45 protein-coding genes and 1 pseudogene (2 of these 46 cut by a window edge) are annotated in these 57,671 nt (G+C 59.1%); 31 read left to right on the plus strand and 15 right to left on the minus strand.

Annotated features, from left to right (window positions below; translation table 11 throughout):
• The 3 genes in view from xdhA to xdhC are tightly spaced (each overlapping or abutting the next) and all read left to right on the plus strand, a layout consistent with a single transcriptional unit that may run on beyond the window.
• Window positions 1-1,591, plus strand: the 3' portion of a protein-coding gene (gene xdhA, locus LA321_RS15805; RefSeq protein WP_042069275.1) for a xanthine dehydrogenase molybdenum-binding subunit XdhA. 728 nt of this gene lie to the left of the window's left edge; 1,591 of the gene's 2,319 nt are visible here — the last part of the coding sequence; its start codon lies beyond the left edge, outside the window; its stop codon occupies window positions 1,589-1,591.
• Window positions 1,584-2,462, plus strand: coding sequence for a xanthine dehydrogenase FAD-binding subunit XdhB (gene xdhB, locus LA321_RS15810; protein WP_042069277.1), 879 nt, complete (start codon window positions 1,584-1,586; stop codon window positions 2,460-2,462). Before xdhA ends, xdhB begins: the two co-directional genes overlap by 8 nt.
• The gene (gene xdhC, locus LA321_RS15815; protein ID WP_042069278.1) at window positions 2,459-2,947 is read left to right on the plus strand and encodes a xanthine dehydrogenase iron sulfur-binding subunit XdhC; all 489 of its coding nucleotides are present in this window, start codon (window positions 2,459-2,461) and stop codon (window positions 2,945-2,947) included. The genes xdhB and xdhC overlap by 4 nt, the downstream gene beginning before the upstream one ends.
• An 81-nt stretch (window positions 2,948-3,028) precedes the next feature.
• Here xdhC and LA321_RS15820 read toward each other — a convergent pair whose 3' ends face one another.
• A complete protein-coding gene (locus tag LA321_RS15820; RefSeq protein ID WP_042069279.1) occupies window positions 3,029-3,568 on the minus strand; it encodes a glycine zipper 2TM domain-containing protein in 540 nt (179 codons plus the stop codon).
• Between the two features lie 447 nt (window positions 3,569-4,015).
• On the opposite strand from LA321_RS15820, the gene LA321_RS15825 reads away from it, so the two are divergent.
• A complete protein-coding gene (locus LA321_RS15825; protein WP_042069281.1) occupies window positions 4,016-4,204 on the plus strand; it encodes a hypothetical protein in 189 nt (62 codons plus the stop codon).
• 53 nt (window positions 4,205-4,257) lie between these two features.
• On the opposite strand, the gene LA321_RS15830 is transcribed toward LA321_RS15825, so the two are convergent.
• Window positions 4,258-5,784, minus strand: coding sequence for a YfcC family protein (locus LA321_RS15830; protein ID WP_042069282.1), 1,527 nt, complete (start codon window positions 5,782-5,784; stop codon window positions 4,258-4,260).
• 658 nt (window positions 5,785-6,442) lie between these two features.
• Between LA321_RS15830 and LA321_RS15835 the strand changes: the two genes are divergently transcribed.
• On the plus strand, window positions 6,443-8,062 hold the full coding sequence (locus LA321_RS15835; RefSeq protein ID WP_042069284.1) for an acyl-CoA synthetase: 1,620 nt from the start codon (window positions 6,443-6,445) through the stop codon (window positions 8,060-8,062).
• 45 nt (window positions 8,063-8,107) lie between these two features.
• Here LA321_RS15835 and LA321_RS15840 read toward each other — a convergent pair whose 3' ends face one another.
• Window positions 8,108-9,391 (minus strand): sensor domain-containing diguanylate cyclase, encoded by a 1,284-nt coding sequence (locus LA321_RS15840; RefSeq protein WP_042070007.1) that lies wholly within the window; start codon window positions 9,389-9,391, stop codon window positions 8,108-8,110.
• 494 nt (window positions 9,392-9,885) lie between these two features.
• Entirely contained in the window at window positions 9,886-10,464 is a 579-nt protein-coding gene (locus LA321_RS15845) for a PhnA domain-containing protein (RefSeq protein WP_042069286.1), read from the minus strand.
• A 229-nt stretch (window positions 10,465-10,693) separates the two neighbouring features.
• Here LA321_RS15845 and LA321_RS15850 point away from each other — a divergent pair, with 229 nt between their 5' ends.
• The 5 genes from LA321_RS15850 (at window position 10,694) to LA321_RS15870 (ending at window position 18,597) form a co-directional block, all read left to right on the plus strand.
• Window positions 10,694-11,878 carry a methyltransferase gene (locus tag LA321_RS15850; protein ID WP_082043334.1) on the plus strand — a complete coding sequence of 395 codons (1,185 nt, stop codon included), beginning with the start codon at window positions 10,694-10,696 and terminating at the stop codon, window positions 11,876-11,878.
• Between the two features lie 308 nt (window positions 11,879-12,186).
• A complete protein-coding gene (locus LA321_RS15855; protein ID WP_082043335.1) occupies window positions 12,187-13,635 on the plus strand; it encodes a chitinase in 1,449 nt (482 codons plus the stop codon).
• Window positions 13,636-14,361: 726 nt separating this feature from the next.
• Window positions 14,362-16,071, plus strand: coding sequence for a beta-N-acetylhexosaminidase (locus LA321_RS15860; RefSeq protein ID WP_082043336.1), 1,710 nt, complete (start codon window positions 14,362-14,364; stop codon window positions 16,069-16,071).
• 209 nt (window positions 16,072-16,280) lie between these two features.
• Window positions 16,281-17,468 carry a cation:proton antiporter gene (locus LA321_RS15865; RefSeq protein WP_042069289.1) on the plus strand — a complete coding sequence of 396 codons (1,188 nt, stop codon included), beginning with the start codon at window positions 16,281-16,283 and terminating at the stop codon, window positions 17,466-17,468.
• 1 nt (window position 17,469) lies between these two features.
• Complete coding sequence (locus tag LA321_RS15870; RefSeq protein WP_042069290.1) at window positions 17,470-18,597, plus strand: YbdK family carboxylate-amine ligase; 1,128 nt, start codon at window positions 17,470-17,472, stop codon at window positions 18,595-18,597.
• Window positions 18,598-18,737: 140 nt separating this feature from the next.
• Here LA321_RS15870 and LA321_RS15875 read toward each other — a convergent pair.
• Window positions 18,738-20,028, minus strand: a pseudogene (locus tag LA321_RS15875) (sensor domain-containing diguanylate cyclase).
• A 281-nt stretch (window positions 20,029-20,309) separates the two neighbouring features.
• On the opposite strand from LA321_RS15875, the gene LA321_RS15880 reads away from it, so the two are divergent.
• Window positions 20,310-20,720 (plus strand): SRPBCC domain-containing protein, encoded by a 411-nt coding sequence (locus LA321_RS15880; RefSeq protein ID WP_042026129.1) that lies wholly within the window; start codon window positions 20,310-20,312, stop codon window positions 20,718-20,720.
• A gap of 111 nt (window positions 20,721-20,831) precedes the next feature.
• Here LA321_RS15880 and smrB read toward each other — a convergent pair whose 3' ends face one another.
• Window positions 20,832-21,356, minus strand: coding sequence for an endonuclease SmrB (smrB, locus tag LA321_RS15885; protein WP_042069292.1), 525 nt, complete (start codon window positions 21,354-21,356; stop codon window positions 20,832-20,834).
• A 65-nt stretch (window positions 21,357-21,421) separates the two neighbouring features.
• Here smrB and prmB point away from each other — a divergent pair, with 65 nt between their 5' ends.
• The 3 genes from prmB to LA321_RS15900 all read left to right on the plus strand — a co-directional run bounded on the left by prmB (window position 21,422) and on the right by LA321_RS15900 (window position 25,185).
• On the plus strand, window positions 21,422-22,357 hold the full coding sequence (gene prmB, locus LA321_RS15890; RefSeq protein ID WP_026457121.1) for a 50S ribosomal protein L3 N(5)-glutamine methyltransferase: 936 nt from the start codon (window positions 21,422-21,424) through the stop codon (window positions 22,355-22,357).
• 12 nt (window positions 22,358-22,369) lie between these two features.
• A complete protein-coding gene (aroC, locus tag LA321_RS15895; protein WP_042069294.1) occupies window positions 22,370-23,458 on the plus strand; it encodes a chorismate synthase in 1,089 nt (362 codons plus the stop codon).
• A 320-nt stretch (window positions 23,459-23,778) separates the two neighbouring features.
• Complete coding sequence (locus LA321_RS15900; RefSeq protein ID WP_042069296.1) at window positions 23,779-25,185, plus strand: DEAD/DEAH box helicase; 1,407 nt, start codon at window positions 23,779-23,781, stop codon at window positions 25,183-25,185.
• A 207-nt stretch (window positions 25,186-25,392) separates the two neighbouring features.
• Here the strand turns inward: LA321_RS15900 and LA321_RS15905 are convergent, their stop codons facing one another.
• On the minus strand, window positions 25,393-26,586 hold the full coding sequence (locus tag LA321_RS15905; protein WP_042069297.1) for an aromatic amino acid transport family protein: 1,194 nt from the start codon (window positions 26,584-26,586) through the stop codon (window positions 25,393-25,395).
• A gap of 327 nt (window positions 26,587-26,913) precedes the next feature.
• Window positions 26,914-27,900, minus strand: a complete 987-nt coding sequence (cra, locus tag LA321_RS15910; RefSeq protein WP_042026136.1) for a catabolite repressor/activator — start codon at window positions 27,898-27,900, stop codon at window positions 26,914-26,916.
• 305 nt (window positions 27,901-28,205) lie between these two features.
• Between cra and fruB the strand changes: the two genes are divergently transcribed.
• The 3 genes from fruB to fruA are packed head-to-tail and all read left to right on the plus strand — an operon-like array spanning window position 28,206 to window position 32,022.
• On the plus strand, window positions 28,206-29,306 hold the full coding sequence (gene fruB, locus LA321_RS15915) for a fused PTS fructose transporter subunit IIA/HPr protein (RefSeq protein WP_042069300.1): 1,101 nt from the start codon (window positions 28,206-28,208) through the stop codon (window positions 29,304-29,306).
• Entirely contained in the window at window positions 29,306-30,295 is a 990-nt protein-coding gene (gene pfkB, locus LA321_RS15920; RefSeq protein ID WP_042069301.1) for a 1-phosphofructokinase, read from the plus strand. Before fruB ends, pfkB begins: the two co-directional genes overlap by 1 nt.
• On the plus strand, window positions 30,292-32,022 hold the full coding sequence (fruA, locus tag LA321_RS15925; RefSeq protein ID WP_042069302.1) for a PTS fructose transporter subunit IIBC: 1,731 nt from the start codon (window positions 30,292-30,294) through the stop codon (window positions 32,020-32,022). Before pfkB ends, fruA begins: the two co-directional genes overlap by 4 nt.
• A gap of 91 nt (window positions 32,023-32,113) precedes the next feature.
• Here the strand turns inward: fruA and LA321_RS15930 are convergent, their stop codons facing one another.
• Window positions 32,114-32,365, minus strand: coding sequence for a DUF1289 domain-containing protein (locus tag LA321_RS15930; protein WP_026458027.1), 252 nt, complete (start codon window positions 32,363-32,365; stop codon window positions 32,114-32,116).
• A gap of 150 nt (window positions 32,366-32,515) precedes the next feature.
• On the opposite strand from LA321_RS15930, the gene mltA reads away from it, so the two are divergent.
• Window positions 32,516-33,667, plus strand: coding sequence for a murein transglycosylase A (mltA, locus tag LA321_RS15935; RefSeq protein ID WP_042069303.1), 1,152 nt, complete (start codon window positions 32,516-32,518; stop codon window positions 33,665-33,667).
• Window positions 33,668-33,848: 181 nt separating this feature from the next.
• Here the strand turns inward: mltA and yfaE are convergent, their stop codons facing one another.
• The 5 genes from yfaE to ubiG form a co-directional block, all read right to left on the minus strand.
• Window positions 33,849-34,181: a class I ribonucleotide reductase maintenance protein YfaE gene (gene yfaE / locus LA321_RS15940; protein ID WP_042069306.1), complete on the minus strand. Its 333-nt coding sequence runs from the start codon at window positions 34,179-34,181 to the stop codon at window positions 33,849-33,851.
• Window positions 34,178-35,311, minus strand: a complete 1,134-nt coding sequence (gene nrdB, locus LA321_RS15945) for a class Ia ribonucleoside-diphosphate reductase subunit beta (protein ID WP_026457495.1) — start codon at window positions 35,309-35,311, stop codon at window positions 34,178-34,180. Before nrdB ends, yfaE begins: the two co-directional genes overlap by 4 nt.
• Before the next feature lie 63 nt (window positions 35,312-35,374).
• Entirely contained in the window at window positions 35,375-37,642 is a 2,268-nt protein-coding gene (nrdA, locus tag LA321_RS15950; protein WP_042069308.1) for a class 1a ribonucleoside-diphosphate reductase subunit alpha, read from the minus strand.
• Between the two features lie 616 nt (window positions 37,643-38,258).
• On the minus strand, window positions 38,259-38,945 hold the full coding sequence (locus tag LA321_RS15955) for an HAD family hydrolase (RefSeq protein WP_042069311.1): 687 nt from the start codon (window positions 38,943-38,945) through the stop codon (window positions 38,259-38,261).
• Window positions 38,945-39,661 (minus strand): bifunctional 2-polyprenyl-6-hydroxyphenol methylase/3-demethylubiquinol 3-O-methyltransferase UbiG, encoded by a 717-nt coding sequence (gene ubiG, locus LA321_RS15960; protein WP_042069312.1) that lies wholly within the window; start codon window positions 39,659-39,661, stop codon window positions 38,945-38,947. The genes LA321_RS15955 and ubiG overlap by 1 nt, the downstream gene beginning before the upstream one ends.
• A 184-nt stretch (window positions 39,662-39,845) precedes the next feature.
• Here ubiG and gyrA point away from each other — a divergent pair, with 184 nt between their 5' ends.
• Both gyrA and LA321_RS15970 read left to right on the plus strand, forming a co-directional pair.
• Window positions 39,846-42,593, plus strand: coding sequence for a DNA topoisomerase (ATP-hydrolyzing) subunit A (gene gyrA / locus LA321_RS15965; protein WP_042069314.1), 2,748 nt, complete (start codon window positions 39,846-39,848; stop codon window positions 42,591-42,593).
• A 185-nt stretch (window positions 42,594-42,778) separates the two neighbouring features.
• Window positions 42,779-42,934: a hypothetical protein gene (locus LA321_RS15970; protein WP_167335314.1), complete on the plus strand. Its 156-nt coding sequence runs from the start codon at window positions 42,779-42,781 to the stop codon at window positions 42,932-42,934.
• 52 nt (window positions 42,935-42,986) lie between these two features.
• On the opposite strand, the gene LA321_RS15975 is transcribed toward LA321_RS15970, so the two are convergent.
• Complete coding sequence (locus tag LA321_RS15975; protein WP_042069317.1) at window positions 42,987-44,042, minus strand: PA0069 family radical SAM protein; 1,056 nt, start codon at window positions 44,040-44,042, stop codon at window positions 42,987-42,989.
• A gap of 172 nt (window positions 44,043-44,214) precedes the next feature.
• Between LA321_RS15975 and LA321_RS15980 the strand changes: the two genes are divergently transcribed.
• The 11 genes from LA321_RS15980 to LA321_RS16030 all read left to right on the plus strand — a co-directional run.
• On the plus strand, window positions 44,215-44,802 hold the full coding sequence (locus LA321_RS15980; protein WP_042069318.1) for a tetratricopeptide repeat protein: 588 nt from the start codon (window positions 44,215-44,217) through the stop codon (window positions 44,800-44,802).
• Window positions 44,803-45,036: 234 nt separating this feature from the next.
• Entirely contained in the window at window positions 45,037-46,965 is a 1,929-nt protein-coding gene (gene thrS, locus LA321_RS15985) for a threonine--tRNA ligase (protein WP_042069320.1), read from the plus strand.
• A 21-nt stretch (window positions 46,966-46,986) separates the two neighbouring features.
• Window positions 46,987-47,517: a translation initiation factor IF-3 gene (gene infC / locus LA321_RS15990; protein WP_234923365.1), complete on the plus strand. Its 531-nt coding sequence runs from the start codon at window positions 46,987-46,989 to the stop codon at window positions 47,515-47,517.
• Between the two features lie 86 nt (window positions 47,518-47,603).
• Window positions 47,604-47,801: a 50S ribosomal protein L35 gene (gene rpmI, locus LA321_RS15995; RefSeq protein ID WP_005300673.1), complete on the plus strand. Its 198-nt coding sequence runs from the start codon at window positions 47,604-47,606 to the stop codon at window positions 47,799-47,801.
• 15 nt (window positions 47,802-47,816) lie between these two features.
• Entirely contained in the window at window positions 47,817-48,173 is a 357-nt protein-coding gene (rplT, locus tag LA321_RS16000) for a 50S ribosomal protein L20 (RefSeq protein ID WP_026456846.1), read from the plus strand.
• Between the two features lie 323 nt (window positions 48,174-48,496).
• Window positions 48,497-49,480, plus strand: coding sequence for a phenylalanine--tRNA ligase subunit alpha (gene pheS, locus LA321_RS16005; RefSeq protein WP_026456847.1), 984 nt, complete (start codon window positions 48,497-48,499; stop codon window positions 49,478-49,480).
• A gap of 12 nt (window positions 49,481-49,492) precedes the next feature.
• Complete coding sequence (gene pheT / locus LA321_RS16010) at window positions 49,493-51,880, plus strand: phenylalanine--tRNA ligase subunit beta (protein WP_042069322.1); 2,388 nt, start codon at window positions 49,493-49,495, stop codon at window positions 51,878-51,880.
• Between the two features lie 3 nt (window positions 51,881-51,883).
• On the plus strand, window positions 51,884-52,180 hold the full coding sequence (ihfA, locus tag LA321_RS16015; RefSeq protein WP_005300715.1) for an integration host factor subunit alpha: 297 nt from the start codon (window positions 51,884-51,886) through the stop codon (window positions 52,178-52,180).
• Window positions 52,181-52,233: 53 nt separating this feature from the next.
• Window positions 52,234-56,184: an ATP-binding protein gene (locus LA321_RS16020; protein ID WP_224212219.1), complete on the plus strand. Its 3,951-nt coding sequence runs from the start codon at window positions 52,234-52,236 to the stop codon at window positions 56,182-56,184.
• Complete coding sequence (locus LA321_RS16025) at window positions 56,168-57,412, plus strand: response regulator (protein ID WP_042069323.1); 1,245 nt, start codon at window positions 56,168-56,170, stop codon at window positions 57,410-57,412. Before LA321_RS16020 ends, LA321_RS16025 begins: the two co-directional genes overlap by 17 nt.
• Before the next feature lie 2 nt (window positions 57,413-57,414).
• Window positions 57,415-57,671, plus strand: partial view of a GNAT family N-acetyltransferase gene (locus LA321_RS16030; RefSeq protein ID WP_042069325.1) — the 5' end (the start) only. 376 nt of this gene lie beyond the right edge of the window; only the first 257 of its 633 coding nucleotides appear in the window; the start codon lies at window positions 57,415-57,417; the stop codon falls past the right edge of the window.

Here is a 57,671-nt window from a genome sequence, read left to right on the forward strand (position 1 = left end):
TTTTGGCAACAAGCAGGATGTGCTGGAAGAGCCGATGGCGGCGTTTCTGAGCTACAAGCTCGGCGGCGTGCCGGTCAAGGTTTCCTTAAGCCGGGAGGAGTGCTTCTTTGCTTCGCGCACCCGCCACGGCTTTTCCATCGACGGCACCCTCGGTATCGACCGGGATGGCACCCTCAAGGGGTATCAGCTGGGCGTGCTCTCCAATACCGGCGGTTATGCCTCCCACGGCCATTCCATCGCCAGCGCCGGCGCCAACAAGATCAGCTACCTCTATCCACGCAGCGCCTTTGGCTACGATGCCAAGACCTTCTACAGCAACCTGCCCACCGCTGGCGCCATGCGCGGTTACGGCGCGCCGCAGGTGGTGTTTGCCCTCGAGTGCATGCTGGATGATGTCTGCGCCGAGCTGGGGCTAGATCCGCTCGCCGTGCGGATCGCCAACGTGGCCCGCGAGGGGGACGTCAATCAGGTCAACCAGAAGACCATCTACAGTGCGGGCTTGCCCGAGTGCCTGCGCCGGGGGGGCGAACAGTTCGAGTGGGCACGCCTGCGGGCCGAGTGCCTGGCGCAGGATCCGGCGAGCCGGGTACGGCGCGGCATTGGGGTGGCGTGCTTTAGCTACGGCTCCAACACCTATCCGGTGGGGGTGGAGATAGCCGGCGCCCGCATGCTGCTCAACCAGGATGGCACCGTCAATCTGCAGATCGGCGCCACCGAGATAGGGCAGGGGTCGGACACCGTCTTTGCCCAGATGGCGGCCCAGACGTTAGGCATTCCTTTTGAGCAGATCCGGGTCATCTCGACCCAGGATACCGACATCACCGCTTATGACCCGGGATCGTTCGCCTCGCGCCAGAGCTATGTGGCGGCCCCCGCCATCCATCAGGCGGCGCTCCAGCTGCGGGCGCGCATCCTCTCGCTGGCGGCCCAGCTCTGCCATCAGGATGTGGGATCGCTCACCCTGATCGACGGCTACGTGGTGTTGGCCGGGGCGCCGGACAAGGTGCTCATCAGCGTGGCCGAGGTGTCGGTCAATGCCTACTACCACCTCACCATCGGCGGCCAGATCACCTCGGAAGTCTCCCACAAGACCACCACCAACCCGCCGAGCTTTGGCTGCACCTTTGTCGATCTCAGTGTCGACATCGATCTCTGCAAGGTGACCATCAACCGTATTCTCAACCTGCACGATGCGGGCAAGATCCTCAATCCGCAGCTGGCCGAGGGGCAGGTGCACGGCGGCATGGGGATGGGGATCGGCTGGTCCCTGTTCGAGGAGATGATCATCGATGCCAAGAGCGGCGTGGTGCGCAACCCCAACCTGCTGGACTACAAGTTCCCCACCATGCTGGACTTGCCGAAGCTTGAGTGCGACTTCGTGCAGACCCATGAGCCCCAGTCGGTCTATGGCCACAAATCCCTGGGCGAGCCGCCCATCATCTCCCCCGGCCCGGCCATTCGCAACGCCATCAGGATGGCGACCGGCGTCGCCATCAACGAGCTGCCCATCACCCCCAAGACCCTGTTTCGGGAGTTTGTCGCGGCGGGTTTGATCACCGAGGGCACAAGGGAGGAGCAACCCCATGTTTGATATTGCCCGTTACTATAAGGCTCGCAGTGTGGCCGAGGCCGTCGCCCTGCGTCAGGCCGATCCCGAGGCGCGTCTGCTGGCCGGTGGCACCGATGTGATGATCCAGCTTCATCACCTCAACGCAGCCTATCGCCATATCGTCGATATTCACGACTTGCCCGAGCTCAAAGGGGTGTGCGAGTTGGCCGACGGATCGATCCGGATCGGCTCTGGCACCACCTTTACCGAGCTGATTGAAAACGAACTGGTGCAGCGCCGCCTGCCGATGCTGGCCGAGGCCGCCGCCACCATCGCCGGCCCGCAGATCCGCAACGTTGCCACCTATGGCGGCAACATCTGCAACGGCGCCACCAGCGCCGACTCGGCGGCGCCGACCGTGGCGCTGGAAGCCGAGCTGGAGATTGCCGGCCCGGGCGGCACGCGCCGCATCCCCATCGCCGGTTTTCACACCGGCCCCGGCAAGGTGGCGCTGCAACCGGCGGACATCCTGGTGGCATTTCACTTTGCCCCGGACGCGCACCCCCATGCGGGATCCCACTACTTCAAGTATGCCATGCGGGGTGCCATGGATATCGCCACCATCGGCTGCGCAGCCTACTGCCAGATTGAGGATGGCCACTTCAAACGTCTGCGGCTGGCCTACGGGGTTGCGGCACCGACGCCGGTGCGCACGCCCCACGCGGAAGCGGCGGCCGAGGGGCAACCCCTGACCCGGGCAACGCTCGCGGCCATCGCCGAGGCGGTGGTGGCCGATGTGGCGCCGCGCTCCTCCTGGCGGGCGGAGAAAGAGTTCCGCCTGCACCTTATCAAAACCCTGGCGCAGCGGGTGGTCACCTGCGCCGTCGAACGGGCCGGAGGCCAGATCCTATGATGCAACCGCAAACCTGTCCCGCTGTGGCGATCCAGTGCGAGATCAACGGCAAGCCCTACTCCTATGCGGTCTCGCCCAGTGTGTCGCTGCTTCACTTCCTGCGCGGGCTGGGGCTTATCAGCGTGAAAGAGGGGTGCAGCGTCGGCGAGTGCGGCGCCTGTACCGTGCGGGTGGATGGCGTGGCCATCGACAGCTGCCTCTATCTGGCGGTATGGGCCGATGGCAAGTCCATCCGCACCGTGGAGGGGGAACGTAAAGGGAGTGAGCTCTCCGATGTGCAGCAGGCCTTTATCGACGAGGGGGCGGTGCAGTGCGGTTTTTGCACCCCGGGCCTGGTGATGGCGAGCGCCGCCCTGCTCGACAAGACCAAGCGTCGCCCACTGACCGAGGTGGAGATCCGCCGCGGCCTTGCCGGCAACCTCTGCCGCTGCACCGGCTACCAGAACGTGGTGCGGGCGGTGAAAAAGTGCTGCAGGAGTGAGTGATCAGGCGCTTCACCTGCAAGCCGGATAGCAAAAGGCCCGCCTTCATCAGGCGGGCCTTTTTATGGGGGATGGCAAGGGAACTCACCCTTTTTGCTGGTCGATCACCAGTTTGCCATCCTTGACCGGGATGGTGGCCCCCGGCGCCTTATCCATCCGGATCACCCCTTCCTGCCCCGCAAGGCGGTAGGTGACGTCATAGCCCAGGGTGCGGGTGCTGCTCTCCTGCACGGTTTTGCAGCGCTGCTCCGTGGTGGTGTAGGTATCCCCCGCCTGCATGTTGCCCTGCACCTGGTTGCCGGCATAGCCACCCGCGACTGCACCGGCGGCGGTTGCCACCTTCTTGCCGCTGCCGCCACCAAACTGGTGGCCGAGCACACCGCCCAGCGCCGCCCCCACCACTGTGCCCAGCACCTTGTGTTCATCCTGCACCGGTTTGCGGTGGGTGACGGTGACGTTGCGACACTCCTGACGGGGCGTCTTGATGGTTTCGGTCACCGGCTTGCTGGCGATCACCTCGGCGAAGGTGGGCTCGGGGGTGAAGAAACCACCGCTGGCCGCAGCCGACAACGCCAGTGCCGATGTAATACCGATCCCGATCCCCGCCATCATGGACTTGTTCATCTTCTCTTCTCCTGCAATCTCAATCTGGGTGCTTAGCTAGCCTGTATTCATCTTGTCAATAGCGCCCTGGTCGGACAAGGCGAGCCGGGGCTGGCTGCGACAGCCGCTGACAAGGTCAAAAAAACGCCACTTCAAAAAGTGTCTGGCTTTGGCGACAACGGCGAAAAAATCGCCGCGAAATGGCGATGTTGAGGGAACAAGAGGGGGCATGGGCCTATTGTGAGTCGCATTTTGCAATCATCTGGCATGTTGATGGCCTCGGGCGAGGCTTGTTGGGCGGATCGAGAGCCCTGGGCGTGGGGATTGGGGGCAAGGTGTCAATCCGGCAAGGCTTTTGCAGCGTATGTGGCAAGAAGCGGAAAGACGTCAGGGGAGATGGATGACGCGTTGACGCAGAGCCACAGCCAATCCGGGATCCTGATACTGAAAGAGTGAGAAGGGGGACTTATGTCACTGTTACCCAGCTGGATCACCCCGGCCATCCAGGCCAACGTCATCACGACGCAGCAAGCCGAACGACTGCTCGCCTCCCTCTATCGGCCGCTGGTGGCAGGCGGGGAAGAGCTGCCCGCTGACCTCGCAGACATCAGCCTCAAGCTCTACTGTTTTCGCCAGCAGGGACGGGTGCGTCACTAACGCTGGCATAAGAAACACGCCGCCCTGCGGCGGCGTGTCACGGCATTGGCCGATCAGGCCAGCATCACCTGGAGCACCAGCATCAGGGCGCCAAAGCCCAGCACGAAGCCCACCATGGGCAGCACGAACTTGACCCACTTGTTGAACTGGATGCCGAGCATCTGCAGGGTGACCAGCACCAGGCCGGTGGGGGCCAGGAACAGCATGGCGTATTGCCCCCAGTTGTAGGCCGACACCACTATGTAGCGCGGGATCATCACGGTATCCGCCAGCGGCGCCATGATGGGCATGGAGAGCACCGCGAGCCCCGAGGAGGAGGGCACCACCAGTCCCAGCAAGGTGAAGACCAGCATCTGGCTCACCGCGAACACGGCGCCGTGCATGCCGGAGACCAGATCGGAGGCATAGGCCAGTATGGTGTCCGAGATCATCCCCTGATCCAGCACCAGGTTGACCCCCCGCGCCAGCCCTATGATGAGGGAGACGGCCACCAGCTCGGAGGCCCCCTGGGTGAAGGCTTCGACCGCCTCTTTCTCCTTCAGCCCCGAGATGAAGATGATGATGATGGCGATGGTGAGGAAGGAGGCGGCCATCTGCGGGAACCACCAGCCGGCCATGGAGACGCCCCACACCATCAGCGGGAAGGCGAGGATGAACAGGGTCAGGATGATCTTGCGGCGCAGGGTGAAGGGTACGCCCTCATCCATGGAGCCCTCTTTCAGGAAGCGGGCTCGGAAGCTGTCTCTGTCCTCATAGGTGTAGGAGAAGGCCGGATTGGCCTTGAGCTTCTTGCAGTACCAATAGAGATAGGCGATCACCACCAGAGTGCCCACCAGGCAGCCGACCGCACGGAAGATGAGCCCCTCGGTGAACGGGATGCCGGCGGCATTGGAGGCGATCACCACGGAGAAGGGGTTGATGGTGGAGAAGGTGGTGCCCATGGAGGCGGCGAGGAAGATGGCCCCCACGCAGACGATGGAGTCATACCCGAGCGCCAGGAAGATGGGCACCAGGATGGGGTAGAAGGCAACGGCCTCCTCTTCCAGCCCGCAGGTGGTCCCCCCCAGCGCCATCACCAGACAGACCAGGGCCACGAACAGGAACTCGTTGCCTTGTGTCTTGCGCGACAGCGCCACTAGGCCCGCACTGAAGGCTCCCGTCTTGTTGATGACGCCGATAAGCCCACCGAGCACCAGGATGAAGACGATGATGTCGGCCCCCTCTATGGTGCCCTTGACCATGCTGACCGCAACGTCACCAAGCCCCTTGGGGGCCTGCTCCAGTCGCTCATAGGTGCCGGGAATGGCGATGGGCTTGCGAATGGTGCCGTTGATGAACTGGGCAACGTCGATATTGATATTCAATTTTTCAAGCTCGTCCTGGGTGGCGGGCACCCGACTGGTTTCCCCCTGCGGTGTGTTGACCATCAGGGTAGCGCTGGCGGGATTATAGGAAAGCTTGGCATAGGCCCCCGCCGGAATAATCCAGGTGAGGGCAATAGCCAGCAACATGATCAGAAACAGAATGGTAAATGCAGTGGGGAATTGTCTCCGGGTCTTGGTATTCGGCTCGGCACACATAAAATGCTCCTCGATAAAGCAGGTTAAGGTTCGGCGGAATATCGGGTCGATAGGGTTCCTTCGTCATGACAGTGAAGTGCGCAGTTTGACTGCCAGCTGCGCACTCGTTGGCGAGAAATCTGGCCTGATATTGAACATCCGGTGGATTGTTTCAGGACGTAACCATAACGTGCTGGAAAGGGGATGAACATGGTACTCACTCGGCTTTATGGGCTGGTTCACAGAATATATTTCCGGCGATCGAAAACGTTAATTTCATGTTATTTGGTACATCGCAATACTTATTTCATAATTATTCCTGATGTCGCCTTTGAATTTATTGTTTGGTGATGAGTGGATGAAAATAAATATATCTGGAGTGCGTATTCGGCTTGCTCCGAATCGCTCGCGCTATATCAATATTCAGCACGAGGAAAAGGCTTGGGGGTTGCCCGAATGAGAGCTTGAAAAAAGACCCGCTCAAGATGCCGCACTCACGCTTTTAAAGCCTCATACGGATTCCAATACGACGTTTTGCTAATGGTTGCCACCCCCCCTCCCTGATACCCTGCCATTTTCGCAAGAGACCCACCCGAAGCATGATGCCCGGGTGTGGTGCCCGGTCCGTACCCAGACCGGATGAGTCCCCGCTTTGTGCCATATGTGAGGAAGGAACCCGATGACAAAGCAGAACATCTATGAGATGGGCCTTGAGCAGACATCCGCTAATTTCGATCCCCTGACCCCCATCAGCTTTCTGGCGCGGGCGGCCCGCGTCTATCCCGACTATCCGGCGGTGATCCACGGCCCCTTGCGCCAAACCTGGGCCCAGACCGAACGGCGCTGCCGTCAGCTGGCCTCGGCCCTCGGCCTGCACGGTATCGGCGAGGGGGATACGGTATCCATCGTGGCCCCCAATACGCCGGCCATGTTCGAAGCCCATTTCGGGGTGCCCATGAGTGGCGCCGTGCTCAACACCATCAACACCCGGCTCGATGCCGACGCCATGGCGTTCATCTTCCAGCATGCCCAGAGCAAGGTGGTGCTGGTGGACCGGGAGTTTGGCGCCGTGGTGCAAAAGGCGCTGGCACTTATCGAGAGCAAGCCGCTGCTGGTCGCCATTGATGATCCCCTCTATCAGCAGGGAGAGATGATAAGCGAGCTCACCTATGAGGCCTTTGTCGCCATGGGGGATGGCGAAGCACCCGGCTGGCTGCCAGAGGATGAGTGGCAGGCGATTTCCCTGAACTACACCTCGGGCACCACCGGCAATCCCAAGGGGGTGGTCTATCACCATCGCGGCGCCCACCTCAATGCGGTCAACAACGTGCTCTCCTGGGAGCTGCCCAAGCATCCCGTTTATCTCTGGACCCTGCCGATGTTCCATTGCAACGGCTGGTGCTTCCCCTGGACGCTGGCCGCGACCGCCGGGGTGAGTGTTTGTCTGCGCCATGTGCTGGCGGCGGCCATCTATGAGGCACTGCACGAACACAAGGTGAGTCACTTCTGCGCGGCGCCCATCGTGCTCAACATGCTCAACAACGCCGACCCGGCCCTCAAGCAGGGACTGGATCACCCCATCAAGGTGATGACAGCTGGGGCGGCGCCTCCCGCCACCGTGATCGCCGGCATGGAGGCGATGGGGATCGCCGTGACCCATGTCTATGGTCTGACCGAAACCTATGGCCCCTGCGTGCTGTGTGAACCGCAGCGAAGCTGGCAAGGCCGGGATGCCACCACGCTCTCTCGCCTCAAGGCTCGCCAGGGGGTGGCGTCACCGCTGCAGGGGGAGATGCGGGTCATCAATCCGGTCAGTGGCGAGGTGGTCCCCAAAGATGGCAAGACCATGGGGGAAATCGTGCTGCGCGGCAACGTGGTGATGAAGGGGTATCTCAAGAACCCGGCGGCCACCGCAGAGGCGATGGCGGAGGGGTGGTTCAGGAGCGGCGATCTGGCGGTGTGGCACCCGGACGGTTATGTGGAGATCAAGGACAGATCCAAGGACATCATCATCTCGGGCGGGGAGAACATCTCCAGTCTGGAGGTGGAGGATGTGCTCTACCGTCATCCCGATGTGGATGAGGTGGCGGTGATCGCCATGCCGGACGAGAAGTGGGGTGAAGTGCCTTGCGCCTTCGTCAAGCTCAAGGAGGGGCGTGAGGCGAGTCAAGCCGAGCTTATCGCCTTCTGCCGCGAGCAGATGGCCCACTTCAAGGCGCCCAAGCGGATCATCTTCACTCCGCTGCCCAAGACTTCCACCGGCAAGGTACAAAAATTCATGCTGCGCCAGCAGCTGTAAGAAAAGTGACGGGGTGGGGGGCTTCCCCTCACCCCCGGTTATTGCTCAGCAGGCGATGCAATTGCGGCCAATCTGTTTGGCCCGATAGAGCATCTGATCGGCGCGGGCATAGAAGCTCTCCATCGACTCCCCGTGCTCGTTTTGTACCAGACCTGCGCTGATGGTGATGACGAGGCTGCTGCCATCGGGCAGTGTCAGCGGTTTGTTCATGACAGTATGCCGTAACCGCTCCGCCAGGGAGGCCGCGGCCGTCAGGTGGGTCTCGGGTAGCAGGATGGCAAATTCGTCCCCCCCGATCCGGGCCAGCACATCTTCACTGCGCAGCACGGGTTGCATCACCTGACTCAGATGGATTAAAGCCCTGTCCCCCAGCGGGTGGCCGAAGCGATCATTGATGGTCTTGAACTGATCCACGTCCATCAGGATCAGCACCGAGTGGCTGTGATGGCGGGTGTTGAAGTTCAGCTGTTTGTCGCACAGCTCGAAGAAAAACCGGCGGTTGTAGAGTTCGGTCAGGCTGTCGCGCACCGACTGGGCGTGCAACTGCTCCTTGAGATGGTGCAACTCCGTGATATCGGAGGAAAAACCGATCAGGGTAGGGGTGCCATTGGCCAGGACAAAGGGCACTTTCACCGACCAGTAGTAGTGCATCTTGCCCTGCTCATCGAACAGGCACTCCTCGCCGGCCTGGGTCTCACCGGTCGTAAATACTTTCCCATCCATCTGCTGCAACTGGGCGGCGATCTCCGCCGGCAAGAGATCATCGTCGCGCATGTTGACCATCTGCTCGGGGGGCATGCCAAACAGCTCAGAGGTCTTCTGGTTGACGTAGAGGTAACGATGCTGGGTGTCCTTCATGTAGATGTAGGCATCGACGTGGGCGAGGATGATCTCGAGCAGTTGGTGCTGCTCCGCCAGCTTGGCCTCGATAGCCTTGCGCTCCGTGATGTCGGTGGCGATGCCGCACAGGCCGATCAGGCGCTCCTCCTCGTCGTACATCGGTTTTTTGACGCTCAGGTAGATGCGCGGCTCACCGGTCGCCTTGATGTAGTTGATCTCCTCGTCGGCGACGGTGATCTGCTGCTCCAGCACCTGGCGATCGTTGCGCCGCAGGGCGTCCGAGTCATTCAGGTTGAAAAAGCGACTGTCATCCTGCCCCTGCAACTGGGTCAGGGTACAGCCAAACAGATCCAGCACCGCCTGGTTGGCATAGGTGTAACGTCCGGCCAGATCCTTGGTGAAGATGTAGGCGCCAATCTCGTTGAAGATGGCTTTGAGCTGCTGCAGCTCTTGCTGGAGCTGGATGAGTGAAGCGGGAGGTTCCTGCATGAGTATATGGCCATCCTTGGAAGACACGATGGGATGGGTGGCAAAGGCGCCCACACCAACGCGCATCAATACTGCTAAATTAAGCTCCACTATCGGAAAAAATAGTGAATTTTCCGCGCCTTATGAGCTATGTCACAATGTTGTCAGTAGTCGAAACAAAAAAGACATCATATGAGTCTTTGTTTGTGCTACCGAAAGAGACGATTGTCGGCGCGTCCGTTTCCGCCGCCATTCATGTAGGCACACTCATGTTATGGATATTGGTGTCTGTGGTGTGAAATCGCCACTTAAGGGGCGAAAAACGGACTGAACGGAAAGGAGGTTTGACGGTGAGCCGAGGGGGCCGAAATCCTGCTTAGGTCTGTCATGCTAATGCAAGCAGCATCACGGGAGGCAAACATGGCGCAATAAAAAAGGATGGCGCCGAAGCAGCCACCCTTTCTGTGGTGTCAGCCCGGCATCATGGTTGCCGGGGGACATACTGTATGCTGGAATCAGGCCTTTTTCAGGTAGGCGGCAACCAGCACGATCTGCACGCCGTTGACCTTGCCTTCGATGTGCAGCGGGTTGTTGGTCAGGCGGATGCCCTTGACCAGGGTGCCGCGCTTGGCGGTGAAGCCGGCGCCCTTCACGTCCAGATCCTTGATCAGGGTGACGGAGTCGCCCTCTTGCAGCACGGCGCCGTTGGAATCGACGGTCGGTACGCTGTCGTCATCCTCATCGGCCATACCCGCTTCGGCCCAAGCCTTGGTCTCGTCTTCCATGTACATCATGTCCAGCAGATCCTGGGCCCACACTTCACCCTGACCGGACAGGGCCTTCAGCTGGCGCCATGCCATCACCTGTACTGCCGGCACCTGGCTCCACATGCTGTCACCCAGGCAACGCCAGTGGTTGACCACCAGAGTGTCCGGTTGTTCCAGCTGACCACGGCAGGTGTCACAGAGGGCAACGCTGTGATCATCGTCGCTGGCGGGGGAGTGAGGTACCACGAAGGCAGTCAGCTCCTGCTCGGCGCTGCACAGTTCACACTTGGCGCCCGCGCGCGCCTGCAGAATGGCGTTGATGGTCATGTTTTTGGTCCCATTGCTATTGGTAAAACGGCCCGCACCAGGCTTGCCGCGTAAAAGAGGGGGCGGAATATAGCATAAAACCCTGTACTTTGTCAGGTTGAGCCTGGACGTTGCGGTGAGGGTGATGATTTTTTGTCTGTAAAAAGCGCCATTGACGCCGTGGCGGGAGTGCATTTTGAAGGGGGATCGCTAGAATGAGCCTCCTTTTTGCTGCTGGATAAGGGTTCCCGTGCTGGCTCAACGTTTTCAACAACTGGATCGACTGCTCACCCGGCACAGGCGCTGGTGGCAATATCAACCCTACCACCACCTGACAATACCCTTTACAGAGGAGGCCCCCGAGCTGGTGGCGCAGCTCAATGAGCTGACCTGCGAAGAACTCGAGGCGCTCGATGGGAACATGGATGCGCTGGCCCGCCTGCTCGCACCCTGGATTGCGGAGGGCCCGGAACTGCAACAACTCAGTCGGCTTGAGCCCTTCACGCCCGAGCCCATTACTTGCAGCAAGAGCATGGCGAGCCACATGCCTGGGCGCAAGCAGGCCCAGATAGAGGCCTTCACCGCCTGCCTGCCCTCCCATCAGGGGCCTTATCTGGAGTGGTGTGCGGGCAAGGGACACCTTGGCCGGCTGGTATCGCTCCATCGCAAGGCCCGGGTATCGAGCCTGGAGCTGCAGCCACAGCTATGCGAGGAGGGGCGTCAACTGGCCGAGCGCGACGGGGCGACCATGACCTTCACCTGCGCCGATGCCTTTTCCCCGGACTCCGCCCTGCTGCTGGCCCCGGAGCACCACGCCATGGCCCTGCATGCCTGCGGCGAGCTGCATACCCATCTGCTGGAACGGGTTGCCGAGCGCGGGGCGCGCGGGGTGACCATCTCCCCTTGCTGTTATCACCTGATCCGCAGCGTCGACTATCGGCCACTGTCGGCGCTGGCCCGGGCAAGTGCACTGCGCCTGAGCAAAGCGGATCTCAAGCTGCCGTTGCAGGAGACGGTGACCGGTGGCGCCCGCATCACCCGTCTGCGTGAGCAGGAGGTGGTGTGGCGACTGGCGTTCGATTGCCTGCAGCGCCAGGTGCGCGGGGTAAACGCATATCTGCCGGTTCCCAATATGCAAAAAAGCCTGCTCGCCGGCTCTTTCGAGGCATTTTGCCAATGGGCTGCGGAGCGCAAGGAGCTCACTTTGCCTGACGGTCTCGATTACCCCGCCTTTGTGGTGCAGGGGGAGCGCCGTTTTGGCGATGTGGCCCGTATGGAGTTGGTGCGCCACCTGTTTCGCCGCCCCCTCGAGATCTGGCTGGCCCTCGATCGGGCGCTCTTCTTGCAAGAGCAGGGCTATCGGGTCGAGGTGGGAGAGTTTTGTGCCAAGCCCATGACCCCGCGCAACATTCTGATCCGAGCCTGGCGTCCCTGAGGGGGTGATGAGAAGGGCTTAAAGCCTCTGTGCGCTATGAAGACACAAATAGGCACTGGCGTACATCTTCTCTGACAGGGGCATCAGGCTCAGCGTCGCCTCTTTTTTAGCATGCGATGTGCTCTCTTCTGGCTGCTTGGCGGCACATTTTCAGGGAACTGCACCTCATCTGACGATCCTTTTGACGCAAATGGGCTCAAAGTGAATCCGCTCACACTTCTGATTAATTCTTAATTTTCATCGTGAATTTAGTCGCCCGAGTCCCTATGCTCGGGGGGCCATTCATTGAGGGACAAAGGAGTGTAGTGATGCTAAGACGCAGATATTGCGCCTGCTTGGTCGCAGCCATGTTTGCCGCGCCCGGTTATGCCGCCATGAATATCCAGCCCGATCCGCAAAATCCGGGGGGCTACCTTATCTCGGCGGCGGACGTGAAGGCGGTAGAGCAACAAAAGACCGCCAATCCCATGTACGCCATCTGGTCCAAGGCGCTGGCAACTCGCCCCAATACAGTGGTGGATGCTATCGAACCGGGACTTGCCAGCAACCCGGAGAACGTCAAACGGGTGGAGCGGGTCTTTCCACAGGCCGAGTGGGATTTTCTGACCCAGATGGCTGCGCCTGAATACACCTATGTCCGTTTCTTGCGGGCCATCGGCAAGTTCCCGGCGTTCTGTGGTGATTACAGCGACGGTCGCAATGCCGACGAGATCTGCAAAAAATCCATTGTGACCGCCTTCGCCCACTTCGCCCAGGAGACGGGTGGCCACATCGCCAAAGACAACATCTCCGATAACCCGCTGGCACTGGAAGAGTGGCAGCAGGCATTGGTACACGTGCGGGAGATGGGCTGGTCGGAAGGGCAGACCGGCTATACCACTGGGTGTGGCCAGAACGACTGGCAAAACAAGAAGTGGCCTTGTGCCACCGGACAGGGCTACTTTGGCCGCGGGGCGAAGCAACTTTCCTATCATTTCAACTATGGCGCCTTCTCGGAAGCCATGTTTGACGGCGATGCCAGCGTGCTGCTCAACAACCCGGGTCTGGTTGCCGACTCCTGGCTCAACCTGGCCTCGGCAATCTGGTTCTTCCTGACCCCCCAGGCTCCCAAACCGGCCATGTTGCACGTGATCGATCGTACCTGGGTGCCCTCGACGCGAGAGACCAATGCCGGGATTGGTTATGGGTTTGGCACCACCATCAACGTGATCAACGGCGGCATCGAGTGTGGCGAACAGAACAAGGACAAGGGCCAGCCGGTCAACCGGATCCGCTACTGGGAAGGGCTCTCCGCTCACTACCAGATCCCCCTCAAGAGTGACGAGAAAAACACCTGCTGGCAGCAGACGCCCTATGGCAGCCTCAATCTCAATGGCGCCACCGACGTGCTCTACACCAACTGGGATGGCAACTGGAAATACTACCCGGATCGCCCGGGGGGTTACTCCTTCGAGTGCGAGCTGGTGGGCTTCCAGACTGCCTATTCGGCTCTGGTGCCCGGAGACTACGAGAAGTGTGTGACCAACCTCTATGGCTCCCACGCCAGCTGGCCCAAGGTGCGGATCGTGGAGACATTGCCTGTACCGCCAGTTGATCCGGGTGAGCCACCTGTGGGCGGGATCCCGGCCTGGGATGCTGGCAAGGTCTACCAGGGGGGTGACAAGGTGAGCCACAAGGGCGTCGTCTATCAGGCCAAGTGGTGGACGCAAGGGGACGATCCCGTCAAGGGGGGCCCCTGGGCGCCAGTCAGCCAGTGATGAGCGATGAATATTACTCGCGAGCGTCAGTTTGGTGCTGACTAAATGAAATTAATTGAGCAGCTGTAAGTCAAGAGGGAGGCCTTGTGCCTCCCTCCTTATTTATGCCGCCGGTTTGCCAGATAAGAGATAACGAGTGGTGGAATAGTGGGAGGTTCTTTATCTTCGGTACTTTTATCCTCAATACACTGAACATGTTGAGACTGCTGTAGCCGGTGTGATCATCATCAAATCGTTTGTGCAGGGTGCGTATAAAACTGTCGCATGCGCAATAAATACTCATGTAACTGACCACAGGGGTGTAAATGCACTATATCGGCGGTCTGCCACCAGATAATCGCGCAACACATCTTAAACTCACCTTCAATCTCATCAGCGAGATGAGATTAGTGTCACATATTATCCGGATGCAACATGTTATGCATGTCAAATATACCTTGGGTTCAAGCTAGTTAATCATATTGACAATAAAGAATAGCGAACGATGAACAATGCTACCCAACCTCATGAGATTAAATGGCTGGAGGGTGATGATAAGACAATGATGGTTCAGATATAGCAGTATTTTCTTCTCGTTATTGATGACAATGTGAGTTGTCGTCGAGTGAATATAAATGATGTATATGGTTGAGTGACAAAATGACGGAGGGTGGAATGGTAAGACATTTCATAAATGATTCAATCTCATAGAGATATCAATTCTTTCAGGGAGGTTAGACGGTTATCATGGCTAAAACTAAAACAGTTTATTACTCGTTGGCAGTTTCAATAGCACTGATTGTTGTTCTACTGGTGCTTGCAGGATGCAATAATGACTCCTCTGATACTAGCAAGCCTGTTACTCCAGAAGTTCCAGTTGTCTCGGTTATTCCAGCACCGGTAAAGCTTGAGCAAACGGAAGGTGGCTGGTCGGTAGATAATACTGTGAATATTGTCTATGAACAAAATACGGAGTTAAAGGATGAAGCTACTTATCTTGCTGATAAGCTTAAGCAGAATAATAATTTAAGCCTTAATATAAAGGAGTCCCCGGTTGATGACACGACCAAGATTGACAAATCGATCACTCTCTCTGTCGAAGCGTCAGCCACCGTATCCGAAGAGGGATATAAGCTGAATATTGTTGATGGGCAGGCAAACATTATTGCTAATACAGAGGCGGGTGTGCTGTACGGCATTCAAACATTATTGCAACTCTTGCCATATGAAAAAAATACGTTGCCAATTGTCAGCATCATCGACTATCCAAAATTTAGCTGGCGTGGTATGCATCTTGATGTGGCACGAAACTTCTTCAGTGTTGACAATATCAAGAAATTCATAGACCAGCTGTCATATCATAAACTTAATAAATTTCATTGGCACCTGACGGATGATCAAGGGTGGCGGATTGAGATCCGTGACTGGCCAAAACTGACGGAAGTGGGTGGGTGCCGTGCATCAACACCACCTTATGGGGACAGAACAGGGTCAGATGGCCAACCAACCTGTGGCTATTACACACAAGAAGAGATAAAAGAAGTCGTTGCGTACGCCAAGAGTCGGCATGTGGAAGTGATCCCCGAGATCGATATGCCAGGCCATATGGCGGCAGCCGTGGCAGCCTACCCTGAATTGGGCGTGACGGATACCACGGAACCCTTTAAGCCAGAAGTCAAAACAACATGGGGTGTACACCCTTATTTGCTGAATACAGATGTGGCGACATTTAGGTGGATTGACCAAATATTCACCCAGATAGCCGAGCTGTTTCCCAATTCTCGCTATGTCCATTTGGGGGGGGATGAGGCGACTAAAGAGCAATGGAAAACATCCAAGTCAGAACAAGACAGGATTAAAGAGCTAAAACTCTCTGATGAGAATGGTCTACAGCGTTGGTTTGTACGGGAAGTAGAAAAAACTATCAACAGCAAAGGATTCACCGCTGTTGGTTGGGATGAAGTTATGGAAGGTCGTGGAGTGGAAGGGGATGACATATCGAAGAATATGGTTGTGATGGCTTGGCGAGATAAAGATAAAGGCAGACTGGCAGCAGAAAGAGGGAACCCGGTTGTGATGGCTTCAGGGCTGTATTTTGATCATTATCAAGCACCAGAGAAGCAGGAGTTGGCGAAAGGGGTTGAATATGAGGCAATTTGTTGCCTGACAACATTACAGGATGTCTACAACTATGATCCTATTCCTCCCAAATTGGCTATTGAGTACAGGGGTAATATTCTTGGAGCACAGGGTCAGCTCTGGTCTGAGTATATGCATAGTTGGGACAAGGTTGAGTATCAAGCGTTTCCAAGGATGGCAGCACTATCCGAAATGTTATGGACACCGAAAGAAAGGCAAAACTATGAGGACTTTAGAGGACGCTTGAACAGCATGCTGGCTTATTATGAACGTGAAAATATTCGCTATGGCGAGATTTACGATGGCCCCAAACAGTAACAATATGTTGGTTATTGCTTAGTGAAGTGGAAGGGTTATAAAAGTGATGAGATGACTCTGTACTCTCTCGGTACAGAGTCATTGAAAAACCAAAAAGCCATCAAAGCTTTCATTTTTAATGCTGTTGCAGATGAATTTAAAATAATAACTAAAAGTGCTCATTTTGTTGTTGCAATGTACCGATGTAGCACAACTGAGAGAGACACGACATGACTGAACTCATAGCAGTATTAAAAGATGGGGCATGGCCGATAACTATTTTTATAGCATGGTATATGGGCGAGTTGGCGCAACGCTGGACAAAATTGCCACGTATTAGTGTGTATGCAGTGGTGGGTTTCATTCTGGCTTCATCACAAAGCGGTTTTTTGCCGCCAACAAACTCGAGCACCACATTGCTGGCAAATATTGCATTCGGGTTGCTGCTGTTCGAATGTGGTTACCGGATTAATTTACATTGGCTTCGTACTAATCCCTGGATTGTGGTAACCAGTGTCACGGAAAGCATGTTCATTTTTATCGCTGTGTATGCTGTGATGATCTGGTTTGCGCAATCGCAAATGATGGCACTGTTGCTGGCGGCGTTATCAACGGCATCCTCGCCGGCAACGATCATACGGGTCATCCTGGAACAAAGAAGTTCCGGCCAGGTGACCGAACGGGCGTTGCATCTCTCGGTGCTGAATTCAATGCTGGCCGTGTTGGTCTTCAAAATGATACTTGGCCTGGTTGTGTTCAATACGTCTGGCAATGTATGGGACGCGATACATATCAGCCTGATGGTGTTGTTCGCTTCTGCGGGTGTCGGCGCTGTGCTGGGAATGATGATTCCGACCCTGTTAAGGCCGACAGACCGAACCACCCATGATAATACCCTGGCATTCACGATCACCGTTATTGGGCTTGTTGCACTGACACATAGCCTCAAGCTCTCTCCCATCTTTGCTGTGCTGATATTTGGGATCGTGGCGCGCCATCGTCGGGTCGTATTGACGTCATCCCAACGTGGTTTTGGTTCATTGGGTGAACTTGTCTCCATATTTTTATTTGTTTTTATTGCAGCCAAGCTTGCATGGGGACAGGTATATGCCGGTATCTGGCTTGGTCTCTTTATTCTGGTCGTGCGACAGTTGGTAAAAGCGGTTGTGATAAGCATTTTCGCAAAATTGAGTGGTATCTCCTGGCATAAGGGATGGCTTGTCGGCTTGGCAACGGCTCCCATGTCGGTCTCCATTATCTTGATGCTTGAACAGGCCCGCTACCGTGGGGTTGATCTAGTCGCTCAACTTTCACCACTTATCGCGATAGCCCTGATGCTGGAGATATTGGGACCTGTCTTGAGTCAGCTGGCATTGCGTTGGGCTCATGAAGTGGCTGAGCCACATAAGGAGGTTTGATATGCCACTTGAACCATTCAAGTCGTCACAGGCTCTGACGCTGGGGGTTGAACTGGAGTTGCAGCTGGTCAGCTTTAGCGATTTTGACCTGGCTGCAGCCAGCCCCGATATGCTCGAATTATTGGAGCGTGATATTTTCCCGGGATTTGTCGTGCCAGAAGTGACCGAGAGCATGCTGGAAGTCATGACGGATGTGCACGCTGAATACACCACGCTACTGTCTCAATTGATAAGAATCAGCACGGCTCTGGTACAGGCAGGTGATCGCCTTAATATCGGTGTCTGTGGGGGAGGGACCCATCCTTTTCAACTGTGGCCTGAGCGTCGTATTTTTAACAAGACAAGGTTCAGGGAGGTGTCGCTGTTATATGGATATTTGACAAAACAGTTTACTATCTTTGGTCAACATGTTCATGTTGGTTGTATTGACGCCAATGAGGCACTCTTCCTTTTACATGCCTTGAGCCGTTATGTTCCCCATTTTATTGCGTTGTCAGCCTCGTCACCTTTTGTGCAGGGATATGATACCTGGTTTAATTCTGCCCGTCTTAATTCAGTATTTGCATTTCCTCTGAGTGGCCGGGCGCCATTTTATCTGTGCTGGGAAGAATTTGTTCACAAGTTTTTCTCGAAAATGGAAAATACGGGCATTGTCGCCAGCATGAAGGATTTTTATTGGGATATCAGGCCGAAGCCGGAATATGGCACAATTGAATTGCGAGTGTGTGATACGCCATTATCGGTAACTCGTGCTGCGGCAATAGCCGGATATTTACAGACGCTCTGCAAATATCTGTTGGAACGCAGTGAACCCGATCCGGTAGAGGATGACTACCTGGTCTACAACTACAATCGCTTTCAGGCGTGTCGTTTTGGCATGGAAGGGATACTGGTACATCCCAAGTCTCATGAAAAGATGTCATTACATGATGATATTTTGGCCACCGTTGCTCGTATTCAGCCCCATGCCGATGCCCTGCATTGTTCAGCCTCCCTCGAACATGTCTTGCAGATCGTTCGGGAAGGGAATGATGCACACTATTTGCGACGAGAGTATGAGTTGAACGGGAGCGTCGAAGGCATGGTCGATTTTGCCCTGCAGCGGTTTCGCGCGTCTGTCCAGAACTAGTCAACCGCAGACGATCGGGTGCCTCGCGGATCAAGTGCATGAAAATGGAGAGTGGCTTTTTCGGTCATATTGAATGAGCCTGCCTCTGACACGGGCTTTGCCAATGCGTTGTGTCTCATGCAAGGGGTGAGTCGGGCAGATTACTTCATTACCTCCTGCTGGCAGCAGTTGCGCCCCTGCTTTTTGGCCAGGTAGAGAGCGGTATCGGCCCTGTGCACCAGTTGTTCGACCGTATCCTGGGCACCCTGGCTGGTGCTGATGCCAATGCTGACGGTGAGTGGGACTTCGATGCCGCTATTGAGCTCATGAAGCCCTGATTCGATGATCGAGCGGATCCGCTCCGCGCTGCCCCAGGCTTGTTCCTGCGAGGTTTCCGGCAGTAGCAGGACAAATTCCTCGCCCCCCCCAGCGTCCCAGCATGTCCACTTCCCGAAGCTGTCTGGCGATGCGCTTGACCAGGCTGAGGATGGCCCGATCCCCTTGCTGATGGCCATAGGTGTCATTGATCTGCTTGAAGTGATCGATGTCGATAAGCAGCAGACTCATGGTATGGCTGAAGCGTTGGCTGCGTTGCATCTCGAGATGCAGCATTTCGTCGATGCGGCGGCGGTTGGCGATCCCGGTCAAGGGATCCGTGGTGGCGGCCACCTTCAGCTCCTCTACCAGACGGGCCCGCTCCGAAATATCCCGCAAGATGGCGGTCATCTCGGTGGTTTGCCCCAGATTGATCTTGGCAATGGTCACCTCCAGCGGAAATTCGCTGCCATCACGCCGCAATCCCATAACTGCGGAGCGGGCGTGCATGGGGCGAGAGTTGATGGGGGAGTTGCTGAAAGACTTGAAATAACCCTCATGATGGGCGCGAAAGCGTTGGGGCAACAGGGTTTCCAGGCGCTTGCCAATATAGCTCTCGTCGATCCCGAACATTTCGCAGGCGGCGGTATTGATGAGTTCGATGCGCGACTCGCTGTTGACGCTGATGATGCCGTCATAGGCGGAGTTGACCACGGCCTCGAAGCGCTTGCGGCTCATCTTGAGCGCCTCTTCCAGCTGTTTCTTGGTGGTGATGTCGATGGCGGTGACCATGATCCGGCTGATGCGGGAGTGCTCCGACATGATGGGGGAGATCACAAAACGCCACCAGCTGGTGCGTGACAGGGTGTCGATGGGCAGTTCGCTCTCCAGCCCCGTCTGCTGGGTGACGCACTCGTTCATCGGCGGCTCTATGCAACCAGTGATGTAACGGGGGAACATTTCGCCCAACCGCTTGCCGATACTGCCGACGACATCCAGCTCGAATGCCTGGGCAAAGGTGTCATTGGCCGACACCAAAATAAAGCGGTCATCCTCATCAAGCTCAAACATGGCCACAGCGGCACCGATGGCATTGAGTGATGATTTGATATCGGCGTGGGTTCCCTGTGTAAACATGTAACCTCCATTGCGAATAACTCATTGATAATCAGTATAGAGCTGCTTTATTTGGCGTTATGTTTGTGTCGGGCATCGGGGCCGTTTGTACCAACAGTTTCATCCTGTATTGCCTGCATCAGATTTGGCAACTATTCCTTCGCAGCTGGTGGTGAATAAAGGGGTGAGCTTTACTCTGTGGACTCGTGGATCGACGTCATGCATCTTCGCAAGGTATGAATGGCAGCAGTGAGGGAGCGGCTCGATCGGGAATTTACCTTGGTACAAATCGGGAGAGGGTGATGAAGATCAGCGTCGAGACGCGTGTCGAACAAGAGATAGAAGCGGTGTGGTGGGCCTGGAATGATCCGGATTGTGTGGCCAGATGGAATGCGGCTAGCGATGACTGGCACACGACCGGCAGTCGGGTCGATCTGGTGGTTGGGGGGCGTTTTTGTCATCACATGGCGGCCAGGGATGGCAGTGCCGGTTTTGATTTTACTGGCACCTTCACCCGCATCGAGGCTCCCAACCTGCTCTGTTATGTGATGGATGACGGGCGAGAGGTAGAGGTTCGTTTCACCGAAGAGGCGGACATGACGCACGTTCATGAACTCTTCGATGCCGAGACCGAGCACAGTGCGGCCGCACAGCAGGCCGGTTGGCAGAGCATCCTGGATAACTTCAAGCGTTATGTGGAGGCCGCCGGATAGTGATCCATCAGCGCCGATAAAAAACCACCGCAAGACGCCGGTGGTTTTTTTATTGCGCCTTGATTGCGCGATGCGCTGGTGTGGCGCTGCCCGTGGGTCGCCGCGAGGGCGTTACTCTTCTATATCCAGCAGTACCAGGATGGCGCTGTCACCGCCCCATTCACGGGGGGCCTGGTGGAAGGCGCGCACATTGGGGTGCTGGGCCAGCCAGCTCGGGATACGCTGCTTGAGGATGTGTTTGCCGATGCCGTGCATCACGGAGGCGACGTGAATGTTCTCTTTTTGGCACAGGGTGAGCAGGGCGGCCAGCTCCTGCTTGGCCTGTTGCTGGGTCATGCCGTGCAGATCCAGATAAATCTCCGGCGGGTAGCTGCCGCGCTTGAGCTTTTTCAGCTCGAATTTCGACACGTCTTCGCGCACGTAACGGGTCGGTCCATCCTCTTCCAGATGGGGCTGGTACTCATCGCTGAAATAGTGGTCAACCCCAAGCTTTTCGCGGCTTTCGCGCAGTTCGCGTTTCTGCTTGACCGGGCGCAACTCGGCCCTTATGGTATCTTGCTTGATTTTCCGGGTACCTTTTATCGCATCGCGGAACAGCTGGGTTTCCTCGTCTGTCGGTGAGGGCGTTTTTTTCATCAGGTACTCGTCTTGCTCGCTTTGTAAAATTCTCGGGCCGGATATTACTCGACTTGGAGGTGGATTTGGACAAGATATTTATCGATGAGGTGGTTGCCGAGATGCACACCATCCAGGACATGTTGCGCTGGGCCATGAGTCGTTTCAACGACGCCGGTATCTTCTACGGACATGGGACCGACAACGCCTGGGATGAGGCTGTGCAACTGGTACTGCCCGCGTTGCATCTGCCGCCGGATGTTGATCCCGCCATGCGCCACTCCCGCCTGACCAGCAGCGAACGTCACCGTATCGCCGAACTCATCATTCGCCGCGTGCAGGAGCGGGTGCCGGCACCTTATCTCACCAACAAGGCCTGGTATGCCGGTTGGGAGTTCTATGTGGACGAACGGGTGTTGATCCCGCGCTCTCCCATCGCCGAGATGGTGGCCAACCGCTTCGCGCCCTTCCTCAAACATGAACCGACCCGGATCATGGATCTCTGCACCGGCTCCGGTTGCATCGCCATCATCATGGCCCACGAGTTCCCCGAGGCGGAAGTGGATGCCATCGACATCAGCGTCGATGCCCTTAACGTGGCCGAGCGCAACATCAATGATCACGGGCTGGAGCAGCAGGTCATTCCGATCCGCTCCGATCTGTTCCGCGATCTGCCGGCCGGCGACAAGTACGATCTCATCGTCTCCAACCCGCCCTATGTGGACTCCGAAGACATGTCGGATCTGCCGGACGAGTTTCGCCACGAGCCCGAGCTGGCGCTGGCATCGGGTTCCGATGGCCTCAAGCTCACCAAGCGCCTGCTGGCCCATGCCGCTGATTTCCTCAAAGAGGACGGCGTGCTGGTGGTCGAGGTGGGCAACAGCATGATCCACCTGGAGGCCCAGTTCCCCGAGATCCCCTTTACCTGGGTGGAGTTCGAGAACGGCGGCCACGGTGTGTTCGTGATGACCCGTGACGAGCTGGTGCAGTATCAGGATCATTTCGCCATCTACAAGAACTAAGCAGGAGCAAGCATGGCAGGGAACAGTTTTGGCCAACTCTTTCGGGTCACCACCTTTGGCGAGAGCCATGGCCTGGCGCTGGGCGCCGTGGTTGACGGCTGCCCGCCCGGGCTCGAGATCAGCGAAGCGGATCTGCAGGGGGATCTTGACCGGCGCAAGCCCGGCACCTCCCGCTATACTACGCAACGCCGCGAGCCGGACGAGGTAAAGATCCTCTCCGGGGTGTTCGAAGGAAAGACCACCGGGACCTCCATTGGGCTGCTTATCGAAAACACCGATCAGCGCTCCAAGGATTACTCCGATATCAAGGACTTGTTCCGCCCTGGCCATGCCGATTACACCTATCACCAGAAGTACGGTCAGCGTGATTATCGCGGCGGTGGCCGCTCCTCTGCCCGCGAGACCGCGATGCGGGTGGCGGCGGGGGCTATCGCCAAGAAGTACCTGAAACAGGTGCACGGCATCGAGATCATCGGTTTTCTCTCCCAGCTCGGCCCCATCAAGGCCGAGGCGTTCGATGGGGCGCAGATTGAGCAAAATCCCTTCTTCTTTCCCGATGCGGGCAAGCTGGAGGAGCTCGATCAATACATGCGTGATCTGAAGAAAGAGGGCAACAGTATCGGTGCCAAGGTGCAAGTAGTGGCTCGCAACGTGCCGGTGGGCCTGGGCGAGCCGGTGTTTGACCGCCTCGACGCCGACATCGCCCACGCCATGATGGGCATCAATGCTGTGAAAGGGGTGGAGATCGGTGACGGGTTTGCGGTAGTGGAGCAAAAAGGCTCCGAGCACCGTGACGAGATGACCCCGACCGGCTTTGCCAGCAACCATGCGGGCGGCATCCTGGGCGGTATCTCCTCCGGCCAGGATATCGTGGTGAGCATGGCGCTCAAGCCTACCTCCAGCATCACAGTGCCGGGCAAGACCATCACCACGGAGGGGGAGGCGACCGAGATGATCACCAAGGGGCGCCACGATCCTTGCGTCGGCATCCGCGCCGTGCCCATCGCCGAGGCCATGCTGGCCCTGGTGTTGATGGATCACCTGCTGCGCCACCGTGCCCAGAATCAGGGGGTGATGACTCATACCCCGCAGCTGCGCTAAAGGGTGTTATGCGCTCGTGGCTGAGGCCATGATCAACAAGGCGACCCCGGGGTCGCCTTTTTATTGCCGCGCGTCATTTTTGCCAGAAAAGCCCCAGGGCTGGTATCAGTCAGTGGTTTTCCTTCCGTGCTGGGAGGAATGTCACATTTTTCTCGTCTATCCGAAGCAACTCCGCTAGACTGCGCCTCTATTCTTTCCCCTTTGCTCTGCTCCCCGGGGAAATCGTTGTTTTCTCAAGGCCCGGATCCTGCGAGATGGCATCGGCTCAGCAGAGGAGCCCCATGGCAGATCCCCGGCGCCCCTATCCCTAGCAGGTAACTATGAGCTTTACTTCCCTCGGTCTGGCCGAACCCTTGTTGCGTGCCGTTGCCGAACAAGGTTACGACACCCCGTCTCCCATCCAGCAACAAGCGATCCCCGCCGTCCTGGCCGGCCGCGACCTGATGGCAGCGGCCCAGACCGGGACCGGCAAGACCGCAGGCTTCACCCTGCCAATGCTGCAGCGCCTGACCGAGAGCAAGCGCAAGGTCTCCCCGAACCGCATTCGTGCCCTGGTGCTGACCCCGACCCGCGAGCTGGCTGCCCAGGTGGGCGAGAGCGTGCGCAACTACGGCAAGCATCTGCCCATTCGTAGCCACGTGGTCTTTGGCGGCGTGAGCATCAACCCGCAGATGATGGCAACCCGCCGTGGTCTGGACGTATTGGTAGCCTGCCCGGGCCGCCTGATGGACCTTTACAACCAGAACGCCGTCAAGTTTGACGAGGTGGAGATCCTGGTGCTGGACGAAGCGGACCGCATGCTTGACATGGGCTTTATCCGCGATATCCGCCGCATCCTGGCCCTGTTGCCGAAGAAGCGCCAGAACCTGCTCTTCTCCGCCACCTTCGCCGACGAAATCCGCGAGCTGGCCACTGGCCTCTTGGACAACCCGGCGGTGATCGAAGTGACCCCGCGCAACAGCACCGCCGAGCGAATCGAGCAGCTGGTGCACCCGTGCGACAAGGCCAACAAGATTGCCCTGCTGAGCCACCTTATTTCCAGCAACAACTGGCAGCAGGTGCTGGTCTTTACCCGCACCAAGCACATCGCCAACCGGGTTGCCGAGAAGCTTGAAAAAGACGGCATCAGCGCCGCCGCCATCCACGGCAACAAGAGTCAGGGGGCCCGCACCCGCGCCCTGTCCGGCTTCAAGGATGGCAGCGTGCGCGTCATGGTGGCGACCGACATCGCGGCCCGCGGCCTCGACATCGACAAGCTGCCGCAGGTGGTGAACTTCGAGCTGCCAAACGTGGCGGAAGATTACGTGCACCGTATCGGCCGTACCGGCCGTGCCGGCGCCGCCGGTCACGCCATCTCCCTGGTGGCGGCGGATGAGGGCAAGCTCATCAAGGCCATCGAGCGCCTGACCAAGCAGAGCATCCCCTGCGAGCAGGTGCCGGGCTTTGAAGCCTCCCGCGAGACGCTGGACAACATCGCTCGCGGCATCGGTGCGCCGCTGCGCAAAGAGCCGCGTGATCCGAGCGAGCAGCGCCGTGCGCCGCGCCCGCAGGGTCAAGGCCAGCGTCAGGGCGCCGGTCGCTCCGGCAATGGCGCGGGTGGTAACGGTGGTGGCAATCGCACTGGCAACGGCGGCAAGCCCAAGCCTCAGGGGGGCCAGCGTCCGGCCGAAGGCGCCGGCAAACCGGCTCAGGCCCGTCGTCCGCGCCGTTCCAGCCACAACCAGTAATCCAATAATCGAATCGGAAGCGACGCTCCCTATTCGTTCTATTGCTCTAAAGGCCCTGCCCATCTGGCAGGGCTTTTTTGTGCCCGCGATCCGGATTCCGCCCTCCGTTTTGGGGGGCTGACTTGCTGGATGCAAAACGGGATACAAAAAGCCCCGCCAAGTTTATTGGCGGGGCTTTTGAACTTCTGTTGCGCGGGAGGCGGGTTTTTACAGGGCCGGCAGCAGTCCCATGCTGACGCTCACCTGTACCCCGACGATCAGCACCCCCATGGCGCCGGCCAGGCCAAGGGCCAGCACGCCGCCCGGGGCGCGGTAGTGGTGAGTTTTGGCCTGCTTGCGGCTCTGCCACACCAGGGCTACCGGCAGCAGCACCGCCAACACCGCGAGCGCGATGGCCGCATAGCCCAGCGCCATGATGAAGCCCTGCGGGAAGTAGAGGGCAAACAGCAGGGGCGGTACGAAGGTGATGAGGCCGGTCTGGGTGCGACCCTGCCAGTTGTCCTTGCGACGGGTCACCTTGGCCATGAAGTCAAACAGCCCCAGGGTCACGCCGAGGAAAGAGGTAGCCAGCGCCAGATCCGCAAAGAGGTGCATCGCCTGGTTGAACGCAGGCCAGCTGACCAGCTTGCCGACGCTGGCGAGCAGGCTATCGAGCGCGCCGCCGTTGGTGAGCAGGGCCTCTTGTCCCAGCAGCCCCAGAATGGCCACCTGCCACAACACATAAAGGATGAGCGGCAGGGCGGAGCCCCAGACAAAGACCCGGCGCAGCTGCTTGGGGCAATCACCCAGGTAGAGCATCACGCTCGGGATGGAGCCGTGAAAGCCGAACGAGGTGAAGATGACCGGCAGACCCGCCAGCAGCAGCCCCTGGCCCAGCGGCATGGAGAGCAGATGCTGCCCCTCGGTGCGCGGCAGCAGCAACGCCAGCACCGCCACCATGATCACCAGCTTTACGGTGAACATCAGGCGATTGAGGTAATCCACCGAGCGGGTACCGACACAGACCATGCCGCCAAACAGCAGGGTGAAGGCCCAGGCTGCCTGTTCTTGGCTCAGGGGGATCCCGGCGTCTGCCAGTGCCTGGGCCAGCAGGCTGCTGCCGCCGCTGATGTAGGCGGAGGCGAGCGAATAGAACAGCATCAGGATGCAGAAGGAGGCGATGCGCTTGCCCCAGGGACCGAGTAGGTGATCCGCCAGCTGGTGCAGGTACCACTTGCCGGTGGTGAGGCTCGCTTCCACCTGCAGCATGGCGGTGAAGGCCATCAGGGCCCACAGGCCGATCATCAGCACCAGTGTCGCGGGGCCGCCGAGGGAAGAGGAGGCCAGCGGCAGGGCCAGCATGCCGGCGCCTATAGTGGTGCCGGCGATCAACAGGGTACAACCCAGAGTCTTGGTATTCATGGAATCCATCCGAAATCGAGCGTGAAAGTGTAAACAATACGTGCCATTGACGGTGTCGGGGCGCCTCCGGGAGTGAGACCGGAGGCTAGCAATATCGGAGTGAACCCATCGTTACGAAAAATCCATTGGCTGTAAAAGATGGTTGCCAAGTTAACGGATCAAAATATCGGAAACAACCCCTTCAAGGCAGATTTTGTACTGTAGTCCTGAGATAGGTGGAAATAAATGATGACAAGGAGGCTGGTTCGGTGAAAAAACGCGCTATGGCAATGCCGTTACCATCAGCGCGTCAACTTATTGTGCCAGCTTGAAGGGGCGAGGAGAGGGTCAGCGTCGGCGCTTGAGGGTTCGGCTCACATAGTGCAGGCCGCACTGATAGTCACCGTTGACCGCCTTGATGGCGAGCGCCAGCGCCTGGTTGGCGAGGGCATCGTGCTGCTGGGGCAGGGAGTTGATGCCAAAGGGGAGGAAGTCGAGCAGCCGATCGTCGCCGAAGGTGGCCATGGCGAGCCGGCTCATGTCGGCCTCCTGCTCTATCAGGTAGTCGAGCACCCCTTCCATCAGAATGTAGGAGGTGGTGATCAGCGCCTCTGGTAGCTGGCCAAGTTGCTGGTGCAACGTCTTGATCAGTCGATAGCCCTCGGTACGGGAGAAGTGGGCCCCCTCGCACAGATGGCGCTCGGCGCTGTGGCTGGCGACGGCCTGTTCGAAGCCGGCGCGGCGCTCTTGGCTGATCGTGAGATGTGGCAGAGCGGTGATCAGGGCGATGTGGTGGATAGCCGGGGTGAGCAGGGAGGCGGTGAGATCAAAGCTCGCCTTTTCGTTTTCGCTGGCGACGGTCACGAACTTGTCGGCGGTCATGGCCCGGTCGATGGCCAGCACCTGGATGCCGCGTGCCTGCAGGCCCGGGTAGAAGGGATCGTCTGGCGGCAGGCAGCTGGCCACCAGCAGAGCGTCCACGTGGCGGCTGGCCAGCATCTGGGCCAGCTCCTTCTCGGTGGCGGGATCATCTTCCGAGCAGACGATGAGCAGCTGATAGCCATGGGGTCGGCTGCCCTGTTCGAGGCGTTTGGCCAGCTTGGCGTAACTGGCGTTCTCGAGGTCGGGCAGGATGAAGCCGAAGGTTTTGGTCTGGCCACCGCGCAGGGAGGCGGCGCGACTGTCCGGCTGGTAGTTGTGGGCGGTCACCACCGCCATCACCTTGTCACGGGTCGCCTGGCTGATGCGGTATTGATCAGCCTTGCCGTTGATCACATAGCTGGCCGTGGTGCGCGAGACACCGGCGAGGGCGGCGATTTCATCCAGTTTCATCATATCGACTCTGTTCGAGTTGCAAGGCCCACGGGCACTGTGCCGGGTGAGGGCGGCGAAAAGTGTGCGCGGGATCATATCATTGAAAAGCACTCTTTGTGGGTACTTGATCAATTCGCTGAAACGATTCAGTCTGAGTGTAAGTGAAACGATTCAGCTTGTCAGCAGACAATCGATGGACGGGGATGAAAACCCGACAGGCCCGCGAAGGGATGCAATCCGGTCTATTGTCAGCTGATAAATGACCCGCATTGTCAATTGTGACGAGCCGGCGTCCCTCGGGCGCCAGGATCGGATGGAGGATCCCTATGTTGAAGTTGGAGCAACGGCAGATTTTGCTGGGGCAGTCGGTAGCGACCAAGGCTGACGCCATCGCATTGCTGGCAGAGAAGCTGACCGAAGCCGGTCTGGTGCAGGCGGGCTACGTGGAAGGGATGCTGGCCCGAGAGGCGCAGCACGCCACCTATCTTGGCAGCGGCATCGCCATTCCCCACGGCACCACGGACACCCGCCATCTGGTGAAGAGTACCGGCGTCATGGTGGCCCAATTCCCGCAGGGGATTGAGTGGGACGAGGGGCAGATCGCCTATGTCGCCATCGGCATCGCCGCCAAGTCTGACGAGCACCTGGGCATTTTGCGCCAGCTCACCCACGTGCTGGGTGACGAGCAGGCGGCAGCCCAGCTCAAAGAGGCCACCGATGCCGACACCATCATCAACATCCTGACCGGTGCCACGGCGCCCAAAGAGGTGCAGTTCCTGGCTTTGGCGGACTTCCCGGCGGACGATCGCGACCAGCTGCTGCTGGGCGCCGCTGCCCGCGCCAAATCCGCCGGCTGGGGCGATGCCGCCATGGTGAGCGCCCTGCTGGCAAGCGACCCCGTCTACCTGGGCGAGGGCGTCTGGTTGGCGCGGGCACCCGCGGCCCAGACCGGCTGGGTGCTGGCCACCCCAAGCAGTGCAATGAACGCCGGAGATCAACCGATCAGTGCCCTGCTGCTGCTGTGCGCCGCAGATAGTGGCCATCTGGCGCAACTGGATAACCTGGCCCAACTGGCGGCAGCAGGTCAGCTCGGGACGCTTGCGGGCAGCGATGGGCTGGCCATACTGCAGGCGGGGCCGGCGAGCGGTCTCTCAGACACTTTCACCATCATCAACCCCCACGGTTTGCATGCCCGGCCGGGCGCCATGCTGGTCAAGGTGGCCAAGGAGTATGAATCGGACATTCGGGTGGCGAATCTGGATGGCAGCGGCGAGGCGGTCTCCGCCAAGAGCCTGATGAAGGTGATCGGCCTTGGTGTCAAATGCGGCCACCGTCTGGCGTTTCGCGCCGAGGGGCCGGATGCCGAAGCCGCCCTCAAGGGGATCGGCGCGGCCATCGCCGCGGGTCTGGGCGAGGGAGCGCATTGATGGAGATCGTCACCATTACCCTCAATCCGGCGCTCGATCTCACCACCCGCCTCGACGCCATGCAGCTTGGTGAGGTGAACCTGGTGAGCGAGGCCTCTTTGCGCGCCGCCGGCAAGGGGATCAACGTCGCCATGGTGTTGAAAGATCTGGGCCGTGACGTGGGGCTGACTGGCTGGCTTGGTGAAGGCAACCAGCAGAGCTTTGTCTCCCTGTTTGCCGAGCGGGGCCTGACCGACCGCTTCGTGCGCGTGGCGGGCAGTACCCGCATCAATGTCAAGATCTCCGAGCAATCCGGTCGGGTCACCGATCTCAACCTGCCGGGGCTTACCATTCACGAAGAAGAGGTACAGGCGCTGGAGGCTGTCATCGACGAGTTGGCCCCGCACACTGACTGGTTCGTGCTGGCGGGCAGCTTGCCCAAAGGGGTGGCGCCCGACTACTGCGCACGCCTGATCAGCCTGCTCAAGGCCAAGGGCAAGCAGGTGCTCTTCGATTGCAGCGGTGCTGCCTTAAGCGAAGGGATCAAGGCCGCGCCGACCCTGGTCAAACCCAATCTGGAGGAGCTCGGCCAGTGGGCGGGGCGCCCCATCAAGACACTCGCAGAGCAGGCCGAGTGTGCCCGCGCGCTGCAGGCAAGCGGGATCCCCCATGTGGTGATCTCCAACGGCGCCGATGGCCTCATCTGGTTTGGCCCGGATGCCACCTGGCAGGCCATTCCACCACAGATGCAGGTGGTCAGCACAGTGGGTGCCGGCGATTCCCTGGTGGCCGGGCTGGCTCATGGTCTGAGCCTTGGCTGGGCGCCGGAGCAGACCCTGCGTCTGGCCACCGCCGTCTCTGCGCTGGCGGTCAGCCAGGTAGCGGTCGGCTTTAGCGATATCAGTGTGCTTGACCCCTTGCTTGAACAGGTGAGCGTACAGCGTCTGGATGCGCTGGCACCGGTTCAATGCCATACCCCCTCAATGGAAAACTCAGGAGATGCCCAATGAAAGCAATCTTGGTTACGGCTTGCCCGGCGGGCATTGCCACCAGCTTTCTCGCTGCAAAACGGATGGAACAGCAGGCCAAACTGGCAGGCTGGGAGCTCACCCTCGACGTCGGCTCCAGCGTGCAGCCCCGCCAGGTACCGAGTAAGGAGCAGATTGCCGCAGCCGACTTGGTGCTTGTTGTTGCCAGTGCTCCGGTGGATCTCGCCGCCTATGACGGCAAGCGGGTCTATCAGGGGAGCATGGATCTTGCTCTTCAGGATCCGGCTGCGCTTCTGGAAGCCGCCGCCAGTGGCGCCAGCGTCTATCGCCATCAGGCTGCCCCGATCACAGCCAAACCGGCAACCACTGGTGCCAAGCGCATCGTGGCGGTGACGGCTTGTCCTACCGGCGTGGCCCACACCTTTATGTCGGCAGAAGCGCTGGAGACCATGGCCAAACAGCTGGGTCATCAGATCCGCGTCGAGACTCAAGGTTCGGTCGGTGCCCAGAACGCCCTGACCGCGGACGAGATTGCCGCTGCCGATCTGGTGTTCCTCGCCACCGACATCGAGGTGGACATGGCCCGCTTTGACGGCAAGCCGGTCTATCGCACCAGCACCGGGGCGGCGCTCAAGAAGACCCGTGCCGAGCTGGATAAAGCCTGGACCGAGGCCAAGGTGTATCGTCACAGCGGCGCCGCCTCGCCGAAGAAAGAGGAAAAGGCTGGCCCTTACAAGCACCTGCTGACCGGCGTCTCTTTTATGCTGCCCATGGTGGTGGCAGGTGGCCTCATCATCGCCATCTCCTTCATCTTCGGCATCGAGGCATTCAAGCAGGAAGGTACCCTGGCCGCGGCCCTGATGCAGATCGGTGGCGGTTCGGCCTTTGCCCTGATGATCCCTGTGCTGGCAGGCTACATCGCCTATTCGATTGCTGATCGCCCGGGTCTTGCTCCGGGTATGATCGGCGGCATGCTGGCAAGTTCCCTGGGCGCTGGTTTCCTCGGTGGCATCGTCGGCGGTTTCCTTGCCGGTTACAGCGCCAAGTTCTTGAGCGACAAGGTGCGCCTGCCGGTGACCCTGGAAGCACTGAAACCCATCCTCATCATTCCGCTCTTTGCCAGCCTGTTCACCGGCCTGGTGATGATCTACGTGGTGGGCGGGCCGGTCGCCGGCATCATGAGTGCCATGACCGAGTTCCTCAACAACATGGGCTCGGCCAACGCCGTGCTGCTCGGGATCATCATCGGTGCCATGATGTGCTTCGACATGGGTGGTCCGGTCAACAAGGCGGCTTATGCCTTCGGGGTGGGCCTGCTTGCCTCCAAGACCTATGCACCCATGGCAGCCGTGATGGCTGCCGGCATGGTGCCGGCACTGGGCATGGGTATCGCCACCTTCCTCGCCAGCAAGAAGTTCATCAAGGCGGAGCAGGAAGCTGGCAAGGCCTCTTTCGTGCTGGGTCTGTGCTTCATCTCCGAGGGGGCCATTCCGTTTGCCGCCAAGGATCCGATGCGCGTCATCCCGGCCTGCATGGTGGGCGGCGCCCTGACCGGTGCGCTCTCCATGCTGTTTGGCTGCGAGCTGGTGGCGCCTCACGGTGGCCTGTTCGTGCTCTTTATTCCTAATGCCATCAGCCACGTGATGATGTATATCGTGGCGATTGCGGCGGGGTCGCTGGTGACCGGCGTCACTTACGCCATGCTCAAGCGTGCCGAGCAACCGGCAGCCAAGCTGGCGGCGGCCTGACAACAGCAATGACATTCACCAGGCGGCCTGCGGGCCGCCTTTTTTATGTTGGATAGAGGGGAATGATTGAGAAAGAAGGGAGGGGGTGAGGCTAAAAATCCCAGCCGGGTTGCGGCATCTGCTCGGGCTCTGCCCCTTCTCTGGCCTTGCGCCGCGCCGCCTCGACCCGGCGTTTGCGATCCCGGCACAGGCGCATCACCTCCTGCTGCTGGGCCTGGGTCATCTTCTGCCAGTTGAAACGCTCCTCGCGGCTGCGCAGGCATCCCTTGCAGTAGCCCTTGTTGTTCACTTCGCAGACCCCGATACAGGGGCTTTGCAGCGGGAAGATCTCGAGCTGTTCCATCCATGGCCTCTCACACCTTGTTACCTTGTTATAACCCAGAAGATCCCCTTTGGAGAAATCCTGCGTCGTGGCGGGGAAGTCGTTTGCTTTCCCCCTGCAAATTTGGCATCTTCCCCGCCGAGCATGGCTCTTGGTGTTATATGAGGACATATGAACAAACACGCGTACTGGCTGACCGCCGCTGTGCTGGGGCTGGCCGGTTGTGCAGGCAACTCCGAGCAAGCGGAGACGCCCAAAACACAGGCCGACAACAGATGTTTTCTCAACTGCGAGGTGCCGGAGAATCTGGGCAAGCAGTATCTGGACGGCTTCCTGCCGGATGATCTGGTGCGGGTGGAGCGGGTCAACAGCCAGGCTCCCGCCGATTACAGCAGGTTCGCTCAGCAGAGCAGGCAGGTGCTGGATCGCTCCGGCCGCATGGCGAGCCGCTATGGCGAGCTCTATCACCAGCTCTCTCGCTGGGTCGCCAATGGCGGCCATCCCGCCGACATCACCCGTTACGGCATCAGCCTGGCCCAGCTGGGCGGTGCCGATCGCATGGGCAACGTGCTCTTCACCGGCTATTACTCGCCGGTGCTGGAGGTGCGCCACCGTCCGGATGCCAACTACAAGTATCCCATCTACGCCATGCCCAATTGCGGCAGCCGTTGTCCGACCCGGGCCCAGATCCATCGTGGGGCGCTGGCCAACCGGGGGCTGGAGCTGGGGTACAGTAAATCCCTTATCGACAACTTCCTGATGGACGTGCAGGGCTCGGGCTTTGTCCACTACGGGGACAACGATCAACTGCAATATCTGGGCTACAGCGGCAAGAATGGTCACGGCTATGTGAGCATCGGCCGCGTGCTGATCGACCGGGGCGAGGTGCCCAAGGAGCAGATGTCCATGAAGGCCATCAAGGAGTGGGCCAACCGCCAGCCGGAGGAGAACGTGAAGGAACTGGTGGAGCAGAACCCCTCCTATGTCTTCTTCGAACGCCGTCCCACCAATGACGTGGTCGGCGCCGCCGGCATTCCGCTCTTGCCCATGGCGGCAGTGGCCGCCGACAAGACCCTGCTGCCGATGGGCACCCCCATCCTGGCGGAGGTGCCGCTGCTGGACAAGGCGGGCAACTGGACCGGCAAGCACCAGCTGCGGCTGTTGATTGCGCTGGATGTGGGTGGGGCGGTGAAGAAGGGTCACCTCGATCTCTACCATGGCATGGGCGAGAAGGCCGGGGTTGCGGCCGGTCACTACAAGCACTTTGGCCGGGTCTGGAAGCTGGGCCTGCACCACGGGCCGACCGCCGCGCCCTGGTTGTAAATCGGTGCTTTAGAGCAGATAAGGGAGGCAGAGCAGGTAAGAGGACCGTCTGATACAGGCCTGTGGTTTCCTCTTGCCATTGCTCGAACCGGGCAGAAAACGCCATAAAAAAACCGCCGGAGCAATCCGGCGGTTTTTTGTTTGGGCTATGTGTCGAGCACTTCACGAATGCAGATCGAGGTCACTCTTTCTGGCTATCGAGGGTCTGGATATCGAGACGGATGGCACCCACCGGCTTGCAGCAGCAGGGCAGGCACTCGCCCTGGGAGACAAAGGCCAGCGGCACGCTGGGGTAGTGCACCTTGCCGGCCAACAGCGGTGTGCGGCAGGCGCCGCAATAGCCGCTGCGACACTGGAACTCGACACTGTGGCCGTGGCGCTCCAGGGTCTCCAGTACGCTCTCGCCCGGATGGGCGTGCAGCACAGCCCCATCCCGGGTATGAACCCGGGGGGAGGATGCTTCGGCCTGGGTCGGAGCCGGTGACGTGTCCAGAGTGCCGACGGCGTCACTCACAGCTCGAAGTCACCCAGATCGTCGGCATTCACTTCGCTGTCGATCTGGCCTACCAGGTAGGAGCTCACCTCGACTTCCTGGGGGGCGACCTGCACGTTGTCGGAGGAGAGCCAGGTATTGATCCAGGGGATGGGGTTCTGCTTGGTGCCGGAGAAGGCCGGCTGCAGGCCCACTGCGGCCATCCGCAGGTTGGTGATGTACTCCACGTATTGGCAGAGGATGTCCTTGTTCAGGCCGATCATGGAGCCGTCCTGGAACAGGTACTCCGCCCACTCTTTTTCCTGAATGGCGGCTTCCTTGAACAGATCGAAGCAGGCCTGCTCGCACTCGATGGCGATCTCTGCCATCTCGGGATCGTCCTGGCCGCTGCGCATCAGGTTCAGCATGTGTTGGGTGCCGGTCAGGTGCAGCGCTTCGTCGCGGGCGATCATTTTGATGATCTTGGCGTTGCCCTCCATCAGCTCGCGCTCGGCGAAGGCGAAGGAGCAGGCGAAGCTCACGTAGAAGCGGATCGCCTCCAGGGCGTTGACGCTCATCAGGCACAGATAGAGCTTCTTCTTGAGCTCGCGTAGGGTGATGGTCACCTCGCGGCCCGCCACCAGATGAGTGCCTTCACCATGCAGGTTGTAGAGGGCGGTCGCCTCAATGAGATCGTCGTAGAAGTGGCTGATGGAGCCGGCGCGCTTCAGGATCTGTTCGTTGGTGACGATGTCATCGAACACCTGGGCGGGGGTGTTGACGATGTTGCGGATGATGTGGGTGTAGGAGCGCGAGTGGATGGTCTCCGAGAAGGCCCAGGTTTCAATCCAGGTTTCCAGCTCCGGGATGGAGACCAGCGGCAGCAGTGCCACGTTGGGGCTGCGGCCCTGGATGGAGTCCAGCAGGGTCTGGTACTTCAGGTTGGAGATGAAGATGTGCTGCTCGTGGGGAGGCAGGGCCTGGTAGTCGATGCGATCCCGCGAGACGTCCACCTCTTCCGGGCGCCAGAAGAAGGAGAGCTGCTTCTCGATCAGGCGCTCGAACACCTCGTGCTTTTGTTGATCATAACGGGCTACGTTGACCGATTGGCCAAAAAACATCGGCTCTTTGAGCTGGTCGTTTTGGGTTTGGCAGAAAGTTGAGTAGGCCATGGTTACCAGAATACGTGAATAGAGAAAACGGGAGAGCGGGAGCCAATGCTCCCGCCCGGTTTATCAGATCTTGCAGGCCCCACCCGCGCAACCGTCATCTTGCAGATCGGTCTGGGTGTCGTCCGCACCATCACGAGTGTTGTGATAGTAGAGGGTCTTGAGGCCGTATTTGTAGGCGGTCAGCAGATCCTTGAGCAGCTGCTTCATCGGCACCTTGTTGCCCTCGAAACGGGCCGGATCGTAGTTGGTGTTGGCCGAGATGGCCTGATCCACGAACTTTTGCATGATACCGACCAGCTGCAGGTAGCCATCCACGCTCGGCTGCTTCCACAGCAGCTCGTACTGATCTTTCAGGCGATCATACTCGGGCACCACCTGTTTGAGAATGCCATCTTTGGATGCCTTGACGGAGACCAGGCCGCGCGGCGGCTCGATGCCGTTGGTGGCGTTGGAGATCTGGCTGGAGGTTTCGCTCGGCATCAGGGCGGTCAGGGTGGAGTTGCGCAGACCCACGGTTTTGATCTCTTCGCGCAGGGCTTCCCAATCCAGGTGCAGCGGCTCGTTGCAGATGGTGTCCAGATCCCGCTTGTAGGTATCGATGGGCAGGATCCCCTGGGCATAGGTGGTCTCGCCAAACAGCGGGCAGGGACCGAACTCGCGGGCCAGCTGCACGGAGGCTTTCAGCAGATAGTACTGGATCGCCTCGAAGGTGCGGTGAGTCAGGGCCAGACCGGAGCCGTCAGAGTAACGGGCACCGTTTTTCGCCAGGTAGTAGGCGTAGTTGATGACGCCGATACCCAGGGTGCGGCGACCCATGCTGCCTTTCTTCGCGGCGGCGATCGGGTAGTCCTGATAGTCGAGCAGGGCGTCCAGGGCGCGCACAGCCAGATCGGCCATCTCTTCAAGATCTTCCAGCTTGTCGATGGCGCCCAGGTTGAAGGCGGAGAGGGTGCACAGGGCGATCTCGCCGTTGTCGTCATCAATATTGTTGAGCGGCTTGGTGGGCAGCGCGATTTCCAGACAGAGGTTGGACTGGCGCACCGGCGCCACGCTCGGATCGAACGGGCTGTGGGTGTTGCAGTGATCCACGTTCTGGATGTAGATGCGACCGGTGCCGGCGCGCTCCTGCATCATCAGGGAGAAGAGATCCACCGCCTTGAGGGTCTTCTTGCGAATGCTCGGATCCTGCTCGTACTTGACGTAGAGCGCTTCAAATTTGTCCTGATCCGCAAAGAAGGCGTCATACAGACCCGGAGCATCAGACGGGGAGAACAGGGTGATGTCGCCGCCCTTGATCAGGCGCTGGTACATCAGCTTGTTGATCTGCACCCCGTAGTCCATGTGACGGACCCGGTTCTCTTCCACGCCGCGGTTGTTTTTCAGTACCAGCAGGCTCTCCACCTCGGTGTGCCACAGGGGGTAGAAGAGGGTGGCCGCACCGCCGCGCACGCCGCCCTGGGAGCAGCATTTGACCGCAGTCTGGAAGTATTTGTAGAAGGGGATGCAGCCGGTGTGGAACGCTTCACCGCCACGGATGGGGCTGCCCAGACCACGGATACGGCCGGCGTTGATGCCAATACCGGCGCGCTGGGAGACGTAACGCACGATGGAGCTGGCGGTAGCGTTGATGGAGTCCAGACTGTCGTCGCACTCGATCAGCACGCAGGAGCTGAATTGGCGGGTCGGGGTGCGCACGCCGCTCATGATCGGGGTCGGCAGCGAGATCTTGAAGGTCGAGACCGCATCATAGAAGCGCTTGATGTAGTCCAGACGGGTATCTTTCGGGTACTTGGAGAAGAGGCAGGCCGCCACCAGCATGTAGAGGAACTGCGGGCTCTCGTAAATTTCGCCGGTGACGCGGTTCTGGACCAGGTACTTGCCTTCCAGCTGCTTTACCGCGGCGTAGGAGAAATTCATGTCGCGCCAGTGATCGAGGTGGGCGTTGAGCTCCTCGTATTCGGCCTGGGTGTAGTCTTCCAGCAGGTGCTTGTCGTACTTGCCCATGTCCACCAGCTTGGCGACGTGCTGATAGAGGTGGGGCGGCTCGAACTGGCCGTAGGCCTTCTTGCGCAGGTGGAAGATGGCCAGACGGGCAGCCATGTACTGATAGTCAGGGGTCTGCTCGGAGATAAGGTCAGCGGTCGCCTTGATGATGGTCTCGTGGATGTCGGCGGTACGGATGCCGTCATAGAACTGGATATGGGACTTGAGCTCCACCTGGGAGACCGACACGTTGTCGAGACCCTCGGCGGCCCAGTCCAGCACGCGGTGAATTTTATCCAGATCGATGGGTTCTTTGTGTCCGTTACGCTTCGTCACAAACAAGTTCATTGGCTGATGACCCCTTTCATTGATACCTGCCGGCATCGGTTGATTCCCGAAAAACCATCGCACAATGCTGCCGTGCTGACACCGACTTGAGGCGGAATTGGGCAGAGATTGTGCGATGAATCACAAGATATAGTGTTATTTTGATTTCGAGCTACAAGATAGTGAGGTCAGCCCCTCAATGCAATGTGTGGATAACTGGCTTGCTGTGGATAAATTGTGAGTGTTGCGACCGCTGTTAGTGATCGCTCACAGTGAGCGGGTTTTCATTCGTCCGCTTCGTCAAATGCAAGTATCCAGATCGAAGATGGAAAATTTAAATAACTTTTTTTGCTTGCGAAAGAGGGGGGATTTTACTAGCGCCAGAACACTGATTATCCCTTATGCAACAGGGGACAAAAGCTGTCCAGTTGTTGCGGTCGCGCTTCTTCGCGGCGCTGATGCAGGTATGGTGGACCCGGGGACTGCGAGGCGCCTTGGTTTTTCATATGAGTATGGCGGTAGGGGTAAGGTGCCTTTTTTATCCATCAATAAGGGATGGCTATACGGCAGGGTATAGGGATTGTCCGGGCATAAAAAAGGCGGACAACATGTTGCCCGCTTTTGGATGATCGCAGGATCAGCCCAGCTCGTAGCGTAACCAGTGGTGCAGCGCCTGCACGGTATCGAATTGCAGATCCGCGCCCCAGTCGGCGGGATCCTCATTGTCATTCAGATAACCCCAGCCAGCGACGGCGGTGCGCATCCCTGCATTGCGACCCGCTTCTATATCTCGCACATGATCTCCCACATAGAGGCAGTGGGCGGCATCGACCCCCAGCTGCTCGCAGGCAAAGTACATGGGGGCGGGGTCGGGTTTGCGCACCGGCAGGGTGTCGGCACTGACCGTTACGCCGCAGCTGGCGAGTTCGGGCAGGGCGGCCAGGAGGGGTTCTGTGAGAAAACCCGGCTTGTTGGTGACGATGCCCCAGGGAAGTTGCCGCTCGTCGAGCCATTCGATGAGATCCACCATTCCCTCATAGGGGCGGGTACCGACGCAGAGGTTGGCCGCATAGTGGTCGAGCAGGGCGGTGCGCAGGCGGGTTGCCCCCAGCTCCTCAAGCAGCTCGTCGCCAAGGCCTGCCTTGAGCAACCCGAGCGCTCCATGGGAGGTGGTCTGGCGGATGATGTCGTCAGAGAGGGGCGCAAAGCCCTCACTTACCAGCACATGGTTCACGGCGGCGCCGAGATCCGGCGCCGTGTCGAGCAGGGTGCCGTCCAGATCAAACAGCACGCAGCGAAGGGGGGCCCGAGGGGTATCTGCCATCAGCTCTGCTCCGGGCGAACAAATTCCACCATGTAGTTGACGTCGACGTTGCGGCCGAGCTTGAAGTGGTTGGTGAGCGGAGAGTAGTGAACGCCGCTCATGTCGCGTACCAGGAGGCCTGCTGCTTCACCCATGCGGCACAGTTCGGCCGGGGTGATGAACTTTTTGTGGTCGTGAGTCCCCTTGGGCACCATCTTCATCAGGTATTCGGCCCCGACGATCATCATCAAGTAAGACTTGGGGTTGCGGTTGATGGTGGAGACAAACACCTTGCCGCCCGGGCGTACCAGGGTGGCGATGGCGCGCAGCACGGAGGCCGGATCCGGCACGTGCTCCAGCATCTCCATGCAGGTGACCACGTCGTACTGGCCGGCGGCTTCGGCTGCGTGAGCCTCGGCGGTGATCTGGCGGTATTCAAGCTCCACCCCCTGCTCCAGGGCGTGCAGACGGGCCACACCGAGGGGCTCCTTGCCCATGTCGATGCCGGTTACCCTGGCACCGCGGCGGGCCATGCTCTCGGAGAGGATGCCGCCACCGCAGCCGATGTCGAGCACGCGCTTGCCAAACAGGCCGCCGCTCTTGTCGGTGATCCAGTCAAGGCGCACCGGATTGATCTGGTGCAGGGGCTTGAACTCTCCCTCCATATCCCACCAGCGGGAGGCGATGGCTTCAAATTTGGCGATTTCGGTCAGATCGACATTGGCGTCACTGTTCATTTCTCGAAGATCCTGTGGCAAGGGCGCGAGGGGGAGTCGCGCGCAATCTATTGTCCTGGCGGGCATTATAACGGACGGACTTTGTCAAACCAGCCCGATTTGTGGCTTAAGAAATTCGCCTTGGTGTGTTACCATGTCGCGCTGTTTAAGCCAAAGAACAACTAATTAGGGATTAAGGCTTTCTATGAGCGATCTGGCCAGAGAGATCACGCCGGTCAACATCGAAGAAGAGCTCAAGAGTTCCTATCTTGATTACGCCATGAGCGTGATCGTAGGACGAGCTCTGCCGGATGTGCGTGATGGCTTGAAACCGGTTCACCGCCGCGTTCTGTATGCAATGAACGAGCTGGGGAACGACTGGAACAAGCCCTATAAAAAATCGGCCCGTGTGGTCGGTGACGTAATCGGTAAATATCACCCGCACGGCGACAGTGCCGTGTATGACACCATCGTCCGGATGGCGCAGGATTTCTCCATGCGCTACATGCTGGTCGACGGTCAGGGCAACTTCGGTTCGGTCGACGGCGACAGCGCCGCCGCCATGCGTTATACCGAAGTGCGGATGGCCCGCATCTCCCATGAGTTGCTGGCGGATCTGGACAAAGAGACCGTGGACTGGGTGCCCAACTATGACGGCACCGAGATGATCCCGGCTGTCATGCCCACCAAGGTTCCCAACCTGCTGGTCAACGGCTCCTCCGGTATTGCGGTGGGCATGGCGACCAACATTCCTCCTCACAACCTCACCGAGATAGTCAACGGCTGTCTGGCGCTGATCGAGAATGGCGATCTCACCATCGACGAGTTGATGACCTATATCACCGGGCCTGATTTCCCCACCGGCGGCATCATCAACGGTCGCTCCGGCATCGTGCAGGCGTACCGTACCGGTCGCGGCTCCATCTATGTGCGTGCCAAGGCCGAGGTGGAAGTGGACGATAAGAGTGGTCGCGAGACCATCATCGTCCACGAGATCCCCTATCAGGTGAACAAGGCTCGTCTGATCGAGAAGATCGCCGAGCTGGTCAAAGAGAAGAAGATCGAGGGCATCAGCGCCCTGCGCGATGAGTCCGACAAGGACGGCATGCGCATCGTTATCGAGATCAAGCGCGGCGAGTCCGGCGAGATAGTGCTGAACAATCTCTACAAACACACCCAGATGCAGACCACGTTCGGCATCAACATGGTGGCGCTCGATAACAACCAGCCCAAGGTGATGAACCTCAAAGAGATCCTGGATGCGTTCCTGCTGCATCGCCGTGAAGTGGTGACCCGCCGGACCGTGTTCGAACTGCGCAAGGCGCGGGATCGGGCGCACATCCTGGAAGGTCTGGCGGTAGCGCTGGCCAACATCGATCCGGTGATCGAGCTTATTCGCCACAGCGCGACCCCGGCGGATGCGAAAGCGGGCCTGGTTGCCAAAGGCTGGGAGCTCGGCAACGTGGCTGCCATGCTGGAGAAAGCCGGTGACGACGCGGCCCGCCCCGAGTGGCTGGAGCCCGAGTTCGGCATTCGCGATGGTCACTACTACCTGACCGAGCAGCAGGCCCAGGCCATCCTTGACCTGCGTCTGCACAAGCTGACCGGCCTCGAGCACGAGAAGATCCTGGAAGAGTACCAATCTTTGCTGGAGCTCATCGCCGAGTTGCTGCACATCCTGGCAAGCCCGGTTCGCCTGATGGAAGTGATCCGCGACGAACTGCTGGCCGTGCGCGAGCAGTACGGCGACGAGCGTCGCACCGAGATCAGCATGTCCAGTGCCGAGATCAACATCGAAGATCTGATCACTCCGGAAGACGTGGTCGTGACCCTGTCTCACCAGGGTTACGTGAAGTATCAGCCGCTCTCCGACTACGAGGCCCAGCGCCGCGGTGGTCGTGGCAAGTCGGCCACCCGGATCAAGGAAGAGGACTTTGTAGAGCGTCTGCTGGTGGCCAACACCCACGACACCATTCTGTGCTTCTCCACCCGTGGCAAGGTCTACTGGCTCAAGGTGTATCAGCTGCCGGAGGCATCCCGTGGCGCCCGCGGTCGTCCGATCATCAACCTGCTGCCGCTGGATGAGGGTGAGCGCATCACTGCCATTCTGCCGGTCAAGGAGTATGACGCCGACAAGTATGTGTTCTTTGCCACCGCCAACGGTACCGTGAAGAAGACCAGCCTGTCCGACTTCAGCCGTCCGCTCTCCTCCGGTATTCGCGCCATCAACCTCAAAGAGGGTGATGAGCTTATCGGGGTGGACATCACCGATGGCAGCAACGAGATCATGCTGTTCTCCGATGCGGGCAAGGTTGTTCGCTTCGCGGAAGGCAGCGGTCGCGCTGATGCCGATGCCACTGACGAGGTCGACACCGACGACGACGCCGGCAACGACGATGATGGTAGCGACAACGGCGAAGGCACCGAAAGCAAGGGCACCTTCAAGGGCGTACGCCCCATGGGTCGTACCGCTGCCGGTGTGCGCGGCATCAAGCTGGGCGCCGGTGACCGTGTGGTATCCCTTATCGTGCCCCGTGGCGAAGGTGCCATCCTCACCGCCACCGAGAACGGCTACGGCAAGCGTACCGCGCTGGATGAATACCCGACCAAGAGCCGCGGTACCCAGGGCGTTATCTCCATCAAGGTGGACGAGCGCAACGGCAAGGTGATCGATGCGATCCAGGTTGAGGATACCGACCAGATCATGCTGATCACCAATGGCGGCACCCTGGTACGCACCCGCGTTGCCGAGGTGAGCGTCATCGGTCGCAACACCGGCGGTGTGCGTCTGATCCGTACCGGTGAGGACGAAACCGTGGTCGGTCTGCAGCGTATCGCCGAGAGCGACGAGGACGAGAACGACGCAGTGGCCGTGGAAGGTGAGGTGTCCGAAGGCACTGATACCGCAGCGGACACCGGTGCTGTCGATGCCGGGGAGGCGGGCGACGAGTAATCGTTCTCCGTTTGCCTGATGAAGAAAGAGCGACCTCATGGTCGCTCTTTTTATTTGCGCGTGGTTGGTGTCAGCCAGGCGTGAAACCGAGGTGAGTGGCTGTCATGCCCTTGTCATCGGGGAGTGTCATCCTGATACGGCAACCAGCGAGTTATCCCTGTTATTACTGTTACAAGGAGCTGCATATGACCAGTTGGATCACATGGGAGATCTGGTGGAACCGGGTATGGGGCGAGCCAGAGATGCTGCATGCAAGGGAGGAAGAGCACGAGGTCGCTCATGAACCCTCGCGACTGCCGGTCGAACTGCTGACGCAGGGGCGGAGAGATCAGCCCGGTTGAACCGCCCCCTCGCAAGAGGGTCAAGTTCAGGGGCCTGCCATCATGATCGGAATTAAAACAGGCTGAGCTGTTCCCCGGGACGCATAAAGAGATCGCGCCGTAATTGAATGTGCCGCTTGCCGAGCGCAAGGCGCCTGCTGATGAGGCGAAAGCGCTGGGCAAGCAGATCGGCAAACTGACCCTGACCGCGCATGCGGGTGCCGAAGGCTGAACTGTTGAGGGTGCCGCCCCGGCTCGCCCGCAACTGGTTCAAAATGGCCTCCTTCTGGCCCGGATAGTGTTCATCCAGCCAGTCGCTGAACAGGGTGGTCAGCTCGTGAGGGAGGCGCAGCAAGATGTAATCGGCGCAGCCGGCGCCAGCCGCGACAGCGGCCTTGATGATCTGCTCGAGCTCGGGCTCGTTGAGGCGCGGGATCATGGGGGCGGCCAGCACCCCGACCGGCACGCCTGCCCGGGTCAGCTTCTCGATCACCTTGAGCCGGCCGGCTCCGCTGCTGGCCCTCGGTTCCAGCTGTCGTCTGAGGGTTTCATTGAGGGTGGTGACTGACACCATCACCTGGAACAGGCCCTCCCGGGCCAGCTCGGTCAGCAGATCGAGGTCGCGCAGGATCATGGCGCTCTTGGTGATGATCCCCACTGGGTGGCGATGGGCCAGCATCACCGTCAAGAGCTCGCGAGTGAGGCGATAGTGCTGCTCGATGGGTTGATAGGGGTCGGTATTGGCCCCGAGGACGATGGTTTGTGGCTGATAACCCGGTTTGGCGAACTCCTTGCGCAGCAGATCGGCGGCGTTGAGCTTGGCAAACAGTCGGGTTTCGAAGTCAAGGCCGGGGGAGAGCTCAAGATAGGCGTGACTGGGCCTGGCATAGCAGTAGATGCAGCCGTGCTCGCACCCCTGATAGGGGTTGATGGAGCGGCTAAAGGGAATGTCGGGGGAGTCGTTGTAGCTAATGATGCTACGGGCCTGAATCTCTGTTATCCGGGTTTGCGGGTGGCTTGGGGTGAAGGCCGCCTCCCACTCGGATTGCTGCCAGCCGTCGTCAACCACCTCGATAAGCGGGCCGCTGAAACGGTGATCGATATTGTGAGCGCTGCCTCGTCCTGCCATCGTCTTGCGTGAATACTGTTTATATATACAGTTATGATGCAAGTCGGCAGGGCAAAGTGCAAGTCTCTCCCTCCCTTTGCATAAAAAAGCATGACAAATGGATCTCTTGCTTGATCCGTTCGCTACATTTCGTTTACATAAGAAAAGTGCGAACTGGATCACGGAAATCATCATGAAGCCCATCTCTTCCCGCTGGTTGTTTATCGGTGTCATCGGTCTGGCTATCTGGCGTCTCATTCCGCTCACTACCGAGCAGGAGATGGCCTCGGCCAACCGGGCCTGGCGCACCGGCCATTTTGAAGAGGCGACTCGGGTCTGGTTGCCACTTGCCGAACAAGGGCTCCCCCGTGCCAAGGCCCTGATGGGTTGGAGCCACGAGGTGGGGCAGGGCAGCGAGCAGGACATGACCCTGGCCATCGACCTTTATCGTCAGGCCGCCCAGGCGGGGGACGCCTTCGGCCAATATCGGCTGGGGGAAATGTATCTGCGCGGAGCCGGGGTAAAGCGGGATCTGCGCGAAGCATTTCACTGGATGGAGCTGGCGGCTCGTAACGGTGATGTACCCGCCATGCTCAAAGTCGGTGTGCTTCACTTGATGGGGGCCAGCGGGCAGGTCGATCTCTCCCAGGCCAAACAGTGGCTCTATCAGGCTTCGCAGAAGGGCAACAAACTGGCGTTGAAAGTGCTGCAGGAGCTGGTGCGGGCAGAGGAGGGGAACAGCACTTTCGATTTCAACTGGCAGCCTCTTTTGGGGCAATAATTGGCCATGCCCCCGGCCGGTTGTAGAAAATCTCGACAAACCCGATACAGCTGCAACAACTTCTGGTAGGATTGCCCCGTTTTGGCTTGGTTTGCCTCGATAAATTCGCTGTTCTCGTGACAGGCCGGCTTCGCAAAGTGCTGTGGAGAACCAGAACATCACCCTTTTTTGAATCGATTTTCCATCCCGCATGTGACCTTTGGTACGGGTCACCACTGTATAAGGAAACATATAATGCCAATCATTACTCTGCCTGACGGCAGCCAACGTCAATTTGCCCATTCTGTTTCCGTCATGGATGTGGCCGCGGACATCGGTCCCGGTCTCGCCAAGGCGTGCATTGCTGGTCGGGTAAACGGTGAACTGGTGGATGCTTGCGAGCTGATCGAAGCCGATGCCTCCCTGGCCATCATCACCGCCAAAGACGAAGAAGGTCTGGACATTCTGCGCCACTCCTGCGCCCACTTGCTGGGTCATGCCATCAAGCAACTTTGGCCCCAGACCAAGATGGCCATCGGTCCCGTCATCGACAACGGTTTTTACTACGACATCGATCTCGACCGCACCCTGACCGACGAAGATCTGGCTGCCCTGGAAGAGCGCATGATGGCGCTGGCCGCCAAGGATTACGACGTCATCAAGAAGAAGGTCTCCTGGCAGGAAGCGCGCGACGTGTTCGAAGCCCGTGGCGAGACTTACAAAGTCGAGATCCTGGATCAGAACATTGCCCGTGATGATCAGCCCGGTCTTTATCATCACGAAGAGTACATCGATATGTGCCGCGGGCCGCACGTGCCCAACATGCGCCACTGCCACAACTTCAAGTTGCAGAAGATGTCAGGTGCCTACTGGCGCGGTGACTCCAACAACAAGATGCTGCAGCGCATTTACGGCACCGCCTGGGCTGACAAGAAGCAGCTCAAGGCCTACCTGCAGCGCCTGGAAGAGGCCGCCAAGCGCGACCATCGCAAGATCGGCAAGCAGCTCGACCTGTATCATATGCAGGAAGAGGCGCCTGGCATGGTGTTCTGGCACAACGACGGCTGGACCATCTTCCGCGAACTGGAAACCTTCATCCGCGGCAAGCTCAAAGAGTACGACTATCAGGAAGTGAAAGGTCCCTTCATGATGGACCGTGTGCTGTGGGAGCGCTCCGGCCACTGGGATAAATATGCCCAGGCCATGTTCACTACCCAGTCAGAGAATCGCGAGTACGCCATCAAGCCGATGAACTGCCCGGGTCACGTGCAGATCTTCAACCAGGGTCTGAAATCCTACCGCGATCTGCCGCTGCGCATGGCCGAATTCGGATCTTGCCATCGCAACGAGCCGTCAGGCTCCCTGCACGGCCTGATGCGTGTGCGTGGTTTTACTCAGGATGACGCCCACATCTTCTGTACCGAAGAGCAGATCATGGAAGAGGTGTCTGCCTGTATCCGTATGGTCTATGACGTTTACGGTACCTTCGGTTTCGAGAACATCGTGGTCAAGCTCTCCACCCGTCCGGAGCAGCGCATCGGTTCCGACGAGGCATGGGATCGTGCCGAAGCCGCCTTGGCCGAAGCGCTGGACGTGAATGGTCTGAAGTACGATCTGCAGCCGGGTGAGGGGGCTTTCTATGGTCCCAAGATTGAATTCACTCTGCACGATTGCCTTGATCGTGCCTGGCAATGTGGTACCGTGCAGCTCGACTTTGCCCTGCCGGGCCGTCTTGGCGCCACCTATGTGGGCGAAGACAACGAGCGTCACGTGCCCGTGATGATCCACCGCGCAATACTGGGCTCGCTCGAGCGCTTCATCGGTATTCTGACTGAAGAGTACGCCGGTCTGTTCCCGACCTGGTTGGCTCCGGTTCAGGCAGTGGTCATGAATATCACCGACAATCAGGCCGAATATGCAGTAAAAGTAGCCAAAGCATTGAATGATGCGGGTCTTCGTGCAAAAGCGGACTTGAGAAATGAGAAGATAGGCTTTAAAATCCGCGAGCATACTTTGAAGCGAGTGCCTTTCATGCTGGTCTGCGGCGATAAAGAAGTTGAAGCCGGCAAGATTGCAGTACGGACTCGCAAAGGGGCTGACCTGGGTACTTATCCTGTTGAAGAGCTGATTGCTCTATTGACCCAGGAAGTTCAGACCCGCGGACAAAAGAAAGTGGAGGAATAAGCTATAAAAGGCGGAAAAAAACTGGGCAAGCAGCCGCAAGCCCGCGCTCACCGGATCAACGAAGAGATCCGACTGAAAGAAGTTCGTTTGGCTGGTCTGGATGGCGAAGCGCTCGGTATCGTATCCATCCAGGAAGCTCTGAACTTGGCCGCTGAGGCCGAAGTGGATCTGGTCGAGATTAGTCCGAACGCTGAGCCGCCCGTTTGCCGGATCATGGATTACGGCAAATTCCTCTACGAAAAGAGCAAAACCACCAAAGAACAGAAGAAAAAGCAGAAAGTCGTCCAGGTCAAGGAAATCAAATTCCGTCCTGGCACTGACGAAGGCGACTATCAGGTAAAACTACGCAACCTGGTTCGCTTTCTGGAAGACGGGGACAAGGCTAAGGTCACCCTGCGCTTCCGTGGTCGTGAAATGGCCCACCAGGATCTTGGTATCAAGGTTCTGGAGCGCGTCAAGAACGATCTGGAAGAGTTGGCCGTAGTCGAGTCGTTCCCGAAAGTCGAAGGCCGTCAAGCTGTGATGGTCCTCGCGCCCAAGAAGAAATCTTAAGGCCCACAAGTAATTGACACATGGGGCTCGCTCCATGTGTCGGTTCGCCTTGCGATTTTGTTGTCACTCACAATGCGGAGTATGAAATGCCGAAGATGAAAACCAACCGGGGTGCTGCGAAGCGCTTCAAAAAGACTGGCTCAGGTCGCTTCAAGTGCAAGCACAACCACCTGCGTCACATCCTGACCAAGAAGAGCAGCAAGCGTAAGCGTCAGCTGGGACCGAAGTTCTTTGTTTCCGCTGCCGACCACAAACGTGTTGTCGCTTGTCTGCCGTACGCATAAGGGGGGATGTGAAAAATGCCAAGAGTTAAACGTGGTGTGACCGCTCGTGCTCGTCACAAGAAAGTAATGAAAGCCGCCAAGGGTTACTACGGCGCCCGTTCCCGTGTTTACCGCGTAGCGGTACAAGCGGTAACCAAAGCCGGTCAGTATGCCTACCGTGACCGTCGTCAGAAAAAGCGTCAGTTCCGTCAACTGTGGATTGCTCGTATCAACGCAGCAGCCCGTCAGAACGGTCTGTCCTACAGCCGTCTCATCAACGGTCTGAAGAAGGCTTCCATCGAGATCGATCGCAAGATCCTGTCCGATATCGCCGTTCACGACAAGCTGGCTTTCACCGCCCTGGTTGAAAAGGCTAAAGCAGCACTGGCTTAATCCGGTTCTGTTATGAAAGATAAAAGGAGGCTCAGGCCTCCTTTTTTGTTGCCCCATTTCTGCTAGCCAGAGGAATGGGAAGTCCAGAAGAGGTGATGTTAAGCCTGCATTCTCTACTTTTTATATGCCAACAAACTAATGTTCAAACAAACTATTTAAAGAGGGTAGGGGATAAAGTGAGACTCGCTTGATATAACAAAATGATTTATAGGGAGAAAAGGGGACCTTAAGTATGGTCAGCGAAGGGGCTTTTTTTGTATTATTCCCCTCTTGACCTTATTTAGCCTAAAGGCTCCTGTTCCGGGAGTGGTGACGAGGAAGACATGCAACAGCTTGAAGAAGTAGTCGGCCAGGCCAAGGCCGAAATTGAGGGCGTCAGCGACATCGCGGCCCTCGACGAGATCCGGGTCAAATATCTGGGTAAAAAAGGCTTTTTTACCGAGCAGATGAAAGGGCTGGGCGCCTTGTCCGCCGAAGAGCGTCCGGCCGCCGGCGCCGTGATCAACCAGGCCAAGCAGCAGGTTCAGGATACCCTGAACGCGCGTCGTGAAGCCCTCGAAATCGCCGTGCTGAACCAGAAGCTGGCCGCCGAGACCATCGACGTCAGCCTGCCGGGCCGTCGCATCGAGAATGGCGGTCTGCACCCGGTGACCCGCACCATCGAGCGCATCGAGCGCCTGTTTGGCGAGATGGGTTTCAAGGTTGCCCGTGGTCCCGAGATTGAAGACGGCTTCCACAACTTTGATGCGCTGAATATCCCGGCCCATCACCCGGCGCGTACCGACCACGATACCTTCTACTTCAATCCTGATCTGATGCTGCGCACTCACACCTCGGGTGTGCAGATCCGCACCATGGAAAAGCAGCAGCCGCCGATCCGCATCATTGCGCCGGGCCGCGTCTATCGTAACGACTACGACATGACCCACACTCCCATGTTCCATCAGGTCGAAGGTCTGCTGGTAGACGAGCATGCCAGCTTCACCGAGCTGAAAGGCATCCTGCACGACTTCCTGCGCAACTACTTCGAGGAAGATCTGACCATTCGTTTCCGTCCTTCCTACTTCCCGTTCACCGAGCCGAGCGCCGAAGTGGACGTGATGGGCAAGAATGGCAAGTGGCTGGAAGTGCTGGGCTGCGGCATGGTGCACCCGAACGTGCTGCGTTCGGTCGGCATCGATCCGGAAAAATACTCCGGCTTTGCTTTTGGCATGGGCGTTGAGCGCCTGACCATGCTGCGCTACGGGGTCAACGACCTGCGTGCCTTCTTCGAAAACGACCTGCGCTTCCTCAAGCAGTTCAAGTAAGGGCGAGAGAACATGAAATTCAGTAAATCCTGGGTGATGGAGTGGGTCCGCACCGAGTTGAGTGACAACGCACTGGCCGAACAGATCACCATGGCCGGTCTGGAAGTGGACGCTGTGGAAGCGGTGGCCGGCCAGTTCAACAACGTGGTGGTGGGTGAAGTGGTCGAGTGTGCCCAGCATCCGGACGCCGACAAGCTGCGGGTGACCAAGGTCAATGTAGGTGAAGAAGAGCTGCTGGACATCGTCTGCGGCGCGCCGAACTGCCGCCAGGGCCTTAAAGTCTGCGTGGCCAAGGTAGGGGCGACCCTGCCGGGTGATTTCACCATCAAGAAAGCCAAGCTGCGTGGCCAGCCGTCCCACGGCATGCTCTGCTCCTTCAGCGAGCTGGGTATCGACGTTGAAGCCGATGGCATCATCGAGCTGCCGAGCGATGCCCCCATCGGTATCGATATCCGTGAGTACCTGAACCTCAACGACGTCGCCATCGACGTGGATCTCACCCCGAACCGTGCCGACTGCCTCGGTATCGCAGGTCTGGCCCGTGAAATCGGCGTACTCAACAGTGTGGATGTGGTCGAGCCGAGCTGGACGCCGGCTGCCGCCACCATTGACGCCACTTTCCCGATCCGGGTTGAGGCGCCTGCCGACTGCCCGCGCTATCTGGGCCGCGTCGTCAAGGGGCTGAACCTCAAGGCCCAGAGTCCGCTCTGGATGCAGGAGAAGCTGCGCCGTGGCGGCATCCGTTCCATCGACGCCATCGTCGACATCACCAACTACTTGCTGCTGGAATACGGCCAGCCGATGCACGCCTTCGATCTGGCGACGCTTGAAGGGGAACTGGTGGTGCGCCGCGCCAAGGCTGACGAGCCCATGACCCTGCTCGACGGCACCGAGGTGAAGCTCAAAGAGACCACCCTGGTGATCGCAGATAGTCAGGGCCCTGCCTGCATGGCCGGCATCTTCGGCGGCGATCGCACTGGTGTGTCCGAGACCACCACCGACATCCTGCTGGAGTGCGCCTTCTTTGCACCGCTCTCCATCACCGGCCGTGCCCGTGCCTACGGTCTGCACACCGATTCTTCCCACCGCTTCGAGCGCGGGGTGGATCCCGAACTGCAAGCCAAGGTGATGGACCGTGCCACCCGTCTGCTGCTGGATATCTGCGGCGGCGAAGCGGGCCCGGTTATCGAGGTCAAATCCGATGATCATCTGCCCAAGGCTGCTCCTATCAAGCTGCGTCGTGCCAAGCTCGACAAGGTGATCGGCATCAGCGTGGAGGACGCGCAGGTGGTCGAGATCCTGACTCGCCTCGGCATGCAGGTGACTGTGGAGACGGATGGCTGGACCGCACTGGCTCCCTCCTGGCGTTTCGATATCGCCATCGAGGAAGATCTCATCGAGGAAGTGGCCCGCATCTACGGCTACAACAACATCCCCAACCTCAAACCGGCTGCCTCTCTGGCGATGGTGGAGCAGGCGGAAGGGCAGGTGACCCTCAAGCGGGTGCGCGACCTGCTGGTCGCCCGTGGCTTCCAGGAAGCGATCACCTACAGCTTCGTCGATCCCAAGACCCAGCAGACCCTGTTCCCGCAAAGCGATGCCATCGTGCTGCCTAATCCCATCTCGGTCGAGATGTCCGCCATGCGCGTCTCCTTGTTCCCGGGTCTGGTGGAAGCGGTGGTCTACAACCAGAACCGCCAGCAGCCGCGTGTGCGCCTGTTCGAGCAGGGCCTGCGTTTCATCAAGGATGAAAGCGCCGAGAACGGCATCCGTCAGGAGCCCATGCTGGCCGGTATCATCACCGGCAACCAGAGCGACGAACACTGGGACATCAAGAGCCGTGGGGCAGACTTCTTTGATCTGAAAGGGGATCTGGAAGCGGTACTGGATCTGACCGCCGAAGGCGCCACTTTCACCTTCGAGCGTACCGAACACAGTGCACTGCACCCGGGCCAGAGCGCGGCCATCCTGCGCAGCGGCGAGGTCATCGGCCATATCGGCGTGATCCACCCGAGCCTCGAGAAGAAGCTGGGTCTCAAGAGCCGCGTCGTCATGTTCGAGCTGGAGCTGGACAAGCTGACCCCGGCCAAGGTGCCGGTTGCAGCCGAAGTTTCCAAGTTCCCGGCCAACCGCCGTGACATCGCCGTCGTTGTTGACCGTCAGATTCTGGCAGGCGATGTTCTCGCAGTAATTAAAAAAGTTGGCGGAAATCAGGTAGTTGGAATAAACTTGTTTGACGTATACCAGGGCGCTGGTATGGCTGAGGACAAGAAGAGCTTGGCCATCAGCCTGGTGCTGCAAGATACCCAGCGCACCCTGGAGGAGAAAGAGATTGCCGAGACCGTGGACAATGTCGTGCGGGCCCTTGGTGAAGAGTTGAATGCATCCTTGAGGGATTGATCTATGGCGCTTACCAAAGCCGACATTGCAGAGCACCTGTTCACCCAGCTCGGGATGAGCAAGCGTGAAGCCAAAGACATGGTGGAAGCCTTCTTTGAGGAAATCCGACAAGCGCTTGAGCGTGGTGAACAAGTCAAGATTTCAGGCTTCGGTAATTTTGACCTTCGTGAGAAGAATCAGCGTCCCGGACGTAATCCCAAGACTGGTGAAGATATTCCCATCAGCGCCCGTCGTGTGGTGACCTTCCGGCCTGGCCAGAAACTCAAGGCCAGGGTAGAAAATGTTGAACCCAACGAGTAACAAAGAGCCAGGCTGACGCCTGGCTTTTTTCTTTCCCTATGATCCGAACCTCCATGTTGTTGCTGACGGCGCTGGTTGTAACGCCGCTGTCAGCCACCATACTGCCGCTGGCGCCATCCACCCAGGCTTATGCCAACTCTCTCAAACAACTGACATTCTGTTACCCGGCCACGCTGCCGCCACCCTATCTGCTGGCACAAGGTGGGTTGCTCAAGGATCAGATCACCCGTCTGGCCAAGCAGCTGCCGGTGCCGCTTCTGTTTCAGGAGCTGCCCGACTGGCAAACGGTGCGCGGCGCCTTGCTGGAGGGGCAGTGCGACATGGTTCCCCATATCGGGGCGGCGACGAGCAATCTGCCCAATACCTGGCTCAGTCGTCCCATGATGGAGACGGACTCTGCCGTGCTCTACCGGGGGGCGCTCCAGCAAGCCACTTTTCTGGCTTACGCAGGTTCCGATGCCGTATCGGTATTGCATGACATCTTTCCGGCGGCGGCGATCAGAACCCTGGCACCGGGGGAGTCCTTGTATGAGGCGATGAAGAGTGGCCAGGGCAATGCCTACTTTGGCGATTACCTGCAACTGCGTTATCTGATGAAGGAGTTTCCGGTGGAGGGGTTGCGACTGCGCCGTCTGCTCGGGGATGACAGGGTAATAAGCTACCGTCTGATGATGCGAGAAGAGCCCGAGCTTGTTCGCCTCATCGACACCGCCATTCGTTACATGCCTGCCGGCAGCCTCTATACGGATCTTGATCACTACCTCGATCAGAGCGCGCTCTCCTTCAATCAACCCCGTTTCAGCGATGTCGAACAGGCCTGGCTGGCCGGCAGCCGCCGTACCGTGCGGTTGGTGGTCAACCCGGAGCTGATGCCTTATAGCGGCCTTGACGAGCAGGGCAATCCAAAGGGGTGGAGCGCCGACGTGCTGCGCTGGATCACCCAGGAGACGGGCCTGAAGTACCAGGTGGTGCCTGCGCTTAGTAAGGCTGATGCCATCGAGAAATTGCGCAGCGGCGAGGCAGACATGATGACGGGCTTGCCGGAGTCTCCGATCCTGGCAGATGAGTTCACTTTCAGTCGGATGATCTCCATCAATCGCTTTGCGCTGATCAGCAAGGGAACCCTGGCAGCTACTCATATTTCGGACCTCAAGCGGCAGCGGATCCTGGTGCCCGAATCGCTCTATGATCCCTCTTTGCTGACGCTGCTGGGGGAACAGGAGTGGATACGCATCGGCACCCTGGAACAGGGGCTTGATGCGCTGCGACGGGGAGAGGCGGATGCCATGCTGAGCGAGCTCTATCAGTTGCAATATCCGCAACGAACCCAGTTGCTGGAAGGGTTCGAGATCAAGGAGATGGAGGACAGGTTTGGTATCGGGTTTGCCATTCGCCAGGACGAGGTCGAGCTGGCCAGCGTGCTGGATCGCAGCCTGATGACCCTGACCCGCAACCGGATAAATGAGCTCAATCAACGCTGGCGCCGCTTGGTCGTCGTGCAGCAACCCGGGGTGAGCTATCTCGCCTGGTTCGGCTCCGTCGGTTTGGCACTGTTGATCAGCGCCATCGTCATCGGCGTGATCTGGCGATCCCGCCAGCAACTGGCGCGGGAAGTGGCTCAGCGCCAGGTAGCCGAGCGGGCCCTGGCCATCGAAAGCGAATTGCGTGACACCCTGTTCCAGACGCTGCCGCTACCGGTGTTTATGCGGGACAGCCAGGGCAGGATCATCAAGTCGAACAAGCTTGGGCGGCGCCTGGCCACTCGATATGGCGATCAGCTGGCGTTGCCTCCGGTACAAGCCCACAAGGAGGAGGGGGAGCTGATACTGGGAGATCAGGTGTTCGCCTTCGTGCAGCATCCACTGCCGCGGGACAAGCAGACTCCGGTGACCGATCTTATCGCCCTCTCTGATATCAGCGCGCTGCAGGAGCGGGCGCGTATCCTGCGCCAGGCGGAGCGGCGGCTGCGGGCCCTGACCAATACTGTGCCCGGCGTGGTGCTGCAGTTTTTGTTCGAAGATGGCAGGGTCCAGGGCATAGAGTTCATCAGTCGGGGCTGCTACGGGTTGCTTGGGCTGGCCAGCCAGCAGATCCGGCGCGATCCCGGCCAGGTCTTTGCCCAGCTGGACCGTCACGAGCTGCGCCAGTTGCGCGATACCATGCAGGAGCGGCTGCAAGCGGGCAAACCCTTCGTCCATACCTTGCGCTATCGTCATCCGCAGCATCAGGAGCGCTGGTTGCAGCTTGATGGCCGTGGCCGTCGCCAGGGACAGGGGTGGCGCGTCTATGCGGTGATGCAGGATGTGACCGCGCGCATCGAGCAGGAGCGGGCATTGCAACGTTCCCACGAGCAGGCGCAGCAGGCCGTGCTGGCCAAGGGGCGCTTCCTGGCCGCAGTCAGCCATGAGATCCGCACCCCCATGAACGCCATCCTCGGCCTGCTGGAGTGGCTTGCCAGCACGCCGCTCACTCAGGAACAGAGCTCGGCGCTGGGGCGAGTGCGACAGGCGGGGGACGAGCTGTTGGGGCTGCTCAACGATGTGCTCGATTTCAGCCGCAACGAGAGCAGCAAACTCTCTCTCTCCCCCCAGCCGACCGACTTCATCGAGTTGTGTGAACAGGTGGCGGCGGTGCACTGGAACAAGGCGCGCGACAAGCGCCTGCAACTGCGCCTGGTGCTGGATTCGGCTCTGCCCGCCTTGCAAACCCTGGACCCTCACCGGATCCGCCAAATCCTGCATAACCTGCTCTCGAATGCCATCAAATTCAGCCAGCGGGGGGAGGTGGTGCTCTGGGCCACCCGGGCGGGTAACAGGCTCCGCTTCGGGGTGGATGACGAGGGCCCCGGCATTACTGCCGAGATGCGTCCCACCCTCTTCATGCCTTTCGAGCAATTTGCCGTGGCAGGGCAGCTGCGGGCACCCGGCACCGGGCTCGGGCTTGCCATCTGCAAGCAGCTGGTCGAGCAGATGGGGGGCCTGATCGATGTGGTGGCCAGAGAGGGAGGCGGCAGCCGCTTCTTCTGCGAGTTGCCCCTTGATGTGATCCGGCAGACTCCCCACTGGCAACCCGAGGTACGGCAGCTGGCGCTGGTGATGCCGTCGGATGAAGCTGAGTCTCTCATCCCCTGGCTGGCGCGACTTGGCGTCAACGTGATCCCGGATGGCGCCGATGTGCTGGAGGCCAGACAGGACGAGCGCGGTTTGTGGCATTGGCAGTGGGCTGGGGAGTCCTGGGTGCCAGGCACCCTGATCAGCCTGCTGCAGCCGCAATGGGTACCCGATGAACCGGTGGCCGACCTCCAGCCAGGATTGAATATCAGGGTGCTGCTGGTTGAAGATCATGACGTCAACCGGGAGCTTATTACCCTTCAGCTAAGACAACTGGGTGCCAGGGTGGTGGGAGCGGCCAACGGTCAGCTGGCGCTGCAGATCCTCGCAGAGCAGGAGGTCGATCTGGTGCTGACCGATCTGCAGATGCCGGTGATGAACGGGGCCGAACTGTGCCGGGCGTTGCGTCATTCCCCCCAATGGCGCCATCTGCCTGCCTATATCATCACCGCCGATCTGAGCGAGCAGGCAGCCCTTGAGTTGCAGTCCTGCGGTTGTGATGGGCATCTCGACAAACCCGTGGCTCTGCGGGAGCTGGCAACCCTGTTGCAGCAGCTGGGAGGCGGGCAGCAGTCAGAGAAGACAGACGCGCAGTGGGAGATGGCCCCCTCTCCCATGCTGACCGATGAGCTGATAGCGCTTTATCTGGAAACAACCCGGGGGGATCTCGCCGAATTGGTGCTGCACCTGGCCAACAAGGACACGTCCGGGGTGGAAGCCACTTTACACAAGGTCAAGGGGGCCGCCAGAATGGTGGGAGCTACCCCCATAGTCGCGGTGATTGAAGAGTGGCAGCGTGCTCGCCACTCTTTCCTCCAGGCCAGGTTGTCCCGGGCACTGGACGAGGTCAGTCGCCATTTCACCAAGAGAGCTCAAGATGATCATCACAGATGAAGAATTACTGGCGTTGCTCAACTCGGAAGAGCCCGGCTTGGCCAGCTTTAGACCCATCACCTTATATACCCTGGATCGTGCCTCCTATGAGCACGTAAAAGGATGCGCACTGCCCGACTATGTCGCACTGCACCGTACCCAGCCCGATGCCTGCTGGCAGTGGGAGGGGCTCTTCACGGCCGGTGCCATCGCCATCTATGATCCCGCCTCTCACCGGCAAACCGGCGATCTTGCCCAGCTGCAAGGCCATGTGGGGATCTATGCCATTGACGAAGAGTGGCAGGCCGGGCTTGCCGACAGTTATCGCCGTTGGGGTGACTGGCTGGCGGCGCAGCGGATCCTGCTGCTCGAAGATCACCCGTTTCAGGGCAAGCAGTTGCAACAGACCATTGCCGAGCTGGGGATCCCCTGCCAGTGGGTGCAGGAGGAACAGGCCTGTCTGACGGCCCTTGCCGACGGGGAGATCCGCATGTTGATCTGCGATCTCAGCCTGGTGGAGCAGGATGCCATCAGCGTCCTGATGGGGCAGCCCCAGCTGCGTGAGGCTGGGTTGCCGATTGTGCTGCTGTCCGCCCATGAGCAGACCCTGCTCAACGGGGCGCGCCGCTTGTTGCACGATGCCGGCTTCAACGTCATGGCCGCTCTTGCCAAGCCCCTCGATACCGATGAACTGCTCAGATTGTTGCGCGCGCTCTATCTTGGTCCGTTGCGCCAGCGCCGCTTGAGCGGCCATCGCCGCACCATTCGTACCTGGCGGGGGGAGGTGCTGGGGCAACTCAGCCCGCGTTCCCATCCTTCCACCACCGCGCCGGTCTGGTTGACGGTGAGCGGCCTGCCGACCCGATGGGAGAGCCTGAGGGAGTGGCTGGGCGAACAGGCTCGCCAGCCTGCGGAGTTGACGCTGCTGATCCATCGCCGGGATCACCTGCTCACCAACGCCGAACGCTTCGCACTGGTGCTGCAGGCCAGTCTGGCTGGCTGCAAGCTGGCCCTAGTGCTCGACAACAGCCAGCACCTTCCCTTTGATCTGCTGGAACGCCTGCCCCTTGAGGCCTTGCTGGTCGGGCAGGGGATGCTGCCCGAGCTGGAGTCCTTGAGTCCGGACTCCCTGCAGGGGCGTTTCATGGCGCGGGTGCGCGAGCTCGGGATCGCCATCTATCTTGACGACCCCTACAACCTGCTCGATATCGAGCCGTGGCGTGATCGCGGCATGGCCGGGCGCTGGTAGCCATGGCTCGTTATCTTTGCTGGCCGATGCACAGGGAACGTCTGGAGAAGGGGTTGGCGGGATGGCACACTCCGCACTCCCGTGCCGAGCTGCCCGTCGCGATGACGATTGCAGAGGAGCCTTGCCAGCTGCGTGAGCTGCGGGGCGTCGAGCCCGCCAGCATGCTGGCAGCCTACGATGCCCTTAGCGAAGAGAGCGTCTATCTGCGTTTCATGCGCCCCAAGCTGGCACCGCCACCCGATCAGGTCGCAGCCTTTCT

The organism is Aeromonas enteropelogenes, from assembly GCF_020097295.1.
GTDB classification, from domain to species: Bacteria; Pseudomonadota; Gammaproteobacteria; order Enterobacterales; family Aeromonadaceae; genus Aeromonas; species Aeromonas enteropelogenes.

What these genes read in the sequence shown, in the direction of transcription:
- xdhB (WP_042069277.1), top strand. Translation starts at nt 1,584, where the DNA reads ATGTTTGATATTGCCCGTTACTATAAGGCTCGCAGTGTGGCCGAGGCC.
- xdhC (WP_042069278.1), top strand. Translation starts at nt 2,459, where the DNA reads ATGATGCAACCGCAAACCTGTCCCGCTGTGGCGATCCAGTGCGAGATC.
- LA321_RS15820 (WP_042069279.1), bottom strand. Translation starts at nt 3,568, where the DNA reads ATGAACAAGTCCATGATGGCGGGGATCGGGATCGGTATTACATCGGCA.
- LA321_RS15825 (WP_042069281.1), top strand. Translation starts at nt 4,016, where the DNA reads ATGTCACTGTTACCCAGCTGGATCACCCCGGCCATCCAGGCCAACGTC.
- LA321_RS15830 (WP_042069282.1), bottom strand. Translation starts at nt 5,784, where the DNA reads ATGTGTGCCGAGCCGAATACCAAGACCCGGAGACAATTCCCCACTGCA.
- LA321_RS15835 (WP_042069284.1), top strand. Translation starts at nt 6,443, where the DNA reads ATGACAAAGCAGAACATCTATGAGATGGGCCTTGAGCAGACATCCGCT.
- LA321_RS15840 (WP_042070007.1), bottom strand. Translation starts at nt 9,391, where the DNA reads ATGCAGGAACCTCCCGCTTCACTCATCCAGCTCCAGCAAGAGCTGCAG.
- LA321_RS15845 (WP_042069286.1), bottom strand. Translation starts at nt 10,464, where the DNA reads ATGACCATCAACGCCATTCTGCAGGCGCGCGCGGGCGCCAAGTGTGAA.
- LA321_RS15855 (WP_082043335.1), top strand. Translation starts at nt 12,187, where the DNA reads ATGCTAAGACGCAGATATTGCGCCTGCTTGGTCGCAGCCATGTTTGCC.
- LA321_RS15860 (WP_082043336.1), top strand. Translation starts at nt 14,362, where the DNA reads ATGGCTAAAACTAAAACAGTTTATTACTCGTTGGCAGTTTCAATAGCA.
- LA321_RS15865 (WP_042069289.1), top strand. Translation starts at nt 16,281, where the DNA reads ATGACTGAACTCATAGCAGTATTAAAAGATGGGGCATGGCCGATAACT.
- LA321_RS15870 (WP_042069290.1), top strand. Translation starts at nt 17,470, where the DNA reads ATGCCACTTGAACCATTCAAGTCGTCACAGGCTCTGACGCTGGGGGTT.
- LA321_RS15880 (WP_042026129.1), top strand. Translation starts at nt 20,310, where the DNA reads ATGAAGATCAGCGTCGAGACGCGTGTCGAACAAGAGATAGAAGCGGTG.
- smrB (WP_042069292.1), bottom strand. Translation starts at nt 21,356, where the DNA reads ATGAAAAAAACGCCCTCACCGACAGACGAGGAAACCCAGCTGTTCCGC.
- aroC (WP_042069294.1), top strand. Translation starts at nt 22,370, where the DNA reads ATGGCAGGGAACAGTTTTGGCCAACTCTTTCGGGTCACCACCTTTGGC.
- LA321_RS15900 (WP_042069296.1), top strand. Translation starts at nt 23,779, where the DNA reads ATGAGCTTTACTTCCCTCGGTCTGGCCGAACCCTTGTTGCGTGCCGTT.
- LA321_RS15905 (WP_042069297.1), bottom strand. Translation starts at nt 26,586, where the DNA reads ATGAATACCAAGACTCTGGGTTGTACCCTGTTGATCGCCGGCACCACT.
- cra (WP_042026136.1), bottom strand. Translation starts at nt 27,900, where the DNA reads ATGATGAAACTGGATGAAATCGCCGCCCTCGCCGGTGTCTCGCGCACC.
- fruB (WP_042069300.1), top strand. Translation starts at nt 28,206, where the DNA reads ATGTTGAAGTTGGAGCAACGGCAGATTTTGCTGGGGCAGTCGGTAGCG.
- pfkB (WP_042069301.1), top strand. Translation starts at nt 29,306, where the DNA reads ATGGAGATCGTCACCATTACCCTCAATCCGGCGCTCGATCTCACCACC.
- fruA (WP_042069302.1), top strand. Translation starts at nt 30,292, where the DNA reads ATGAAAGCAATCTTGGTTACGGCTTGCCCGGCGGGCATTGCCACCAGC.
- LA321_RS15930 (WP_026458027.1), bottom strand. Translation starts at nt 32,365, where the DNA reads ATGGAACAGCTCGAGATCTTCCCGCTGCAAAGCCCCTGTATCGGGGTC.
- mltA (WP_042069303.1), top strand. Translation starts at nt 32,516, where the DNA reads ATGAACAAACACGCGTACTGGCTGACCGCCGCTGTGCTGGGGCTGGCC.
- nrdB (WP_026457495.1), bottom strand. Translation starts at nt 35,311, where the DNA reads ATGGCCTACTCAACTTTCTGCCAAACCCAAAACGACCAGCTCAAAGAG.
- nrdA (WP_042069308.1), bottom strand. Translation starts at nt 37,642, where the DNA reads ATGAACTTGTTTGTGACGAAGCGTAACGGACACAAAGAACCCATCGAT.
- LA321_RS15955 (WP_042069311.1), bottom strand. Translation starts at nt 38,945, where the DNA reads ATGGCAGATACCCCTCGGGCCCCCCTTCGCTGCGTGCTGTTTGATCTG.
- ubiG (WP_042069312.1), bottom strand. Translation starts at nt 39,661, where the DNA reads ATGAACAGTGACGCCAATGTCGATCTGACCGAAATCGCCAAATTTGAA.
- gyrA (WP_042069314.1), top strand. Translation starts at nt 39,846, where the DNA reads ATGAGCGATCTGGCCAGAGAGATCACGCCGGTCAACATCGAAGAAGAG.
- LA321_RS15970 (WP_167335314.1), top strand. Translation starts at nt 42,779, where the DNA reads ATGACCAGTTGGATCACATGGGAGATCTGGTGGAACCGGGTATGGGGC.
- LA321_RS15975 (WP_042069317.1), bottom strand. Translation starts at nt 44,042, where the DNA reads ATGGCAGGACGAGGCAGCGCTCACAATATCGATCACCGTTTCAGCGGC.
- LA321_RS15980 (WP_042069318.1), top strand. Translation starts at nt 44,215, where the DNA reads ATGAAGCCCATCTCTTCCCGCTGGTTGTTTATCGGTGTCATCGGTCTG.
- thrS (WP_042069320.1), top strand. Translation starts at nt 45,037, where the DNA reads ATGCCAATCATTACTCTGCCTGACGGCAGCCAACGTCAATTTGCCCAT.
- rpmI (WP_005300673.1), top strand. Translation starts at nt 47,604, where the DNA reads ATGCCGAAGATGAAAACCAACCGGGGTGCTGCGAAGCGCTTCAAAAAG.
- rplT (WP_026456846.1), top strand. Translation starts at nt 47,817, where the DNA reads ATGCCAAGAGTTAAACGTGGTGTGACCGCTCGTGCTCGTCACAAGAAA.
- pheS (WP_026456847.1), top strand. Translation starts at nt 48,497, where the DNA reads ATGCAACAGCTTGAAGAAGTAGTCGGCCAGGCCAAGGCCGAAATTGAG.
- pheT (WP_042069322.1), top strand. Translation starts at nt 49,493, where the DNA reads ATGAAATTCAGTAAATCCTGGGTGATGGAGTGGGTCCGCACCGAGTTG.
- ihfA (WP_005300715.1), top strand. Translation starts at nt 51,884, where the DNA reads ATGGCGCTTACCAAAGCCGACATTGCAGAGCACCTGTTCACCCAGCTC.
- LA321_RS16020 (WP_224212219.1), top strand. Translation starts at nt 52,234, where the DNA reads ATGTTGTTGCTGACGGCGCTGGTTGTAACGCCGCTGTCAGCCACCATA.
- LA321_RS16025 (WP_042069323.1), top strand. Translation starts at nt 56,168, where the DNA reads ATGATCATCACAGATGAAGAATTACTGGCGTTGCTCAACTCGGAAGAG.